This is a genomic window from Kitasatospora sp. NPDC059646, from assembly GCF_042734615.1.
GTDB lineage: Bacteria > Actinomycetota > Actinomycetes > Streptomycetales > Streptomycetaceae > Kitasatospora.
Map to the genome: position 1 here is coordinate 88,170 of NZ_JBHWDS010000018.1, position 56,937 is coordinate 145,106.

52 protein-coding genes are annotated in these 56,937 nt (G+C 73.0%); 40 read left to right on the forward strand and 12 right to left on the reverse strand.

Annotation, left to right across the window (positions count from 1 at the left end):
- Window positions 1–111: 111 nt before the first annotated feature.
- From ACFV1L_RS15550 to ACFV1L_RS15560, 3 genes are all read right to left on the reverse strand, one after another.
- On the reverse strand, window positions 112–936 hold the full coding sequence (locus tag ACFV1L_RS15550) for an alpha/beta fold hydrolase (protein WP_380366214.1): 825 nt from the start codon (window positions 934–936) through the stop codon (window positions 112–114).
- Between the two features lie 62 nt (window positions 937–998).
- On the reverse strand, window positions 999–1,928 hold the full coding sequence (locus ACFV1L_RS15555; protein ID WP_380366127.1) for a DUF4231 domain-containing protein: 930 nt from the start codon (window positions 1,926–1,928) through the stop codon (window positions 999–1,001).
- 152 nt (window positions 1,929–2,080) lie between these two features.
- On the reverse strand, window positions 2,081–2,830 hold the full coding sequence (locus tag ACFV1L_RS15560; RefSeq protein WP_380366129.1) for a sugar isomerase domain-containing protein: 750 nt from the start codon (window positions 2,828–2,830) through the stop codon (window positions 2,081–2,083).
- A gap of 219 nt (window positions 2,831–3,049) precedes the next feature.
- On the opposite strand from ACFV1L_RS15560, the gene ACFV1L_RS15565 reads away from it, so the two are divergent.
- A complete protein-coding gene (locus tag ACFV1L_RS15565) occupies window positions 3,050–3,739 on the forward strand; it encodes a metal-dependent transcriptional regulator (protein WP_380366131.1) in 690 nt (229 codons plus the stop codon).
- Between the two features lie 372 nt (window positions 3,740–4,111).
- Here the strand turns inward: ACFV1L_RS15565 and ACFV1L_RS15570 are convergent, their stop codons facing one another.
- On the reverse strand, window positions 4,112–4,816 hold the full coding sequence (locus ACFV1L_RS15570; RefSeq protein WP_380366133.1) for a bifunctional DNA primase/polymerase: 705 nt from the start codon (window positions 4,814–4,816) through the stop codon (window positions 4,112–4,114).
- 255 nt (window positions 4,817–5,071) lie between these two features.
- Here ACFV1L_RS15570 and ACFV1L_RS15575 point away from each other — a divergent pair, with 255 nt between their 5' ends.
- Together ACFV1L_RS15575 and ACFV1L_RS15580 are read left to right on the forward strand one after the other, a co-directional pair.
- Window positions 5,072–6,448 (forward strand): transcriptional regulator, encoded by a 1,377-nt coding sequence (locus ACFV1L_RS15575; protein ID WP_380366135.1) that lies wholly within the window; start codon window positions 5,072–5,074, stop codon window positions 6,446–6,448.
- Between the two features lie 281 nt (window positions 6,449–6,729).
- The gene (locus tag ACFV1L_RS15580; RefSeq protein ID WP_380366136.1) at window positions 6,730–7,854 is read left to right on the forward strand and encodes a hypothetical protein; all 1,125 of its coding nucleotides are present in this window, start codon (window positions 6,730–6,732) and stop codon (window positions 7,852–7,854) included.
- 191 nt (window positions 7,855–8,045) lie between these two features.
- Here ACFV1L_RS15580 and ACFV1L_RS15585 read toward each other — a convergent pair whose 3' ends face one another.
- A complete protein-coding gene (locus tag ACFV1L_RS15585) occupies window positions 8,046–9,320 on the reverse strand; it encodes an ABC transporter substrate-binding protein (protein ID WP_380366138.1) in 1,275 nt (424 codons plus the stop codon).
- Window positions 9,321–9,600: 280 nt separating this feature from the next.
- Between ACFV1L_RS15585 and ACFV1L_RS15590 the strand changes: the two genes are divergently transcribed.
- The 8 genes from ACFV1L_RS15590 to ACFV1L_RS15625 all read left to right on the forward strand — a co-directional run bounded on the left by ACFV1L_RS15590 (window position 9,601) and on the right by ACFV1L_RS15625 (window position 16,872).
- Window positions 9,601–10,038, forward strand: a complete 438-nt coding sequence (locus ACFV1L_RS15590) for a hypothetical protein (RefSeq protein ID WP_380366140.1) — start codon at window positions 9,601–9,603, stop codon at window positions 10,036–10,038.
- Between the two features lie 114 nt (window positions 10,039–10,152).
- The gene (gene purU / locus ACFV1L_RS15595) at window positions 10,153–11,016 is read left to right on the forward strand and encodes a formyltetrahydrofolate deformylase (protein ID WP_380366142.1); all 864 of its coding nucleotides are present in this window, start codon (window positions 10,153–10,155) and stop codon (window positions 11,014–11,016) included.
- Between the two features lie 362 nt (window positions 11,017–11,378).
- A complete protein-coding gene (locus tag ACFV1L_RS15600; protein ID WP_380366144.1) occupies window positions 11,379–11,831 on the forward strand; it encodes an ATP-binding protein in 453 nt (150 codons plus the stop codon).
- Window positions 11,832–12,200: 369 nt separating this feature from the next.
- Window positions 12,201–13,469 (forward strand): MFS transporter, encoded by a 1,269-nt coding sequence (locus ACFV1L_RS15605; RefSeq protein ID WP_380366146.1) that lies wholly within the window; start codon window positions 12,201–12,203, stop codon window positions 13,467–13,469.
- Between the two features lie 31 nt (window positions 13,470–13,500).
- A complete protein-coding gene (locus ACFV1L_RS15610) occupies window positions 13,501–14,871 on the forward strand; it encodes an MFS transporter (RefSeq protein ID WP_380366148.1) in 1,371 nt (456 codons plus the stop codon).
- Window positions 14,872–14,928: 57 nt separating this feature from the next.
- The gene (locus ACFV1L_RS15615) at window positions 14,929–15,456 is read left to right on the forward strand and encodes a GNAT family N-acetyltransferase (RefSeq protein WP_380366150.1); all 528 of its coding nucleotides are present in this window, start codon (window positions 14,929–14,931) and stop codon (window positions 15,454–15,456) included.
- Between the two features lie 74 nt (window positions 15,457–15,530).
- A complete protein-coding gene (locus ACFV1L_RS15620; RefSeq protein ID WP_380366152.1) occupies window positions 15,531–15,857 on the forward strand; it encodes a DUF4229 domain-containing protein in 327 nt (108 codons plus the stop codon).
- Window positions 15,858–15,861: 4 nt separating this feature from the next.
- Window positions 15,862–16,872 carry a LacI family DNA-binding transcriptional regulator gene (locus tag ACFV1L_RS15625; RefSeq protein WP_380366153.1) on the forward strand — a complete coding sequence of 337 codons (1,011 nt, stop codon included), beginning with the start codon at window positions 15,862–15,864 and terminating at the stop codon, window positions 16,870–16,872.
- 5 nt (window positions 16,873–16,877) lie between these two features.
- Here the strand turns inward: ACFV1L_RS15625 and ACFV1L_RS15630 are convergent, their stop codons facing one another.
- A complete protein-coding gene (locus ACFV1L_RS15630) occupies window positions 16,878–17,312 on the reverse strand; it encodes a GNAT family N-acetyltransferase (RefSeq protein ID WP_380366155.1) in 435 nt (144 codons plus the stop codon).
- 49 nt (window positions 17,313–17,361) lie between these two features.
- Window positions 17,362–18,552, reverse strand: coding sequence for an MFS transporter (locus tag ACFV1L_RS15635; RefSeq protein WP_380366157.1), 1,191 nt, complete (start codon window positions 18,550–18,552; stop codon window positions 17,362–17,364).
- A 427-nt stretch (window positions 18,553–18,979) separates the two neighbouring features.
- On the opposite strand from ACFV1L_RS15635, the gene ACFV1L_RS15640 reads away from it, so the two are divergent.
- Both ACFV1L_RS15640 and ACFV1L_RS15645 read left to right on the forward strand, forming a co-directional pair.
- Window positions 18,980–20,296 carry a dicarboxylate/amino acid:cation symporter gene (locus ACFV1L_RS15640; RefSeq protein WP_380366158.1) on the forward strand — a complete coding sequence of 439 codons (1,317 nt, stop codon included), beginning with the start codon at window positions 18,980–18,982 and terminating at the stop codon, window positions 20,294–20,296.
- Window positions 20,297–20,415: 119 nt separating this feature from the next.
- Window positions 20,416–20,964 carry a Uma2 family endonuclease gene (locus ACFV1L_RS15645; protein WP_380366160.1) on the forward strand — a complete coding sequence of 183 codons (549 nt, stop codon included), beginning with the start codon at window positions 20,416–20,418 and terminating at the stop codon, window positions 20,962–20,964.
- 6 nt (window positions 20,965–20,970) lie between these two features.
- On the opposite strand, the gene ACFV1L_RS15650 is transcribed toward ACFV1L_RS15645, so the two are convergent.
- The 3 genes from ACFV1L_RS15650 to ACFV1L_RS15660 form a co-directional block, all read right to left on the reverse strand.
- Window positions 20,971–21,525 carry a DUF1707 domain-containing protein gene (locus tag ACFV1L_RS15650; protein WP_380366162.1) on the reverse strand — a complete coding sequence of 185 codons (555 nt, stop codon included), beginning with the start codon at window positions 21,523–21,525 and terminating at the stop codon, window positions 20,971–20,973.
- Window positions 21,522–22,553, reverse strand: a complete 1,032-nt coding sequence (locus tag ACFV1L_RS15655) for a bile acid:sodium symporter family protein (RefSeq protein ID WP_380366164.1) — start codon at window positions 22,551–22,553, stop codon at window positions 21,522–21,524. The genes ACFV1L_RS15650 and ACFV1L_RS15655 overlap by 4 nt, the downstream gene beginning before the upstream one ends.
- 220 nt (window positions 22,554–22,773) lie before the next feature.
- On the reverse strand, window positions 22,774–22,977 hold the full coding sequence (locus ACFV1L_RS15660; protein WP_043915662.1) for a cold-shock protein: 204 nt from the start codon (window positions 22,975–22,977) through the stop codon (window positions 22,774–22,776).
- Window positions 22,978–23,353: 376 nt separating this feature from the next.
- On the opposite strand from ACFV1L_RS15660, the gene ACFV1L_RS15665 reads away from it, so the two are divergent.
- The 27 genes from ACFV1L_RS15665 to rarD all read left to right on the forward strand — a co-directional run bounded on the left by ACFV1L_RS15665 (window position 23,354) and on the right by rarD (window position 54,123).
- Window positions 23,354–24,253, forward strand: a complete 900-nt coding sequence (locus ACFV1L_RS15665; protein WP_380366166.1) for a menaquinone biosynthetic enzyme MqnA/MqnD family protein — start codon at window positions 23,354–23,356, stop codon at window positions 24,251–24,253.
- 127 nt (window positions 24,254–24,380) lie between these two features.
- Window positions 24,381–25,886: a serine/threonine-protein kinase gene (locus ACFV1L_RS15670; RefSeq protein ID WP_380366168.1), complete on the forward strand. Its 1,506-nt coding sequence runs from the start codon at window positions 24,381–24,383 to the stop codon at window positions 25,884–25,886.
- 78 nt (window positions 25,887–25,964) lie between these two features.
- Window positions 25,965–27,173, forward strand: coding sequence for a cyclic dehypoxanthinyl futalosine synthase (gene mqnC / locus ACFV1L_RS15675; protein WP_380366170.1), 1,209 nt, complete (start codon window positions 25,965–25,967; stop codon window positions 27,171–27,173).
- Between the two features lie 10 nt (window positions 27,174–27,183).
- Window positions 27,184–27,768 carry a hypothetical protein gene (locus ACFV1L_RS15680; protein ID WP_380366172.1) on the forward strand — a complete coding sequence of 195 codons (585 nt, stop codon included), beginning with the start codon at window positions 27,184–27,186 and terminating at the stop codon, window positions 27,766–27,768.
- Window positions 27,769–27,958: 190 nt separating this feature from the next.
- Window positions 27,959–28,528, forward strand: coding sequence for a hypothetical protein (locus ACFV1L_RS15685; protein WP_380366173.1), 570 nt, complete (start codon window positions 27,959–27,961; stop codon window positions 28,526–28,528).
- Window positions 28,529–28,572: 44 nt separating this feature from the next.
- A complete protein-coding gene (locus ACFV1L_RS15690; protein ID WP_380366175.1) occupies window positions 28,573–29,268 on the forward strand; it encodes a demethylmenaquinone methyltransferase in 696 nt (231 codons plus the stop codon).
- Between the two features lie 88 nt (window positions 29,269–29,356).
- On the forward strand, window positions 29,357–30,637 hold the full coding sequence (locus ACFV1L_RS15695; RefSeq protein WP_380366177.1) for a geranylgeranyl reductase family protein: 1,281 nt from the start codon (window positions 29,357–29,359) through the stop codon (window positions 30,635–30,637).
- Between the two features lie 140 nt (window positions 30,638–30,777).
- Window positions 30,778–31,686, forward strand: a complete 909-nt coding sequence (locus tag ACFV1L_RS15700) for a DMT family transporter (RefSeq protein WP_380366179.1) — start codon at window positions 30,778–30,780, stop codon at window positions 31,684–31,686.
- A gap of 415 nt (window positions 31,687–32,101) precedes the next feature.
- On the forward strand, window positions 32,102–32,461 hold the full coding sequence (locus ACFV1L_RS15705) for an NADH-quinone oxidoreductase subunit A (RefSeq protein ID WP_035865124.1): 360 nt from the start codon (window positions 32,102–32,104) through the stop codon (window positions 32,459–32,461).
- Between the two features lie 94 nt (window positions 32,462–32,555).
- Window positions 32,556–33,110: an NADH-quinone oxidoreductase subunit B family protein gene (locus ACFV1L_RS15710; RefSeq protein ID WP_035865125.1), complete on the forward strand. Its 555-nt coding sequence runs from the start codon at window positions 32,556–32,558 to the stop codon at window positions 33,108–33,110.
- Complete coding sequence (locus ACFV1L_RS15715) at window positions 33,107–33,841, forward strand: NADH-quinone oxidoreductase subunit C (protein WP_380366180.1); 735 nt, start codon at window positions 33,107–33,109, stop codon at window positions 33,839–33,841. Before ACFV1L_RS15710 ends, ACFV1L_RS15715 begins: the two co-directional genes overlap by 4 nt.
- Window positions 33,841–35,169 carry an NADH-quinone oxidoreductase subunit D gene (locus tag ACFV1L_RS15720; protein WP_380366181.1) on the forward strand — a complete coding sequence of 443 codons (1,329 nt, stop codon included), beginning with the start codon at window positions 33,841–33,843 and terminating at the stop codon, window positions 35,167–35,169. Before ACFV1L_RS15715 ends, ACFV1L_RS15720 begins: the two co-directional genes overlap by 1 nt.
- 17 nt (window positions 35,170–35,186) lie before the next feature.
- Window positions 35,187–35,906, forward strand: a complete 720-nt coding sequence (nuoE, locus tag ACFV1L_RS15725; RefSeq protein ID WP_380366216.1) for an NADH-quinone oxidoreductase subunit NuoE — start codon at window positions 35,187–35,189, stop codon at window positions 35,904–35,906.
- Window positions 35,906–37,264 (forward strand): NADH-quinone oxidoreductase subunit NuoF, encoded by a 1,359-nt coding sequence (nuoF, locus tag ACFV1L_RS15730; RefSeq protein ID WP_380366183.1) that lies wholly within the window; start codon window positions 35,906–35,908, stop codon window positions 37,262–37,264. The genes nuoE and nuoF overlap by 1 nt, the downstream gene beginning before the upstream one ends.
- On the forward strand, window positions 37,261–39,705 hold the full coding sequence (locus ACFV1L_RS15735) for an NADH-quinone oxidoreductase subunit G (RefSeq protein WP_380366184.1): 2,445 nt from the start codon (window positions 37,261–37,263) through the stop codon (window positions 39,703–39,705). Before nuoF ends, ACFV1L_RS15735 begins: the two co-directional genes overlap by 4 nt.
- The gene (nuoH, locus tag ACFV1L_RS15740) at window positions 39,702–41,036 is read left to right on the forward strand and encodes an NADH-quinone oxidoreductase subunit NuoH (RefSeq protein ID WP_380366187.1); all 1,335 of its coding nucleotides are present in this window, start codon (window positions 39,702–39,704) and stop codon (window positions 41,034–41,036) included. Before ACFV1L_RS15735 ends, nuoH begins: the two co-directional genes overlap by 4 nt.
- A gap of 8 nt (window positions 41,037–41,044) precedes the next feature.
- Window positions 41,045–41,626 carry an NADH-quinone oxidoreductase subunit NuoI gene (gene nuoI, locus ACFV1L_RS15745; RefSeq protein ID WP_035865139.1) on the forward strand — a complete coding sequence of 194 codons (582 nt, stop codon included), beginning with the start codon at window positions 41,045–41,047 and terminating at the stop codon, window positions 41,624–41,626.
- Window positions 41,623–42,468 carry an NADH-quinone oxidoreductase subunit J gene (locus ACFV1L_RS15750; protein ID WP_380366189.1) on the forward strand — a complete coding sequence of 282 codons (846 nt, stop codon included), beginning with the start codon at window positions 41,623–41,625 and terminating at the stop codon, window positions 42,466–42,468. Before nuoI ends, ACFV1L_RS15750 begins: the two co-directional genes overlap by 4 nt.
- A complete protein-coding gene (nuoK, locus tag ACFV1L_RS15755; protein ID WP_035865142.1) occupies window positions 42,465–42,764 on the forward strand; it encodes an NADH-quinone oxidoreductase subunit NuoK in 300 nt (99 codons plus the stop codon). Before ACFV1L_RS15750 ends, nuoK begins: the two co-directional genes overlap by 4 nt.
- Window positions 42,765–42,779: 15 nt before the next feature.
- Window positions 42,780–44,675, forward strand: a complete 1,896-nt coding sequence (nuoL, locus tag ACFV1L_RS15760; RefSeq protein ID WP_380366191.1) for an NADH-quinone oxidoreductase subunit L — start codon at window positions 42,780–42,782, stop codon at window positions 44,673–44,675.
- Window positions 44,675–46,285 (forward strand): NADH-quinone oxidoreductase subunit M, encoded by a 1,611-nt coding sequence (locus tag ACFV1L_RS15765; RefSeq protein ID WP_380366193.1) that lies wholly within the window; start codon window positions 44,675–44,677, stop codon window positions 46,283–46,285. Before nuoL ends, ACFV1L_RS15765 begins: the two co-directional genes overlap by 1 nt.
- Complete coding sequence (gene nuoN, locus ACFV1L_RS15770) at window positions 46,282–47,919, forward strand: NADH-quinone oxidoreductase subunit NuoN (RefSeq protein WP_380366195.1); 1,638 nt, start codon at window positions 46,282–46,284, stop codon at window positions 47,917–47,919. Before ACFV1L_RS15765 ends, nuoN begins: the two co-directional genes overlap by 4 nt.
- 187 nt (window positions 47,920–48,106) lie before the next feature.
- Complete coding sequence (locus tag ACFV1L_RS15775) at window positions 48,107–49,120, forward strand: polyprenyl synthetase family protein (RefSeq protein ID WP_380366196.1); 1,014 nt, start codon at window positions 48,107–48,109, stop codon at window positions 49,118–49,120.
- A gap of 165 nt (window positions 49,121–49,285) precedes the next feature.
- On the forward strand, window positions 49,286–49,945 hold the full coding sequence (locus tag ACFV1L_RS15780; protein ID WP_380366218.1) for a response regulator: 660 nt from the start codon (window positions 49,286–49,288) through the stop codon (window positions 49,943–49,945).
- A gap of 142 nt (window positions 49,946–50,087) precedes the next feature.
- Window positions 50,088–52,055, forward strand: coding sequence for a 2-oxoacid:acceptor oxidoreductase subunit alpha (locus tag ACFV1L_RS15785; protein WP_380366197.1), 1,968 nt, complete (start codon window positions 50,088–50,090; stop codon window positions 52,053–52,055).
- Window positions 52,052–53,092 (forward strand): 2-oxoacid:ferredoxin oxidoreductase subunit beta, encoded by a 1,041-nt coding sequence (locus ACFV1L_RS15790; protein ID WP_380366198.1) that lies wholly within the window; start codon window positions 52,052–52,054, stop codon window positions 53,090–53,092. Before ACFV1L_RS15785 ends, ACFV1L_RS15790 begins: the two co-directional genes overlap by 4 nt.
- 95 nt (window positions 53,093–53,187) lie before the next feature.
- Window positions 53,188–54,123 carry an EamA family transporter RarD gene (gene rarD, locus ACFV1L_RS15795; protein WP_380366199.1) on the forward strand — a complete coding sequence of 312 codons (936 nt, stop codon included), beginning with the start codon at window positions 53,188–53,190 and terminating at the stop codon, window positions 54,121–54,123.
- A 7-nt stretch (window positions 54,124–54,130) separates the two neighbouring features.
- Here the strand turns inward: rarD and ACFV1L_RS15800 are convergent, their stop codons facing one another.
- Both ACFV1L_RS15800 and ACFV1L_RS15805 read right to left on the reverse strand, forming a co-directional pair.
- Window positions 54,131–55,375, reverse strand: a complete 1,245-nt coding sequence (locus ACFV1L_RS15800) for an ABC transporter substrate-binding protein (RefSeq protein WP_380366200.1) — start codon at window positions 55,373–55,375, stop codon at window positions 54,131–54,133.
- Between the two features lie 301 nt (window positions 55,376–55,676).
- A complete protein-coding gene (locus ACFV1L_RS15805; RefSeq protein WP_380366201.1) occupies window positions 55,677–56,849 on the reverse strand; it encodes an outer membrane lipoprotein carrier protein LolA in 1,173 nt (390 codons plus the stop codon).
- Window positions 56,850–56,937: the final 88 nt, after the last annotated feature.

Below are 56,937 nucleotides of genomic sequence, written 5' to 3' on the forward strand. Positions count from 1 at the left end.
GTCGCGGCCCGGCGCTGGCAGCGGCCCACCCGCGACCGGGAGCCCCCGCCGCGGTTGGGTGGGGGGGGGTGCGGCAACCGGGGCGCCCCGGTTCCCGCACCCGGCCGCCTGCTACGCGCTCGCGGCCCAGCGGATGGCGTCCGTCATCTCCTTGAGCGAGCCGAAGTGCGCCGCGCCGGGTTCGAGGTAGAGCTGGGCGGTGGGGATGTGGTCCGCGAGCCAGGCGGAGTGGCCGACCGGGGAGAACTTGTCGTCCGCGCCGTGCCAGATGCGGACCGGGACGCGGATGGACTCGACGGCGAAGCCCCACTCGGCGATGAAGGCGAGGACGTCGTCGATCCAGCCGTCGGCGCCGTACCGGAAGGCCTGCCGGTAGGTGGACTGGAGCATCCGGCGGATGCCGATGTCGGCGACCACGGTGCGGTCCGGCTGGGTGAGCTCGGGCACCAGGTTGCGGATCAGCTGGGCGGGGTCGCGGCGGATCACCTGGGACCGGACCTGGAACGGGCCGGCGATCCGCGGCTGCCCCAACTCGGCCTGCCGGAAGGCCCGTTCGTTGGACGGGGTCATGCCGACGAACCAGTCGAGGCCCTCCGCGTCCCGCGGCGCCAGGCAGACCTGGGTGGCGGCCCGCACCACTCGGTCGGGCAGCAGGGCCGCGCAGGCGAGCGCGTGCGGACCGCCGCCGGAGCGGCCGACCACGGCGAAGCGGTCGAGGCCGAGGGCGTCGGCGATGGTGGCGACGTCGTCCGCCGCGTTGCGGACCCGGCGGCCCGGGAGCCGGGTGGAGTCGCCGTACCCGGGGCGGTCGAAGGAGATCAGCCGGACCCGCATCCGGGCCAGCACGGCGCTGCGCGGGGCGGGGCCGACCCGGCTGCCGGGGGTGCCGTGGAGCAGGAACACCGGCCTTCCGGACGGGTCCCCGGACGTCTCCATCGCGAGGACGCCCCCGTCCGGTGTGTCGATCCTGCGGGTGGCGGCCACGCGGTGCCTCCTGGTCAGCTGGGGATGTCGAGGCTGCGCACCTCGCGGCGCGCCTGCCAGGTGGTGTGCTCCCGGGAGATGGCGTCCTCGGCGTCCCGGGCGAGCCGGGCCCAGTTCTCCTCGGCGTCCGGGGCGGTCAGGTCGACGGCCGCCAACTGGGCCTCGACCTTGGCGAGTTCGGCCGCCGCGAGGGTGTAGGCGGCGGCCTGCGGGCGGTACTGGCGGAGCTGGGCCCAGGCGGAGATCGAGGCCGCCACGGCGGAGATCGCGCCGAGCGCGTCGAACCCGAACTGGCCGAGCGCGCGCAGCACGGCGAGCAGCAGGCCGGCGGCGGGCAGCACGATGGCGAGCCGGCCGACCCGGCGGGTGGCGTTGCGGCACTGGATGGCCTTCGCCTGGTACCACTCGCGCTGGCTGTGCACCCGCTCGCGCAGGTAGATCTCGCGGCGGACCGGCAGCGGCTGGTCGCGCAGGCGCTCCATGGTCTCGGTGATCTGCGGGTGCCGGGCCGGGGCCCGCCAGGCGCGCAGCTCCTCGGCGACGCCCGGGGTGACCCGATCGGTGTCGAACTCGCCGAGGATGCCCGCCAGTTGGATGTCGTAGAGGCGTTCGGCGTCGGGCAGCTTGCGGGGCGGCGGCTGGTAGGAGTCGGCCCGCACCGCGTACTTCCACACCAGGGTCTTGACCGATTCGGCGACGGCCCGGCCGTCGTACCAGAGCCGCTGCGGGTTCTGCCAGGCGACGGTGACGGCGATGAACAGCGCGCCGAGGTAGGCGATGGCCGCGAGCCACGCCCACAGCGAGCCGTCGGCGGAGCCGGCGAAGGCCGCGCCGACCAGCAGCAGCAACTCCCAGCGGGAGAGCGCGACCGCCCGGGTCTGCCCCTGCAGGGACGCGCCGTCGGCGGCCCAGAACAGTCTCGGCAGCAGGTCCTGCTCCCGCACGAAGCCGATCGAACGCCCTGCCCCAGCCGCCATCCCCGCCCCCGCAGCGCCGTCTCACCGGTCTCGGGAGTCCTTCCCAGTGCCGGACGAACTTACGCGAGCGGCACTGGAGTTGGCCGAATGGGCGGGGTTGCGCCGGGAGCGCGGTGCGGTCACCAGGCGTAGAAGATGCGCTCCGCGTTGTCGGCGATCACCTTGTTGTTCCACTCGGTGCCGCCGTCCACGTTCCCGGAGCGGAACAGCGGCGGGGTGATGCCGCGGTCGGCGAGCTTGGCGGTCGCGGACGCCATCACGGACTGCATCAGGGCGCTGGTGACGATGGTGGAGACCGAACCGAACGGCGCGCCCGCGCCCGGGTGGTCGAGCTCGCCGTCACCGGGCGCGATCTTGCTGTCCAGCACCAGGTCGCAGTTGTCCTTGAGGTACGTGCCGGAGGGGTGGTTGGAGGTCACCGCCGCCGGATACGCCAGCGAGGTCACGCCGATCACCTTCATGCCGCGGTCGCGGGCGTGCCGGGCGAGCTCCACCGGCATCACCTGGCGGCCGGACAGCGAGATCAGGAACAGCAGGTCGCCGCTGCGCGCGGGCGTCAGGTCGAGAGTGGTGGTGGCCAGGCCGGAGACCCGCTCCAGCGCGCTGCCCAGGTGCGCGGGCATCACGTTCACGCCGGTCATGCCGGGCACGTTGAGCAGGTTCATCACCACCAGGCCGCCGGCCCGGTAGACCACGTCCTGGGCGGCCAGCGAGGAGTGCCCGGCGCCGAAGGCGAAGATCCGCCGGTCGTGCTCGACGGCCTCCGCCAGCAGCTCGGCCGCGGCGTCGATGTTCTCGCCCTCCTCGGCCCGGATCCGCTCCAGGTGGGCCACGGCGGCGTCCAGGTACCGGCCGACCAGTTCGGTCATGTCGTGCTCCGTCCGAGCGCACGGGCGGCCCGGTGCCCCGGGCCGCGGTGGGGGAAAGCTACGGCGTGCACGGTGTCCCCTGCCGCGCCCGGCTGTCAACCGTCGCGCCGGACGCCCGGAGGGCCGTGCGGGCCGGGGCACAACCGAGGAGCGCACCGGGTTGTCACCTCAGTACGTCAGAATTGGCGGTGAGGACACCGAAGAACGGAGCCAGGGGCGATGTCAGGGCTGATCGACACCACTGAGATGTACCTCCGCACCATCCTGGAGCTGGAGGAGGAAGGCATCACCCCGATGCGCGCCCGGATCGCCGAGCGGCTGGAGCAGTCCGGCCCGACGGTGAGCCAGACGGTGGGTCGGATGGAGCGCGACGGCCTGCTCCAGGTCGCCGAGGACCGGCACCTCGAACTCACCGAGGAGGGCCGCCGACTGGCGGTGCGGGTGATGCGCAAGCACCGCATCGCCGAATGCCTGCTGGTGGACGTGATCGGCCTCGAGTGGGAGCAGGTCCACGAGGAGGCCTGCCGCTGGGAGCACGTGATGAGCGAGACGGTCGAGCGCAAGGTGCTCACCATGCTCGGCCACCCCACCCAGTCCCCGTACGGCAACCCCATCCCGGGCCTGGACGAGCTGGGCGACACCAAGGCCGAGGGCGAGGGCTTCGACGCCGGCCTGGTCACGCTGGAGTCGGTGGCCGGCAAGGACGGCGCGGACGTCGTGGTCCGCCGGATCGGGGAGCCGATCCAGACCGACGGCGAACTGATGCGCACCCTGCGCCGCGCGGGCGTCCGCCCCGGGGCGACGGTCCGGGTGGCCCCGGCGGCCGGCGGCGTGGTGGTCGGCACCGGCGACGGCGCGGCCGAACTCGGCAAGGAGATCGCCGCGCACGTCTTCGTCGCCCAGCCGTAGCCGCGTCGACCGCAGCCGCGCGGACCGCAGCCGGATCGGGACGCGCCTCGGGGCCCGGTGTCCCCGCACCGGGCCCCGCGCGTTCCCTCCCTGCTCCCCTCCGGTCCCTCCCGGCCCCCGCCGCCCCTCCCGCTGCGCATTCGGCTTCCCCGACCGAACGCCCTCCCAGCAGCCCCCCACGCTCTCCGCCCGCCCGCTCCTTCCGCTCCACCGACCCCGTGCCGACGCTGAGGATGATCCCCTCGGGCGTCGCGGCCAATCCTTGAGCGGTGTCACCCGATCGATGGGCTTTCCGCGCTGACCTGCGGGTATGACGACTCGTTTCCGGAAGATCGCGCTCCGTGCGCCCGGGAGCACGGTGGCCCGCGGACCTCAGTGCACCGCGGCGGGGGCCCGCTGTGCCGGGGGCACCGTGGACGGCTCGCGCCGGCAGGCGTACGCCAGCGGACTGACCAGCTCCGTCGCGTCCGGCAGCCACCGGTTCATCAGCGTCGGCGGCCGGGCCCACAGCGCCGCGGCGTGTCCGACGAACCGGGACGGCGGGGCCACCACCCAGTCGCCCTCGCCGCGCGCCACCAGGTCCAGCCCGCCCGGGGTGCAGCCGATCTGGCGCAGCAGCTCCGGCAGTTTGGCGACCGCGCCGGGCAGCACCAGGAAGTGCAGCCGCCGGCCGCCCCGGCCCCGGGCGGCCGGCACCGCCACCACCGGGCCGAGCTGCAGCCCCATCCGCTCCATCCGGGCCAGCGCCAGGCAGCCCGCGACCTCCGGCACGTCCAGCACGTCGAAGGCCCGCCCGGTGGGCAGCAGGATCGATGCCTCCGGGTGCTCCGTCCACCACGCCCGGACCGTCTCCGCCCCGACGCTGGCCAGCTGCCCCCAGTCCGCGCCCACCGGGTGTGCGCCGGGGAGCGCACAGCGCGGATCGTCGCAGGAGCAGTGCGCGGGCCCGCCGTCCTCGACCAGCCACGCCCCCGGGACCACCTCCCAGTGGCGCTCCTCGGCGCAGCGGACGGCTTCCAGCAGCAGCGGCGGCGGATCCGGTTCGGGGGATAGCGAGGAGTTGTCCACGTGCAGCACAACTACCGTCCGTGAGTGGGGGTTACGGGCCGCCGACGAACGATTCGAACGGGGCGCGCGTTCTCACCCGGGACGGTGATCCTGGTCGGAACCCCCCGTCCCAGCAGGGGCGGTAACGGGCGCAGTGGGGGCGCACAGGGGCATTCATCAGGGCGCGTGGGGAGTGGGTACGTCACCGTGGGTATTCCGCATGGTGTTGCACAGTCGTCGCCCTCCGGTCGGGTCCGGACGGCGTTGGGGAGGCGGAAAAATCCCATGGCCGCGAGACCACTCGTCGCACGAGAGCCGAACGAGCGTCTGCAGCAGCTGATCCAGGAGGCGGGCTGCTCCAACGCGGGCCTGGCCCGCCGGGTCAACCTCTGCGGAGCCGAACACGGACTCGACCTGCGATACGACAAGACGTCCGTCGCCCGCTGGCTGCGCGGGCAACAACCACGCGGGCAGGCGCCCGCCGTCATCGCCGAGGCCCTCGGCCGCAAACTCGGCCGCGGCGTCACCGTGGACGAGATCGGCATGGCCGACGGCAAGAGCCTCAGCTCCGCCGTCGGACTCCAGTTCGCGCCCAGCCTGGCCACCGCGCTGGAGCAGATCTGCGAACTGTGGCGCAGCGACGTCGGCAAGCGCGACTTCCTGGCCGGCACCACCGTCGCCGCCTCCGCCCTCGTCGAGCCCAGCCGGGACTGGCTGATCACCCCGCCCGACCCGGTGGTCGCCCGCACCGGCGGCACCCGCGTCGGCCTCGCCGACGTGGCGGCGATCCGCGCCACCACGCAGATGCTGGTCGACCTCGACCACCGGTTCGGCAGCGGCCACGTCCGCCCCGTCGTGGTGCACTACCTGAACAGCGTGGTCTCCGGCTTCCTCGGCGGCTCCTACCGCGACGAGACGGGCCGTCAACTCTTCGGCGCCGTGGCCCGGCTGACCGAACTCGCCGGCTACATGGCGGTCGACACCGGCCAGCCCGGCCTCGCCCAGCGCTACTACATCCAGGCGCTGCGCCTCGCCCAGGCCGCCGACGACCGCGGCTACGGCGGCTACGTGCTCGCCGCCTCGATGAGCCACCTCGCCGCGACCCTCGGCAACCCCCGGGAGATCGCCCAACTCGCCCGCGCCGCCCAGGAAGGCGCCCGCACCGTCGCCACCCCCACCGCGATGGCGATGTTCTACGCCGCCGAGGCGCGCGGCCACGCCCTGCTCGGCGACGCCTACTCGTGCGAGGCGGTCGCCGCGAAGGCGCTCGCCGCGATGGAGCGCCGCAACCCCGCCGACGACCCGGACTGGATCGTCCACTTCGACGAGGCCTACCTCGCCGACGAGTTGGCGCACTGTCACCGCGACCTCCAGCAGGGCGAGCGGGCCGAGCACTACGCCCGCACCGCGCTCGACCTGCACCCCGCCCACCGGGTCCGCCGGCGCGCCGTCGACCTGGTCCTGCTGGCCACCGCCCAGCTCCAGCAGCGCGACCTCGAACGCGCCTGCGAGACCGGTACCGAGGCCGTCCGGCTGCTCAGCGGACTGCGCTCCAACCGCGGGGTCGAGTACCTCGACGACTTCCGCAGCCGGCTGGAGCCGTACCGGGGCCACCGCGCGGTGCGCGAGTTCCACGCCCGGATGGACGGCGAGGCCGCGTAGCCGCGCCGGGGACGGGAACTGACGGCGCAGCGGGCGCCCGTGCCCTCACGGGCGCCCCTGCGGCCGTCCGGCGACGGCAGGTGGCGCGGGCCGGGCGGCGACGGTGGGTGTCCGGACGGTTGCGGGTGATCGTGAAGCAATAGCACAGAACACCGGCCCGCGTAGTCACCTGTGCCGGTGAACCGGTAGCGTGGGCTCGCAGTTGTGGTCCGCCGTCAGCAACCCGGCGGGGCAACCGAAAGGCCCGGGATCCCGGTGCCGTGCACAGGTGAGGAATCGCGTTGAGCCAGCGCCGCTCGTATCCCAACTCCGGCGACTTCAATCTGGACGACCTGTTCCGGCCGGAGCCCGCCGCGGACGGCCAGGGCAACCCGGCGCAGGCCGCGCAGCCCCCGTACGCCCAGCCGCAGCCGCAAGCCCCCGTCCCGCAGCAGCAGTCCGCCCCTCCGCTCGGCCAGAGCGGCGCCCCCGAGTACTGGGGCACCGCACCGCAGCAGGCCGCGCCGGTCGAGCCGCAGGGCGACGCCGGAGCCACCCAGTACCTCCCGCCCTACCCCGCCGGCGACCCGTCCGTCGGCGGCGCGCCGACCCAGGCCGGCTTCCCGCAACAGGGCTTCGGCGGCGGCACGTTCGGCGGCCAGCAGCAGTACGCCGCGCCCGCGCCCGCGCAGCCGAGCTACGGCGGGGCGTACGGCGCCGTGCCGCCGCAGCAGCCGGCGTACCGGGCCGCCGCTCCGGAGCCCGGGTTCGGAGCCGACGGCGGCGGCAGCCGGCGCAAGCCCGACCCGAAGCTGCTGATCGGGGCCGGTGCGGCCGGTGTCGCGCTGATCGCGGTGCTGATCGGCGTGCTCGTCAGCGGCGGCGACGACGACACCAAGGACCAGGCCAAGACCAAGAGCTCCACCACCCAGCAGGCCTCCGCGCCGGCCGGTGGCGGGAACGGCGCGGTCGGCCCGGAGATGAAGGCCCAGGCGCAGGCGATGTCCGACCTGCTCGGCACCGCGAGCGCGAGCCGCACCTCGGTGGTCAACGCGGTCAGCGCCGTCGGCAAGTGCCAGGGCCTGCCGGACGCGCAGGCCGCGCTCACCGCGGCGGCCGCGCAGCGGCAGGACCTGCTCAAGAAGCTCGGCGACCTGAAGGTGGATCAGCTCACCGACGGCGGCAAGCTGGTGGAGCAGCTCCAGAAGGCGTGGCAGGCCTCCTCCACCGCGGACTCCGAGTACGCCCTGTGGGCCGGGGACATGGTCGCCGGGTGCGACGCGGGCAAGGCGAAGGACAACGACCACTACCGCAACGGCAACACCGCGAGCGGCACCGCCACGACGGCGAAGGAGCAGGCCGCGGGGCTGTGGGGCGCGATCGCGTCCAGGACGGGGCTCCCGAACAAGGGCGCGAGCGAGCTGTAGCGCGAGGCGCACGGCCGGGGAGAGCACGACCAGGGGCGCGGGGAACTGCGCGAACCGGGAGGCGCCCGCCGACAACGTCGCGACGAGGGCAGCGACTTGCACCTGATCGCGACCTCGTGGACGTGCGCTCCTTGCTCGCGCAGTTCCCCGCGCCCCTGGTGGTGCTTCCCGCCGGCGGACTTCAGTGCCGACTAGCCGGCCAGGACGGTGCGGACGTCGGTGAAGCCCTGGTGCTGTTCGACCAGGCGGCCGTTCTGGACCTGCTGGAAGGTGACGGAGGTGTTCACCAGGCGGGGGGAGTCGGCGGTGGGGAGCATGTTGGTGACGCCCCAGCTGAGGGGCGGGGTGGTGCCGGCGGTGTCGATGGGGTCGCCGCTGTCGAGGACGGACCGCAGGGCCTTCGCGGTGAGCGGCTTCTCGCGGTCGACCCGGCCGGCGGCCTGCTGGAGGACGGCGTAGGCGACCCAGGTGGTCTGGACGCCGGGGTCGGAGACGTCGATGGTGGCGCCGTTGCCGTAGCTGCGGGCGGTGGCGCGCAGGTCGTCCCAGACGGGAGAGCTCTCGGCGGGGAACCAGCCGGTGGCGTACGCGCCGCGCAGGGGGCCGTTGTCGCCGCCGGTGGAGTCGACCACGGACTGCTGGAAGGAGCCGATGACCGAGGCGAGTTGGGTGTTCTTCGGGTTGGCCCGGCGGTAGGGGTCGAGCAGGTTGCCGGTGGGTTCGGCGCCGAGGGCGGAGAGCACGCAGTTGCCGGGCTTGTCGTCGCCGATGGCGCGCTTGGTGTAGGGGGAGTAGTCGTTGGACTTCTCCGGGGCCTTGACGTCGGTGACCTTGATGCCGGCCTGCTTGACGGCGGTGGAGAGGTAGCTGACGAAGGCGTCGCCGGCCCGGCTGTCGGGGCGGATCAGGGCGATCTGCTTGCAGCCGGCCCCGATCAGCTGGCGCCCGCTGCCCGCGACCAGGGCGGGCATGCCGCCGTTGACGGGGTAGGACAGCGGGCTGCTGAACTCGGGGCTGGAGAGGCCGTAGCCGCCGATGAACGGGATGCCGGCCGCTTCCAGGACGGGCATGAAGTTGCTGCCGTACTGGCTGGCGGAGCCGACCACGGCGACGGCGTGCGCGCCGACGGCCTGGTCGGCGCAGGCGGTGGCGCCGTCGGTGGTGTCGTGCTCGTTGCAGGTGAGGACGCGGACCTTGCGGCCGTTCAGGCCGCCGTTCGCGTTCAGGCGGCGGCCGACGGCGTCGGCGAGCGCGGTCATGCCGGGGCGGTCGGCGGCGCCGGTGCCGGACGGGGCGAAGGTCATCACGGTGACGTCCTGCCCGGTGGCGTCGGCGGCGGCCGGGCCGCCGCAGGCGGTGGCGGAGAACAGGGCGGGAAGGACCGCGCCGGCGGCGAGCGCGGCGGTGGTGCGGTGGCGGCGTCCGCTGACGGCGGGCGGCGGGTGGGGGGATCCGGTCCGCGTCATGGTGCTGTTCCTCCCTGGACATGCTGCGGGGACGACCCGTGCTCCGTTGCGCAGGTTCGGCGGGTCAAGGGTGGTGCGGGCCGGGCACGTCGAGAGGGACGTGATGTGAACGGTCCGCCAACGGGGGAGGAACACGGGGCGCGGGCGTGTGATGACGCGTGTAGAGGGCGACCGGCCCGGGAACGTACGATCGACTCCCGTGTCCGACAGCATGGATTCTCCGTACCGTTCTGCCCGAAACTCTTCTCGAACGGGCGGCCGCTCCAGCACGATGGGCGTCATGCCCCTGACTGACCTGCCCTGGTGGCGCTGGCGCGCCCGGATCCGTTCGGCGCTGCACATGCTCTCCGACCCCGGTTTCCAGCGGGCGGCCTGGCTGGACGGGCTGGGCGGCTACGGCGACCTGACCGACGCGGTGTACCGGCTGGTCGAGGACAGCTGGCTGGACCGCTGGTCGGCGGAGAAGTACGTGGGCTCGGTGTTCCGGGACTCCGCGGAGGCGGTCGCGGTGGACGCCGCGGTGCTGCGGGTGCTGCGGATCGTGCACCAGGTCGGCGAGGACGCCCCGGCGGCGGTCTACCTCGGGCACCCGGACTGGCCGGAGGCGGTGCGGGCGGCCCGCGAGGCGCACCACCGGCTGGCCGTCAACGACGGCACCGATCCGGACCTGCCGCCGGCCACGCTGGACGAGTTGCGGGAGTCGACCGCGCGGGGCTGACCGTCGGGCGCCCCGTGCGGTCTCGGGTGGCGGGCGGTGTCCGCACGGCCGGTGGATCTGTGTCAGGCTGGGCGGTCCGTCCGCACCACAGAGCCGAGAAACGGGACCCACGACATGGAAGAGACCGCCCCCTCCCAGTACGTCCTGACGCTGTCCTGCCCCGACAAGCAGGGCATCGTGCACGCGGTCTCCAGCTACCTGTTCATGACGGGCTGCAACATCATCGACAGCCAGCAGTTCGGCGACGCCGGCACCGGGCTGTTCTTCATGCGGGTGCACTTCTCGGCCGAGGAGCCGGTGACGGCGGAGAAGCTGCGGGCGTCGTTCGCGGCGATCGGCGCCTCGTTCCGGATGGAGTGGCAGGTCCACCCGGCCGCGGAGCGGATGCGGGTGCTGCTGATGGTCTCCAAGTTCGGCCACTGCCTGAACGACCTGCTGTTCCGCACCCGGATCGGGGCGCTGCCGGTGGAGATCGTCGGGGTGGTGTCCAACCACACCGACTTCCGGGAGCTGACCGAGTCGTACGGCATCCCGTTCCACCACCTGCCGGTCACCAAGGACACCAAGGAGCAGGCGGAGCAGCAGCTGCTCGACCTGGTGGAGCGGGAGCGGGTCGACCTGGTGGTGCTGGCCCGCTACATGCAGGTGCTGTCGGACCGGCTGTGCAAGGAGCTGTCCGGCCGGGTGATCAACATCCACCACTCGTTCCTGCCGAGCTTCAAGGGCGCCCGGCCCTACCACCAGGCGCACGCCCGCGGCGTGAAGCTGATCGGTGCGACCGCGCACTACGTCACCGCCGACCTGGACGAGGGCCCGATCATCGAGCAGGAGGTCGCCCGGGTCACCCACGACGTGACCCCGGCCCAGCTGGTGGCGCTCGGCCGGGACGTCGAGTGCCAGGCGTTGGCGCGCGCGGTGAAGTGGCACAGCGAGCGGCGGGTGCTGCTGAACGGCACCCGGACCGTGGTGTTCGCCTGACGGGTGGTCAGCGGGTGTCCGGCGGTGGTGTTCGAGCGCCGCTGGACATTTGTAGGAAGGGTGGTTCGCTCGTGGCGGGCCGGTGCTGACGGGGCGTGAGGAGTACGGTCGGAGGTACCCGCGGGGGCGGTGGGCCGACCGGTCGTGCGAACCCCGGCAGGGTGAGCGGGACAGTATGCACCGAGGCATCCCCCGAACGCTGGAATATGCCCGAAGCTCTTGCTGCGACCCGGTCCCGGAATCATTCTGGGGCGTATTCGTGTCGATGCCATGGGCAGTGCGGATCGGCGGCCTTCCGAGGCGCGGCGGTCCGGACCCGGCGGGATCAAGCGGGCCGAATACCGAGTGCGGGTGGTGGAACGGTGCAGGTACTTCAGGTACAGCTGGCGGTCCAGGCGGACCCGGCCGAGGTCTCACGGGCCCGGCGCTGGGTGCGGGCCCGGCTGCGGGCCGGCGGTCTCGACCCGGACTCGCCGGTCGCCGAGACGCTGGTGCTGGTGGTCTCCGAGCTGGTCACCAACGCGGTGGTGCACACCGGCTGTCCGGCGGTGCTGCGCCTGCTGCTGCCGGCCGGCCCGGACGCCCCGCCCGGGGTCCGGGTGGAGGTCGCCGACGCCAGCTGCGCCGCCCCGGCCCCCCGGCACGCCGGTGCGGACGCGGAGGCCACCAACGGGCGCGGCCTGGAGCTGGTGGAGATGCTGTGCGAGCGCTGGGGCTGGTACCCGGACGGCACCGGCAAGCGGGTGTGGTGCGAGATCGGCCAGGCCGTCGCGGTGTACGAGCGGGCGGCGCAGCCGGTCGCCTCGGCGCGCTGAGCACCGGTCGGCGGGTCGGGGCACGCCACGCGTGCGCTCTCCGCGCCCCGGGTGATCCATCTGAATTTCGGACAACCCATTGACGTGACGTATCCGACTGATCACTCTTGGGTGCGGCGCTCCGTTGCGAGGGGACGCCGAGGGAGCCCGGGCGGTGCCGACACTCAGGGGGTCGTTGGCCGCATCCGCCCGGGACCTCGGCGAGATCGGAACGCCGGGCGTCACGGCTTCAGGGCCCGGACGCCGACCTGGACGGCGGCCCGCCGTGCCGTGCTCGGGGTGCGCACGGCCGGCCGTCGTCCGGCAGTCGCCGCATCGTGACCCAAAATCACTGGAAACCACAGGTGGTCTGGACCAAAACTGTGGGACGTGACCGCCCCAGAACTCCACACCGCCCCCACCGCGCGCGTCAGCTCCCCCGTCGGCCCCGCCATCTGGTCGGGCAACTTCCGGCTCTACTTCACCGCCCGCTCGGCCGGCCTGCTGAGCGACGCGATGCTCCCGGTGGCCGTCACCACCGGACTCCTCACCACCGGCCACACCGCCTCCACCGTCGGCTACGCGATGGCCTTCCTGCTCGCCCCGTTCGCCGGCCTGGTGCTGGTCGGCGGGGTCCTCGCGGACCGGTTCACCGCCCGCCGCCTGATGATCTTCGCCGACCTGCTCAACCTGACCACCCGGGTGCTGCTCGCGGTGCTGTTCTTCCGCGGCGTCGACCAGCTCTGGCAGCTCTACCTGCTGCTCGCGCTGGCCGGCACCGCCGCCGCCATGTTCCAGCCCGGCGCCGCCTCCACCGTCCCGCTGGTGGCCCGCGACGTGCAGGGCGCCAACGGCGTGCTGCGCATCTCCGAGGCGCTCACCACCCTGGCCGGCCCGCCGCTGGCCGGTCTGCTGGCCGCCGCCTCCACCGGCTGGGTGATGGTCATCGCCGGCACGATGTACGCCGTCAGCGCCTGCACGCTGCTCGCCCTGCGGCTCGGCCCGGTGCCCGCCCCGCCGCCCGGCGACAGCCTGTGGCGCAACCTCGTCGAGGGCTGGCACGAGTTCCGCGCCCGCAGCTGGATGTGGGGCGTCATCCTGATCTGGATGATCTTCACGGTGCTTTCCTGGGGCCCGCTCACCCCGCTGTTCGGCTCGCTGGTGGTGCCCGAGCACGGCGGCACCGTCTTCGGCATCCTGAACGGCATGTTCGGCGCCGGCACGGTCGTCGGCGGCCTGATCGCGATCCGGCTCAAGCCCGCCCGCCCGCTCGCCGCCGGCGCGGTCGCCGTCCTCGCCTTCCCCGTGCAGCAGTTCGCGCTCGCCTTCGACCTGCCCTGGCCGGTCCTCGGCGCCGCCCAGCTGATCTCCGGAATCGGCATCAGCTTCTGGGGCGTCATGTGGGCCACCAGCGTGCAGACCCAGGTGCCCGGCGAGGTCCTCAACCGCATCCACGCGTACGAAGTGGCCGGCTCCGTCTGCATGTTCCCGCTCGGCTCGGCCCTGGCCGGCCCCGCCATGGAGGCGTTCGGCGCGCAGCACGTCCTGGTGCTCGGCGGCATCGTCACCGTGCTGACCGCCGCCGCCCTGCTGCTCAGCCCGCCCATCCGCGGGCTGCGCCGGGTTCCCGACGGCGGACCGGTCGCCGGCGGGCACTGACCGGGGACGGACGTCCGTATCTCGACGGTGGATGGCAGCAAAACCCGTCGTGCGGGCGGGCCCGGGAACGCAGACTCGGCGGGTGAACGAACTCAGCACCCCGCCCGTCGCCGACCCGGTCCCGCCCCGGCCCGCACCCCGCCTGCACTACGGCTGGATCGTCGCCGCCGTCTCGCTGGTCGTCCTGGTCGGCTCCGCCGGGTTCCGCTCGGCGCCCGGCCTGATGATGGACGCCCTGCACAACGAGTTCGGCTGGTCGCACGCCACCGTCTCCAGCGCCGTCTCCGTCAACCTCACCCTGTACGGCCTCACCGCCCCGTTCGCCGCCGCCCTGATGGACCGCTTCGGGGTCCGCCTGGTGGTGGTCTGCGCCCTGCTCACCATCGCCACCGGCTCGGGCCTGACCATCCTGATGACCTCCGCCTGGCAGCTGATCCTCTGCTGGGGCGTCCTGGTCGGACTCGGCAGCGGCTCGATGGCCGGGGCCTTCGCCACCACCATCTCCGGACGCTGGTTCCAGGCCCGGCAGGGACTGGTCACCGGCGTGCTGACCGCCGCCGGCGCCGCCGGGAACCTGGCCTTCATGCCGGTGCTGGCCGCACTGGTCGAGCACCAGGGGTGGCGGACCGCCGTCGTCGTCATCTCGCTGGCCGCGACCGCCGTCGCCGTTCCCGTGCTGCTGCTGATGCGGGAACGCCCCGCCGACCTCGGGCTGCTGCCCTACGGCGCGACCGAGGCGCCCGCGCCGCCGGTGGTCGACGGCTCGGCGATCGCCCGCTCCCTGCGGGTGCTGCGCGGCGCTGCCCGCAGCCGGGCGTTCTGGCTGCTCGCCGCGTCCTTCGCGATCTGCGGCGCGACCACCGCGGGCCTGGTCGGCACCCACTTCATCCCCGCCGCCCACGACCACGGCATGCCCGTCACCACCGGCGCCTCGCTGCTCGCCCTGATCGGCGTCTTCGACGTGGTCGGCACGATCGCCTCCGGCTGGTTCACCGACCGCTTCGACTCCACCCGGCTGCTGATCACCTACTACGGCCTGCGCGGGCTCTCGCTGCTCCTGCTGCCCTCGCTGTTCGGGGAGAGCCTGCGGCCGCCGATCCTCGCCTTCGTGGTCTTCTACGGCCTGGACTGGGTGGCGACCGTCCCGCCGACGGTGGCGCTGTGCCGGCGGCACTTCGGGGCGGACGCGCCGATCGTCTTCGGGTGGGTGCTGGCGGCCCACCAGGTGGGCGCGGCGATCGTCGCCGGGCTGGCGGGACTGGCCCGCGACCGGTTCGGCGACTACGACGCGACCTGGTACGCGGCGGGGGCGCTGTGCGCGGTCGCCGTGGGGTGCTGCCTGGGCCTGCGGACGGGGACCGCGCGGACCCGCGCCGGGACTCCTGCCGCACCCGCCCTGTAATGGTCGCCCTGTAATGGTCGCGTACTGCCCTGTAATGGTCGCGTACCCTGATCGACCATGACGCTTCGTTTCGTTCTCGACCCCGAACCGACCCCCGAGCTGCGTGCCGAGATCGTCGCGCTGTGGACGGACGTCTCGAACGCCGGGGGCGCGGTCGGGTTCGTCCCGCCGGTGACGACGGACGAGGTCGCGGAGGTCGCGGAGCGGCACTTCGCGGAGCTGGGGACGGACCGGCTGCTGATCGGGTACGAGCCCGGCGGGCGGCTCGCGGCGGTGCTGTTCGTGGAGGACATGCGGTTCGGGCTGATGGACCACTGGCGGATGCTGAAGCGGGTCATGGTGCACCCCGACTTCCAGGGCCTGGGCTACGGCGCGGAACTGCTCGCCGAGGCCGAGCGGGTCGCCCGCGACTGGGGCCTGGACGGCCTGCGGCTGACCCTGCGCGGCGGGCACGGCCTGGAGAAGTTCTACGGCCGCAGCGGCTACGTCGAGGTCGGCCGGGTTCCGGGGGCCATCCGGGTGGCGCCGGGGGACGACCGCGACGACGTGACGATGTGGCTCGACCTGCGCGCCCGGGCGGTGTGAGGTCGTGCTTCACTGGGAGGGCCATTACCCCCGCGCGCCCCGCGGCGCGACCCGGCAGTGAAGGACGAACCCCGGTGAGCAGCAAGATCAACGCGACGCTCCGCTACACCTCGCTGCGGGCGAGCATCTTCCTGGCGTGTCTGCTGGTCGCCCTGCTGCTGGGCCACTTCGGCGTGATCCCGGTGGTCGGCGACCTCGGGGTGATCATCCTGTTCGCGCTGGCGATGGTGGCGTCCTCGGCGATCAGCTACGTGGTGCTGAGCAAGCAGCGCGACGAGATGTCGGCGCAGATCGCGGCCCGGGTCGAGGCCCGCAAGGCCCGCGCGGCCGTCCGGGACTCCGCGGAGGACGAGGCGGACGACGCGGCCCGGGCCGCCGCCCGGCAGGCGCAGGCCGGCTGACGCCGTGTCGGACTCCGGGTCCGGCGAGGGGGCGCGGCGACGGCCGACCGGGCGGGACGTCGCCCGGCTGGCGGGGGTGTCGCAGGCCACCGTCTCGCTGGTGTTCTCCGGCAGCGCCCGGCACCGGGTCTCGGACGCCACCCGGGAGCGGATCCACGCCGCCGCCCGGGAGTTGGGCTACCGCCCGCAGGCGGCGGGCCGGCAGCTGCGGCTGGGCCGCAGCGGCATGGTGCTGCTCGCGGTGCCGAACCTGCTCGGCCCGTTCTTCGGCCGGGTGCTGACCGGCGTCCACGAGGAGGCGGCCCGGCACGGCCTGTCGGTGGTGGTCTCCAGCGGCTGGGACGCGGCGACCCTCGCCGAGGCGGCCGCCGCCGGCCGGTTCGACGGGATGCTGGTCTGCTCCCCGGACGACAAGCAGCTGGGCGCGCTGCCGGCCGACACCGCGGCGGTGTTCCTGGACGCCGACCCGGCGGCCAACCCCGGGCGCCCCACCGTCGAACTGGACCTGACGGCGGGCATGCGCGCCGCCGTCGACCACCTGGCGGCGCTCGGCCACCGGCGGATCGGGTACCTGCGCTCGGTGCACTCCGCGTACACCTTCCGGGTCCGGCAGGCGGCGTTCGCCGCGGCGTCCGCGCGGCTGGAGGTGCAGGAGCGGGCGGTCAGCCTGAACGAGGGCAGCCGGGAGGCGGCGAAGGCCGCCCGCGAGCTGCTGGCCGGTCCGGACCGGCCGCACGCGGTGGTGTGCGACGACGACGTGGTGGCGTCGGGGCTGTACCAGGCGGCGGACGAGCTGGGGCTGCGGATCCCCGGCGACCTGTCGGTGGTCGGCATGGACAACATCCCGGTGGCGGAGCTGCTCAGCCCGCCGCTGACCACCGTCGACCTGCCGGGCGAGCAGCTCGGCCGAACCGGCCTGGCCACCCTGGTCGCCCTGCTGGGCGGCGAACTGCCGCCGCCGGCCGGCCCGTTGGCGACCACGCTGGTGGTGCGCCGGTCCACCGCGGCGGCCTGAGGCGGTCACTGCTCGCCGAGCAGCATCCACTTCTCCGGCAGCGCGAGCGGGGCGAAGCCGACCTTGGCGTACACCTCGTGGGCGTCCCGGGTGGCCAGCAGCAGGCGGCGCAGCCCGAGTTCGGCGAGCCCGTCGCGGACCGCGGCGGCCAGCGCGGTGCCCAGGCCGCGGCCGCGGGCCTCCGGGGCGATGTACACGTCGCACAGCCAGGCGAAGGTGGCGTGGTCGGTGACCACCCGCGCGTAGCCGACCTGGGCGCCGGACGCGTCCTCGTACAGGCCGAAGTTGAGCGAGTGGTCGATCGCCCGGTCCTGCTTCTCGCGGGGCCGGCCGAGCGCCCAGTAGGAGTCCTCGGACAGCCAGCGGTGCACCGCCGGCCGGTCGAGTCGTGCCGGGTCGGTGGAGACCGTGTAGCCCGCGGGCAGCTGAATGCTCGTCATGCGGCGCATCCAAGCAGGCCGGGGCCGGTGCGGGCGAGTGGTTTGTGCCTCAGGCGGCCAGGGTGAGCGGGGCGGGGCGCAGCCGGGAGCGGGTGGCGAGCAGCAGCAGGCCGCCGAGGGCCGAGCCGGTGACGGCGCAGAGGGCGACGGCGTGCAGCGAGGTGTCGACCAGCGCGCCGGAGACCGCGTAGCCGGCCGCGTTGCCGGTGGCGAACAGGGTGATCAGCCAGGCGAACGCCTCGGTGACGGTGCCGGTGGGCGCGAGTTCGGCGACCAGCACGAAGGCGGCGGCCAGCAGCGGGGCCAGGCCGAGGCCGGAGAGGAAGGCGAGGGCGGCCATCGGCAGCGGGCCGGGCAGGAGCAGCAGCGGCAGGTAGCCGACCGCCATGCCGAGCGCGAGCACCCAGGTGCGGGTGGCGGTGTCGGCCTTCCAGGCGGCCGCGCCGTAGCCGAGCGCGCCGAGCAGGCCGGCCAGTGCGGCCAGCGCCAGCAGGGCGCCGGCGCCGCCGGGCAGGCCGCCCGGGTGCCGCTCGGCGTAGGCGATGAACAGCACGTTCTGTGCGCCGACCGCCCAGCCGGTGCCGGCCAGGCCGAGCAGCAGCAGGACCAGGCCGGGGGAGCGCAGCGGGCCGAGCAGTCCGGCGGAGGACTCGCGCGGCGGGGCCTGCCAGTTGCGGGCGGGGGCGGCGGTGGCGACCACCAGCGCGCCGACCAGGCCGAGCGCGGCCGCCGTCCACAGGGCTGTGGACGGCGAGAACGCGGCGGCGATCCCGGCGACGGCGAGCGGCCCGGCCACGTACAGCACCTGCTGGGAGGCGGAGTCGAAGGCGTACGCGGTGTCGAGCTGCTCCTCCTCGACGACGTCCGGCCACAGCGAGCGCAGGCAGGGTTCCAGCGGCGGCATGCACAGGCCGGCGATCGCCGCGCCGAGCGGGGCGGCGACGGCGGAGCCGGGGGCGAGGGCGAGCAGCGCGTATCCGCCGCCGGCGGCGACGGCGGAGGCGAGCAGGACGCGGGGCTGCCCGGTGAGGTCGACGATCCGGCCGAGGACCGGCCCGCCGACCGCGGCGGCGACCGCGTAGGCGGCGGTGGCCAGGCCGATCCGGCTGTACGGGGTGCCGGCCTCGCGCAGGGCGAGGGCGATGACCAGGGCGGTCATGCCGGCGGGCAGCCGTCCGACCAGGGTGCCGACCAGCAGCCGGGTGACGTGCGGGGCGCGGAGCAGTGCGACGTAGCCCATGGGCGTCCTTCCGGCGTGGTCTGGGGCAGCGTCTCAAGTTATACGTATAACCGGATGGGCGTCAAAGCTGCTCGGCGTAGGCCGTTCGAGCTGATGGGCCGTCAGAAAGGGATCGTTCGGGAACGACCTCAAACAAGTACTTTGAACATCTCAAAGGTTTGTTGCTAACCTACCGGCCATGACCACCGCAGACGCCGCGCGCCAGGACGGGACGAGCACCCCGCTCACGACCCGCTGCCCGCGTCTGCCCGGTGCCGTGGACGGCCCGTGCCGCTGTCGCTCCGGCGGCTGTATGCGGGCGGCACGCCCCTGACGCCCCGGCAGCTCCCGCTGCCGCCCCCGGGTCTCCCCACCCGGCCCCGCGTCCGTCGTGCCGCCGCCTCCGCCCCCCACCCCGCCCCTTGCACCCCACCGGAGTCGCACACCCATGTCCACCGCGCCCGCGCCCGCGCCCACGCTGCTGGGACGCATCCGCCGCACCCCGTTCTGGGCCCAGATCGTCGGCGGCCTCGTCCTCGGCCTGCTGTTCGGGTGGATCGCCCGAGCCGGCGACGTCTCGTGGCTCACCACCACGCTCGACACCATCGGCAAGACCTTCGTCCAACTCCTCAAGCTGGCCGTCCCGCCGCTGGTCTTCACCGCGATCGTCGTCTCGGTCGCCAACCTGCGGAACGTCACCAACGCCGCCCGGCTGGCCGCCCGCACGCTGTTCTGGTTCCTCGCCACCTCGCTGATCGCCGTCGCCATCGGCCTGGGCCTCGGCCTGCTCACCGACCCCGGCAAGGGCGCCCACCTCTCCACCCAGGGCCTCAAGGGCGTGGAGAAGGGCGGCACCTGGGTCGACTTCCTGACCGGCATCATCCCGACCAACATCGCCGACGCCTTCCTGAAGGTGAACGTCCTCCAGATCGTCTTCCTCGGCGTGGTGGTCGGCGCCGCGATCCTGAAGATCGGCGAGAAGGCCGCCCCGGTCGCCAAGCTCTCCGAGGCCGTCCTCGAACTCGTCCAGACCGCCCTGTGGTGGGTCATCCGGCTCGCCCCGCTCGGCACCCTCGGCCTGATCGGCAAGTCCGTCGCGGTCTACGGCTGGGACCTGCTCAAGCCCTTCACCACGCTGACCGTCGACGTCTACGTCGGCTGCGCGCTGGTCCTGTTCGGCGTCTACTCGCTGCTGCTGCGCTTCGTCGGCGGCCTCAACCCGCTGAACTTCTTCAAGGGCGCCTGGCCCGCGATCCAGCTGGCCTTCGTCTCCCGGTCCTCGGTCGGCACCCTGCCGGTCACCCGCCGCGTCACCGAGCGCCTGGGCGTCCCGTCCGAATACGCGAGCTTCGCGGTCCCGTTCGGCGCGACCACCAAGATGGACGGCTGCGCCGCGATCTACCCGTCGCTGGCCGCGATCTTCGTCGCCCAGGTCTACGGCATCCACCTCGGCATCGGCGACTACCTGCTGATCGCCTTCGTCTCGGTGATCGGCTCCGCGGCCACCGCCGGCCTCACCGGCGCGATCGTGATGCTCACCCTGACCCTCTCCACCCTGGGCCTGCCGCTGGAGGGCGTCGGCCTGCTGCTGGCCATCGACCCGATCCTCGACATGATGCGCACCGCCACCAACGTGGCCGGTCAGGTCGTCGTCCCGATCCTGGTCTCGGCCCGCGAGAAGACCCTCGACCTCACCGCGTACAACAACCCCACCGGCGACCTGCTCGCCGAGGACCGCCCGGTGGTGGTGGCCGCCGCCGCCTGACCCGCCGACCCGTCGACGGCCCGCACCCCGCAGGGGGAGCGGGCCGTCGCTCGTTGGAGTGAGACTCCTTGGGGCCGGCCGGGCGGATCAGTAGCGTGGGGCCGACGAAGGAGGGGTCGATGACTGCTCTGTCCCACGACTCTGTCGATCCGGAACGGGCCCTCAAGTACGCGATCCAGCACCACGTCAGCGAGCGGGTCCAGATCGTCGAGGGCGTCGTCGAGCCGCTGGCGTCGGGGTGGGGGCAGGAGGCGTTCGCGGACGCGATCCGCCACCAGCTGCGGGACCGGGTCCGCGAACTGGGCTGCATCACCGGCGCCGGCGACCTCGACCTGCCCGGCTCCAGCAACTGGTTCATCCCGGACGTCGCGGTCGTCCCGCGCGAACTGGCCAGGGAGGGCGAGGCGCTGCTCCCCGAACAGACCCTGCTGATCGTCGAGGTGACCTCGGAGACCACCGGCGACACCGACCGGCTGGTCAAACCCCGCCGGTACGCCGAGTACGGGGCGCCGCTCTACCTGCTGATCGACCGCCGCGACGCGACCTGCACGCTGTTCGCCGAACCCGGTCCGCCCGGGTACGCGCGCACCGCCGGCCCGCTGCCGTTCGGAGCGCCGATCGACCTCCCGGAGCCGTTCGGGCTCCGGCTGGACACGTCGGCGTTCTGACGCCCCTCAGCGGCCGCGCGCGTGGCGCACGCGGAGGCGGCCGAAGCCGGGGGCGCCGGTGATGCGGATGAGCGGGCCGCCGGGGACGGGGTGGCGCGGCGGGCGGTAGCGGACGTCCTTCCAGCCGCCCTGGACGCCGTCGACGTCGACGGTGGCGTTGTGCGGGACGGTGATGGTGGCGCGGCCGAAGCCGAGGCCGAGTTCGATGTCGACCACCGGGTGGTCGATGATCGCGTGCGAGAGGTCGAGCCGGACCTTGCCGAACGCGGAGGCGACCTTCAGCGTGCGGGGCACCCGCCAGACGCCGCGGCGGACGATCCGGCCGCCGGCCGCGGCGATGGTGGCGGTGGAGTCGGCGGCGTCCGGGCGGTCGGCGGGCAGGTCCGCGGTGACCAGGTCGAGTTCGGCCCGGGTGGCGGCGGTGAGCGCCTGCTGGAGCCGCTGCTCCATCTCCTCGTGGGTGATCCGCTCCTCGGCGTAGGCCTGTTGGAGGCGGGCGGCGGCGGCGTCCCGTTCGGCCGCGCCGACCCGGGTGTGCGGGCCGTTCGGAAGTGAAGTCACCCGGGCAGCGTAGCCGGTGACGGTTCGTCAGGCGCCTGCCGGGCCCAGCGCCGGGCGAGCACGGTGCAGACCATCAGCTGGATCTGGTGGAACAGCATCAGCGGCAGCACCGCCAGCCCGACCGTGCCGGCCGGGAACAGGACGCTGGCCAGCGGCAGGCCGTTGGCCAGCGACTTCTTGGAGCCGCAGAACTGGATGGTGATCCGGTCCGGCCGGGAGAAGCCGAGCCGGCCGGACACCACGTGGGTGAAGCCCAGGACGGTGCCCAGCAGCACCGCGGAGAGCACCACCAGGGCCAGCAGCCGGCCCGTCGTGACCCGGCTCCAGATGCCCTCGCGGACGCCCTCGCCGAACGCGCTGTAGACGATCAGCAGGATCGAGCCCCGGTCCACCGCCCGGGTCACCAGCCGGTGCCGGGCGATCCACGGCCCGACCCGGCGGCGCAGCAGCTGCCCGGCGGCGAACGGGACCAGCAGCTGCAGCACCACGTCCAGCACCTGGCCCCCGTCCACCGCCACGCCGGACGCGCCGGACAGCAGCCAGGCGGCCAGCAGCGGGGTCAGCACGATGCCCAGCAGGCTGGAGAAGGTCGCGGCGCAGATCGCGGCGGCCACGTTGCCGCCGGCGATCGAGGTGAAAGCGATCGAGGACTGCACGGTGGACGGCAGCAGCGTGAGGAACAGCACGCCGGTGAACAGCTCCGGCGGCAGCACCGCGTCGGGCAGCAGCCGGGTCGCCTCGCCGAGCAGCGGGAACAGGACGAAGGTGCAGGCCAGGATCAGCAGGTGCAGCCGCCAGTGCCGGGCGCCGGCGACCGCCTCCTGCGGCGAGAGCCGGGCGCCGTACAGGAAGAACAGCAGGCCGACGGCCAGGTGCACGCCGGCGGTGACGGCGCTCGCGGCGACCCCGCGGGCGGGCAGCACGGTGGCCAGCAGGACGGTGCCGAGCAACAGCAGGAGGTAGGTGTCGACGCCGATCCGGCGCAGCGTGCGGTCGAGGGCGCGGTGGGCGGACCGGAGGCGGTGCATGCGTCGATGATCCCCCGCGCGGGGCGCGCCGCCGGGAGCGGGGCGGGGGGCGCGGGGCGGGGCCGGCATTTCCCGGAAATGCGTCCGGAATGCGGACGGGCGGCGGCGCGGCGGAAAAGCGCGGGCAAAAAGGCAGGGGGCCCGCCGCCGGGCGGGCCCCCTTGGGAACTGCTACTCATACGGACCCGAGGGGCCGTGAGCGATCAGATGTGAAGAGATGTCAGATAGCGACGACGTTCTCGGCCTGCGGGCCCTTCGGGCCCTGGGTGACGTCGAAGCTGACCGCCTGGTTCTCCTCCAGCGAGCGGAAGCCGGTCGCGTTGATGGCGGAGTAGTGGACGAAGACGTCGGGGCCGCCGCCCTCCTGGGCGATGAAGCCGAAGCCCTTCTCGGCGTTGAACCACTTGACGGTTCCGGTCGCCATACCGTTCTCCTTGCAAGGGACGTAGTGGACACCACACCTTGTGGCGCCCGGGTCCGCTGCGCTGATCGCCCTGCCTCCGGACGAGCCCGGAGTTTTTCGCACAGTGCTCAATCAAAGCTCAATTGATGCCTGATACTGCTGAAAAATTACAAAAAGCCCGCGGTTACACGCTCCGCAGGCTCCAAGTACTGCAAGGGGAATCAAACTGCAACTGATGTGAACGGTAGCACGCGGTGGCGGCCCCGACCAGGGGCCGACGACGGTGTCGGAGAGCGTGTCGGAGCGCCCCCGAACGGTGTGTCGGGCACCGGATGCGGACCCTCCCGAGCGGCAGGCATACCCTGCCGGGAGAGCACCAACGGCAAGGGAGCACACGGTGAGCAGTCGGGACGCCGAACGGCCGGCGACCGCGGTCAGGCCGCGGGTCGGACACATCCAGTTCCTCAACTGCCTCCCCCTCTACTGGGGGCTGGCGCGCACGGGGAACCTCCTCGACCTCGACCTCACCAAGGACACCCCGGAGAAGCTCAGCGACCGGCTGGTCGCCGGCGACCTCGACATCGGCCCGATCACCTGCGTCGAGTACCTGCGCCACGCCGACCGGCTGGTGGTGCTCCCCGACATCGCCGTGGGCAGCGACGGCCCGGTGATGTCCTGCGTGATCGTCAGCAAGCTCCCGCTGGACCGGCTGGACGGCCGCCGGGTCGCGCTCGGCTCGACCAGCCGCACGTCCGTCCGGCTGGCCCGGCTGCTGCTGGAGGAGCGCGAAGGGGTGCGCCCCGAGTACTTCGGCTGCCCGCCCGACCTGGACGCGATGCTCGCCGACGCCGACGCCGCCGTGCTGATCGGCGACCCGGCGCTGCGCGCCTCGCTGGAGCAGGCGCCCCGGCAGGGGCTGGCCGTGCACGACCTCGGCGCGATGTGGAAGGAGTGGACCGGCCTGCCGTTCGTGTTCGCGGTCTGGGCCGCCCGCCGCGAGTACGCCGAGCAGCAGCCCGAGCTGACCGCCGCCGTGCACCGGGCGTTCCTGGAGTCCCGCGACCTCTCGCTGGCCGAGGCCGCCAAGGTCGCCGAGCAGGCCGCCCGCTGGGAGGCCTTCGACGCGCCGCTGCTGGAGCGGTACTTCGGCGAGGCGCTGGACTTCTCACTGGGCGGCCGCCAGCTGGCCGGCCTGGCCGAGTTCGCCCGCCGGGTCGCCCACGACAGCGGCTTCGCGCCGGACGTGGCGATCCGGCTGCTGGAGGCGGCCCCGGTCGAACCGGCCGTGCCGGCCTGACGCACCGGCGCACCGGCGGTCGGGGCCGAACGGTTCCCGGCCGGCGGTCGTCCTGGGATGATCGGACCGGTCCTGGTGGGGGGTGCCGACGCCGAGCGGCGGCAGCCAGTGGCGGAGGGGAACGGTCATGGAGCTGCTGACGGCTGACGACCCGTCGACGATCGGCGACTACCGGCTGCTGCGGCGGCTCGGGGCCGGCGGCATGGGGCGGGTCTACCTCGGCCGGACGGCGGGCGGCCGGACGGTCGCCGTCAAGGCGGTCCGGCCCGAACTCGCCGACGACCCGGAGTTCCGCGCCCGGTTCCGGCAGGAGGTGTCCGCCGCCCGCCGGGTCGGCGGCCGGTGGACCGCGCCCGTCCTGGACGCCGACACCGACGGCCCCCGCCCCTGGGTGGCCACCGGTTACATCGCCGGCCCCTCGCTCGGCGCCGCCGTGCACGCCGGCGGCCCGCTGCCCACCGCCTCGGTGCACGCCCTCGGCGCGCGGCTCGCCGAAGCGCTGGAACAGGTGCACGCGCTCGGCCTGGTGCACCGGGACGTCAAGCCGTCCAACGTGCTGCTCACCCTGGACGGCCCCCGGCTGATCGACTTCGGGGTGGCCCGGGCGCTGGACGCCGCCGCCGCGCTCACCCGCAGCGGGTACGTGGTCGGCTCGCCCGGCTTCATGTCGCCCGAACAGGCCGCCGGTTCGCCCGTCGGACCGGCCGGCGACGTCTTCGCGCTGGGCGCCGTGCTGGCCTTCGCCGCCACCGGCACCGCCCCGTTCGGCGAGGGCGTCAGCGCCGCCGTGCTGCTCTACCGGGTGCTGCACGAGGAACCGGACCTGCGCGGACTGGACGGCGACCTGCGCGAGACCGTGACCGCCTGCCTGGCCAAGGACCCGGCCGACCGCCCCGGGCCGACCGAACTGCGCGCCCGGCTCGCCCCCGGCGCGGCCGCCGTCGGCCCCGGGACCGGGCTGCCCGGGCCGCTCGCCGCCGCCGTCGGCCGGGCCGCCGTCGAACTGCTCGACCTGGAGGCCGACACCCCCTCCGACCGGCCGTCCGCGATGCCGGCCGTCGCGGACCGGGCGCCCACCGAGCTGGACGGCGGACCGGTCGCGACGGCCGCGACGGGCGCGACGGCCGCGCTGGGCCGGCGCAACCGGCGGTGGCGGTGGGCGGTGACGGCCGTGGCGGCGGTGCCGCTGCTGGGCGTCGTGCTGTTCCCGCAGGTGCAGCAGCTGTGGCAGTCCGACCGGGGCGACACCTCCCCGCCGGGGACGGACAGTAGCGCGCAGGCGCTTCCGCGCGCCTTCGTCGGCACCTGGAAGGGCACCATCACCACCAAGGTGGTGCCGCTGCCGTCCACCTTCACGGCCACCTTCACCGCCGGGAGGACCGGCGAGGACGTCGGCCGGACCAGCAACGCCTCCGCGTTCAGCGACACCGTCTGCCGGGGCGTGCTGACCCTGGTGTCGGTCGAGGCGGGGGCGGTCACCCTCCAGGAGCGGCCGGAGGGCCCGCAGCCCGGGTGCACCGGGGTGCCGGAGAAGCAGACCTACACCGTGCTGGACGGCGGTGCCCGCCTGCACGTGTCGGTCACCGGCGCGCAGCTCGGCACCGACCCGGAAGGGGACCTGGCGAAGCAGTAGCGGGGTCGGGCGGGGGCCGAAACACGCTGGCGTAGGCTGAGCGGGACGCCCCTTCGACGACGAAAGCAGGCCCGCCAGGTGTCCGAGCAGAACCTTTCCGCCGCCCAGCTGCAGGCCGTCCTGGACCGTGCGGCCGAGGGCGGCCGGATCACCGCCGACGAGGCGCTGGAGCTGTACCGTTCGGCCCCCCTGCACGCGCTCGGCGCGGCCGCCGACGCGGTGCGCCGGCGGCGGTACGCGGGCGTGGAGCACATCGCCACGTACATCATCGAACGGAACATCAACTACACCAACGTCTGCGTGACGGCGTGCAAGTTCTGCGCGTTCTACGTCCCGCCGAAGAGCGACAAGGGCTGGTCGCGGGAGCTCGACGAGGTGCTGCGCCGCTGCGCGGAGACCGTCGAACTGGGCGGCACCCAGATCATGTTCCAGGGCGGGCACCACCCCGAGTACGGCGTGGAGTACTACGAGCGGAACTTCTCCGCGATCAAGGAGCGCTTCCCCGAGCTGGTGATCCACTCGCTGGGCGCCTCCGAGGTCGAGCACATGGCGAAGATCTCCGGGGTCTCCGTCGAGGAGGCGATCACCCGGATCCACGCCGCCGGCCTGGACTCGTTCGCGGGCGCCGGCGCCGAGCTGCTGCCGGAGCGGCCGCGCAAGGCGATCGCCCCGCTGAAGGAGTCCGGCGAGCGCTGGCTGGAGATCATGGAGACCGCGCACCGGCTGGGCGTCGAGTCCACCTCCACCATGCTGATGGGCACCGGCGAGACCAACGCCGAGCGGATCGAGCACCTGCGGATGATCCGCGACGTGCAGGACCGCACCGGCGGCTTCCGGGCGTTCATCCCCTACACCTACCAGCCGCAGAACAACCACCTGAAGGGCTCGACCCAGGCCACCGTGTTCGAGTACCTGCGGATGATCGCCATCGCCCGCCTGTTCCTCGACAACGTCGCCCACATCCAGGGCTCCTGGCTGACCACCGGCAAGGAGGCCGGCCAGCTGTCGCTGCACTACGGCGCGGACGACCTCGGCTCGGTGATGCTGGAGGAGAACGTGGTCTCCGCGGCCGGCGCCAAGCACCGCTCCAACCTGCACGAGCTGATCCACCTGATCCGCACGGCGGGCCGCGTCCCCGCGCAGCGCTCCACCACGTACGAGCACCTGCGGGTGCTGGACGACCCGGCCAACGACCCGGTGGACCCGCGGGTCGCCTCGCACATCGCCTCCACCGCGATCGAGGGCGGCACCGCGCACCCCGAACTCACCATCCTGGCCACGAACTGAGCTCCGTTCCGTGCTGACGCTTCATCGGGCCCGCCTCGTCGTGGCCGATCCCGCCGCCCCGTCGATCACCGACGGGGCGGTGCTGGTCGACGGGGCGGCCGTCGCCGCGATGGGCCCCTTCGCGGAGCTGGCCGGGGGCGGCGCGAGGGTCCGTGCCTGGGACGGGGTGCTGGTGCCCGGGCTGGTCAACCGGCACGGGCGGTGGCTGCTGGAGAGCGCCTACCACCCGGACCCGCGCGAGGAGTCGGGGGACCGGCCGCTCGCGCCGCCCGACGGCATGACCGAGGAGCGGTGGGGAGCCAGCGCGAGGCGCGGGCTCCAACGGATGCTCGGCTTCGGCGCGACGGCCGTGACGGGACCGTTCGACCGGGCGTCGGTGCGTACGGCGGTGGCCCGCTCCGGGCTGCACGTGGTGCCGGGCGACGGCGCGTCAGGGAGCCTCGACCCGCTGGACGGGCAGGCCCTCCCGGCGGCGGCGCACCGGCCGCTGGCCGTCGGGGGAGCGGCGGACTTCGCGGTGTTCGACGAGGTGGCGCCGGGGGCGCACTGCTTGGCGACGGTGCTGGGCGGACGCCTGCTGTTCCGCCGCAGGTGACGGGAGTCCGGGGCCCGGGGAGCGGCGGGCCGGGCCGCGGGCGGTCGATCGTCCGGGGACCCGCCCCCGCCGTTCCCCGGGCCCCGATCCGTTCCCGTCCGTGCCAAAGGTTCTGACTCCCCGTGACCTGAGGGTCCACCAGCGGCTACGATCCCGGTTCAGTACTTCCGCCGAGCCAGGAACAGGACGCATGCGAGCCGCCACACCTGATCGTCCGCGGACCAGGCCCGGCCGGGGGTGGTACGTCGGGGCGGTGCTGAGCGCGGTGGTGGCGGTCACGATGTGCCTGCTGGGATGGCGGCAGGCCGACCAGGCGGACCGGATCAACGCGCACCCGGTGCGGGTCGACGGCACGGTGACCCAACTGCCGGGCGGCAGCGGGACGTACAGCCAGGTCGCGTACGTCGCGGACGGGCGGAAGCTGACCGCCGCGGACCTGTGGCTGCCGGCCGAGGCGAAGGTCGGCGACCGGATCTGCCTGGAGCACGCGGCGGACGACGCGGGCGCGGTGCGGGTGTGCGGGAAGCGGTACCCGCAGCCGGTGGGCGTGGGCCTGGCGCAGACCACGGTGCCGCTGGCGGTGCTGCTGTGCCTCGGGTGCCTGCTGCGGATCCGGCACTTCAAGCGGGCCCACCCGGCGGCCGGGCGGGCGGGCGCGCCCGGGTTCACGGTGGCGTTCGCGGCCGAGGGGATGCCCGCGATCACCCAGGGCAAGCGGACGCGTCGGCGCCGCAAGGGGGGCCGCCGCGCGCTGCGGTGAGCCCTGGTGACGGCCGTCCGGACCGCAAGGTGAACAATGGGGGCGTGACCCGAGCCCATCTGGACAAGCAGCCGCAGGACGTCGCCGCCATGTTCGACGATGTCGCGGCCAAGTACGACCGCACCAACGACGTGCTCTCGCTGGGCCAGGCCCGGCTGTGGCGCCGCGCGGTGGCCGATGCGGTGGGGGCCGTGGCGGGCCAGCGCATCCTGGACCTCGGCGCGGGCACCGGCACCTCGTCGCTGCCCTTCCTGGAGGCCGGCGCGGACGTCGTGCCGTGCGACTTCTCGATCGGGATGCTGACCGAGGGCAAGAACCGGCACCCCGAGCTCGCGCTGACCGCGGGCGACGCGACCAGGCTGCCGTTCGCGGACGAGTCGTTCGACGCGGTGACGATCTCCTTCGCGCTGCGCAACGTGCAGGACCACCAGGCGGCGATGCGCGAGATGCTCCGGGTGACCAAGCCCGGCGGCAAGGTGGTGATCTGCGAGTTCTCCACCCCGACCTGGACGCCGTTCCGCACCGTGTACACCGAGTACCTGATGCGGGCGCTGCCGCCGGTGGCGACCAAGGTGTCGTCCAACCCGGAGGCGTACGTCTACCTCGCCGAGTCGATCCGGTCCTGGCCCGACCAGCCGGCGCTGGCCGCGGAGTTGCAGCAGGCCGGCTGGACGAAGGTGGCCTGGCGCAACCTGACCGGCGGGATCGTGGCCCTCCACCGCGGCTTCAAGGCCCCGTAGACTGCGAGGGTTCGGCGCTCCGTACCGTTCCGTTGACGGAGGGTCGGACCCGACCTCCGTGACCCCGACGCGCTCAGGAGAGAGCCGAATGACCGAGACCGCCGTGGAGTCCACCGCCGACGTCATCGTGGTCGGCGCCGGTCCGGCCGGCTCCACCACCGCGTACTGGCTGGCCCAGGCGGGCCTGGACGTGCTGCTGCTGGAGAAGACCGAGTTCCCGCGCGAGAAGGTGTGCGGCGACGGTCTGACCCCGCGCGCCGTCAAGCAGCTGGTGGACATGGGCATCGACGTGTCCGCCGAGAACGGCTGGCTGCCGAACAAGGGCCTGCGGATCATCGGCGGCGGCGTCCGGCTGGAGCTGGACTGGCCGGAGCTGGCGTCGTTCCCCGACTACGGACTGGTGCGCAAGCGCGCCGACTTCGACGAGCTGCTGGCCCGCCAGGCGCAGAAGGCCGGCGCCCGGCTGTACGAGAACTGCAACGTCAGCGGCCCGATCCAGGACCGCACCGGCCGGATCACCGGCGTCACGGCCAAGCTGGGCCCGGACAAGCGCGAAGTCGCCTTCCACGCCCCGCTGGTGGTCGCCGCGGACGGCAACTCGACCCGGCTGTCGCTGGCCATGGGCCTGCACCGGATCGAGTCCCGGCCGATGGGCGTCGCCTACCGGACGTACTTCACCTCGCCCCGGCACGACGACGACTACCTGGAGTCGTGGCTGGAGCTGTGGGACACCCGCGGCGGGCAGAAGAAGCTGCTGCCCGGCTACGGCTGGATCTTCGGCATGGGCGACGGCACCTCGAACGTCGGCCTCGGCATCCTCAACTCCTCGCCCGCGTTCGGCGACCTGAACTGGCGCGAGGTGCTGAAGAGCTGGTGCGCCGGCATGCCCGAGGAGTGGGGCTACACGCCGGAGAACATGACCGAGCCGATCCGCGGCGCGGCCCTGCCGATGGCGTTCAACCGGCAGCCGCACTACACCCGCGGCCTGCTGCTGGTCGGCGACGCGGGCGGCATGGTCAACCCGTTCAACGGCGAGGGCATCGCCTATGCGATGGAATCCGGCCAGCTCGCGGCGGGCGTCATCGTCCAGGCGATGGCCCGGATCACCCCCGAGGGCCGGGAGCGGGCGCTGGCCCGCTACCCGCAGATCCTCAAGGACACCTACGGCGGCTACTACACGCTCGGCCGGGCGTTCGTGAAGCTGATCGGCAACGACCGGGTGATGCGGATCGCCGCCGAGCGCGGTCTCACCCACCCCGTGCTGATGAAGTTCGTCCTCAAGCTGCTGGCCAACCTCACCGACCCGACCGGCGGCGACGCCGCCGACCGGATCATCAACGGCCTCGCGAAGGTCGCGCCCCGGGCCTGATCCGGGGAGGCGGCCGGGCAGCGGCGGCGGGCGGGCGGAAAGCGCTTGCCCGCCGCCGTTCGCGTGCGGGACAGTGTGCGGCGATCTCGGTCCGTCCGACGGCGCGCGGGCCCGCTGCGGTGTTTCCCGGGAGTCCTGCCATGGCTGTTGCGTCCGTCGACGTCCGTTCCCGCGCCGTGCGCGACCTGCCGCTGCTGGCGGTGGCGGTGGTGTGGGGGTCGAGCTTCCTGGTGGTGAAGCGGGTCGCCGAGCCGGACACCGTGGTGGCCGTGCTGGCGCTGCGGTTCGGGCTGGTGCTGCCGGTGCTCGGCCTGGCCGCGTGGGGGCCGCTGCGGGCCCTGACGGCCCGCCAGTGGGCGGGCGGGGCGCTGCTGGGCCTGGTGCTCGGCGCGGTGTTCCTGCTGGAGACGTACGGGGCGGTGCACACCTCGGCGACCAACGCGGGGCTGGTGATCAGCCTGACGATGGTGTTCACGCCGCTCGCCGAGGCCGCGCTGCGGCGCAGCGCCCCGTCGGGGGCGTTCCTGGCGGCGGCCGGCCTGTCGGTGCTGGGGGTGGCGCTGCTGACCGGGGACGGCGGCCTGCGGGCGCCGTCGGCGGGCGACCTGCTGGTGCTGGGCGCGGCGGGCGCGCGGACGGTGAACGTGCTGGCGACGGCCCGGCTGCGGGCGGCCCGGGGGGTGCCCCCGCTGGCCCTGACCTGGGTCCAACTGGCGTTCGCGACCCTGGTGTTCGCGGTGGCCGCGCCGTGGGCGGGACCGGCGCCGTGGACGGTGGCGGCGTCCTTCGACGGGCGGCGCTGGGGGCTGCTGCTGTACCTGTCGCTGCTGTGCACGCTGTTCGCGTTCTTCGTGCAGCTGTGGGCGGTGCGGGCCACCTCGCCGTCGCGGGTGAGCCTGCTGCTGGGCACCGAGCCGCTGTGGGCGGCCGTGTTCGGGGTCGCGCTGGCCGGTGACCGGCCGGGCCCCCTGGCGCTCCTGGGGGCGCTGGCGGTGCTGGCCGGCACCGAGTGGGGACGGCGTCGCGCGCCCTCCCCCGAGAGCTTGTGAACGAAGGGTCAAGCGGCTGCCGACCCGGGTCCGTCGCGCGGGTGAGTCCCTCTATCACGTAAACCCGATCACTCCGAAATTTGCTTGTTCCGCCGCAGAATTGATATAGGCCGTGGCCAAACGGCAGCCGTTTCGCGGCGGGTTGCGACTGTATGTGGCCAATTGCCTGCTCCGGGTAGAACAGTGGCGACCCGTCCCGCTCCGTGCGGCTTCGTCGGGTGGCGAAGATCACAAAGATCGTCGGGAACTGCGTGTCGCAGATCACAAGCAGACAGGCATAGGATGCGCTCCTACCTGGCTTTGTGAACTGCCTCACATGGAGCCGGATCCCACGAAGTGGATCATCGGTTCACCGCTGGTGACCTGGTGGTTCCGATCTGCAGTCAAGGACGACTGGACGGAGGGAGCGGGGGCTATGAATGCCTACGCGCCGATCCTCGTACTCGGTGCCATCGCCGCGGCGTTCGCGGTCGGCTCCGTCGTGATGGCCTCGCTCACCGGCCCGAAGCGCTACAACCGGGCCAAGTTGGAGGCGTACGAGTGCGGCATCGAACCGACCCCGCAGCCCACGGGCGGCGGCCGGTTCCCGATCAAGTACTACCTGACGGCGATGCTGTTCATCGTCTTCGACATCGAGATCGTCTTCCTCTACCCGTGGGCGGTCAGCTTCGACGCCCTGGGGATCTTCGGGCTGGTCGAGATGCTCCTGTTCATCGCCACCGTGTTCGTCGCCTACGCCTACGTCTGGCGTCGCGGCGGCCTGGAGTGGGACTGACGCCCGATCCGCCGTTCGCGCCCAGCCGTTCGTGCTGAGCCACTTGTGAACCGGCGGACAAGCCACCGGACTCGAAGGCATTGAGAGGGAACTGATGGGTATCGAGGAGAAGCTGCCGAGCGGCTTTCTGCTCACCAGCGTGGAGGCCGCCGCGGGCTGGGTGCGGAAGGCTTCGGTCTTCCCGGCCACCTTCGGGCTCGCCTGCTGCGCGATCGAGATGATGACCACCGGCGCCGGCCGCTACGACCTGGCCCGGTTCGGCATGGAGGTGTTCCGCGGCTCGCCGCGGCAGGCCGACCTGATGATCGTGGCCGGCCGGGTCAGCCAGAAGATGGCCCCGGTGCTGCGCCAGGTCTACGACCAGATGCCGAACCCCAAGTGGGTCATCTCGATGGGCGTGTGCGCCTCCTCCGGCGGCATGTTCAACAACTACGCGATCGTCCAGGGCGTCGACCACATCGTCCCGGTCGACATCTACCTGCCGGGCTGCCCGCCCCGGCCGGAGATGCTGCTCGACGCGATCCTCAAACTGCACGACAAGATCCAGCACGAGAAGCTCGGCGTGAACCGCCGCCGGGCCGAGGAGGAGGCCGAGCGCCTCGCGCTGCAGGCCACCCCGACCAGTGAGATGCGGGGGCTGCTGCGATGAGCGAGAACGACAAGCCGGGCGCCGAGCCCGCCGAGAAGCCCGAACTCCCCACCACCCGGCGGGAGATCCCGGTCGAGGTGGTCGGCACCCGGCAGGGCATGTTCGGCGCCCGCGGCACCGGCGACACCTCCGGCTTCGGCGGCCTGAACGCCCCGATCGTGCTGCCCGGCCCCAGCGAGCGCCCCTACGGCGGCTACTTCGACGAGGTGGCCGACGAGTTCGAGGGCGCGCTCGAGGAGCAGGGCCTCGACGTGGACGACGTGATCGAGAAGACCGTCGTGGACCGCGGCGAACTGACCTTCCACATCGCCCGCGAACACCTGCTGAAGGCGGTCCGGATCCTGCGCGACGACCCGGCGCTGCGCTTCGAACTCTGCCTGGGCGTCAGCGGCGTGCACTACCCGGCCGAGCCGGGCCGGGAGCTGCACGCGGTCTACCACCTGCGCTCGATCACCCACGGCCGGCTGATCCGGCTGGAGGTGACCGCGCCCGACGCGGACCCGCGGATCCCGTCCGTGGTGAGCGTCTACCCGACCAACGACTGGCACGAGCGGGAGACCTACGACTTCTTCGGACTGGTCTTCGAGGGCCACCCGGCGCTCACCCGGATCATGATGCCGGACGACTGGCTGGGCCACCCGCAGCGCAAGGACTACCCGCTCGGCGGCATCCCCGTCGAGTACAAGGGCGCCCAGATCCCGGCTCCCGACCAGCGGAGGTCGTACAGCTGATGAGCAGCACCCACTACGAAGCAGGAGCCCGGGAGACCACCGAGGGACGGGTGTTCACCGTCACCGGCGGCGACTGGGGCGAGGTCGCCGAGGCCGTCGCGGGAGCCGACGACGAGCGGATCATCGTCAACATGGGCCCGCAGCACCCGTCCACCCACGGCGTGCTGCGGCTGATCCTGGAGATCGACGGCGAGACGGTCACCGAGGCCCGGTGCGGCATCGGCTACCTGCACACCGGCATCGAGAAGAACATGGAGTTCCGCAACTGGGTGCAGGGCACCACGTTCGTGACGCGGATGGACTACCTCACTCCGCTGTACAACGAGACCGCCTACTGCCTGGCCGTCGAGAAGCTCCTCGGCATCACCGCCGACATCCCCGAACGGGCGTCCGTGATCCGGGTGCTGATGATGGAGCTGAACCGGATCTCCTCGCACCTGGTGGCGCTCGCCACCGGCGGCATGGAGATCGGCTCCACCACCCTGATGATCTACGGCTTCCGGGACCGCGAAGTCGTCCTGGACATCTTCGAGCTGGTCACCGGCCTGCGGATGAACCACGCCTACGTCCGCCCCGGCGGGCTCGCCCAGGACCTGCCCCCGGGCGCGGTCGACAGGATCCGCGAGGGCGTCAAGCTGCTCCGCTCGCGGATGCACGAGTACGACAAACTCGCCACCGACAACCCGGTGTTCAAGGCCCGCCTGGTCGACGTCGGCTTCCTCGACCTGCCGGGCTGCCTGGCGCTCGGCGCGACCGGCCCGATCCTGCGCTCCACCGGGCTGCCGCACGACCTGCGCAAGACCGACCCGTACTGCGGGTACGAGAACTACGAGTTCGACGTCGCGGTCGCCGACAGCTGCGACTCCTACGGGCGGTTCGTGATCCGCCTGGAGGAGATGAAGCAGTCGCTGCGGATCGTCGAGCAGTGCCTGGACCGGCTGAAGCCCGGACCGGTGATGGTGGCCGACAAGAAGATCGCCTGGCCCGCCCAACTCGCCGTCGGCCCCGACGGCATGGGCAACTCGCTGGACCACATCCGGAAGATCATGGGCACCTCGATGGAGGCCCTGATCCACCACTTCAAGCTGGTCACCGAGGGCTTCAAGGTCCCGGTCGGCCAGGCGTACGCGGCCGTCGAGTCGCCCAAGGGCGAGCTCGGCGTGCACGTGGTCAGCGACGGCGGCACCCGGCCCTACCGGGTGCACTTCCGCGACCCGTCGTTCACCAACCTGCAGACGATGGCGGCGATGTGCGAGGGCGGCCAGGTGGCCGACGTGATCGTGGCGGTGGCCGGGATCGACCCGGTGATGGGAGGCGTGGACCGGTGAGCAGCACAGAACTCGGCCTGCCGGCGCTGCCGGCCAAGCCCTACCCGCCGGAGGTCGAGCAGCGACTGGCCGCCGACGCGGCCGAACTGATCGGCCGCTACCCGCACTCCCGCTCGGCGCTGCTGCCGCTGCTGCACCTGGTGCAGGCCGAGGAGGGCTACGTCTCGGCGACCGGGATCCGGTTCTGCGCCGAGCAGTTGGACCTCACCACCGCCGAGGTCACCGCGGTCGCCACCTTCTACACCATGTACCGGCGCCGCCCGGCCGGCGAGTACCACGTCGGGGTGTGCACCAACACGCTGTGCGCGGTGCTCGGCGGCGACCAGATCTTCGACGAGCTCAAGCAGCACCTGGAGATCGAGAACAACCGCACCACCGAGGACGGCGCGATCTCGATCGAGCGGATCGAGTGCAACGCGGCCTGCGACTACGCGCCGGTCGTGATGGTCAACTGGGAATTCTTCGACAACCAGACCCCGGAATCCGCCCGGGAGCTGGTCGACCGGCTGCGCGCGGGCGAAGAGGTACGGCCGACCCGCGGCGCGAAGCTCTGCTCGTTCAAGGAGACCTCCCGGATCCTGGCCGGCTTCGCCGACGGGCGCGAGGGCGCGGTCGACGAGTCCGGGGCCGGCGGCGCCCCCTCGCTGGCCGGCCTGCGCCTGGCCAAGGGCGAGGCGCTGCCCGGCACCCCGGGCGCCAAGGTGGTCTCCCCCCGGCACGAAGGGACGGAAGCGTGATGACCTCCGCCGAGCCGGCCGAGAAGCTGCTCTCCCCGGTCCTCTCCGCGTCCTGGGACGACCACCGCCCCTGGACCCTCGACACCTACCGCCGGCACGGCGGCTACGACGGCCTGCGGGCCGCCCTCGCCATGGCCCCGGACGACGTGATCGCCCTGGTCAAGGACTCCGGCCTGCGCGGCCGCGGCGGCGCCGGCTTCCCCACCGGCATGAAGTGGCAGTTCATCCCGCAGAACGACGGCAAGCCGCACTACCTGGTGGTCAACGCCGACGAGTCCGAGCCGGGCACCTGCAAGGACATCCCGCTGCTGTTCGCCAACCCGCACGCGCTGATCGAGGGCATGGTGATCGCCTCCTACGCGATCCGCTGCAACCACGCCTTCGTCTACCTGCGCGGCGAGGTCGTCCCGGTGCTGCGCCGCCTGCAGGCCGCCGTCGCCGAGGCGTACCAGGCCGGCTACCTCGGCAAGAACGTGCTCGGCTCCGGGATCGACCTGGACATCACCGTGCACGCCGGCGCCGGCGCGTACATCTGCGGCGAGGAGACCGCGCTGCTGGACTCGCTGGAGGGCCGCCGCGGCCAGCCCCGGCTGCGCCCGCCGTTCCCGGCGATCGCCGGCCTGTACGCCTGCCCGACGGTGGTCAACAACGTCGAGTCGATCGCCTCGGTGCCGCCGATCCTGGCCCGCGGCAAGGACTGGTTCAAGTCGCTGGGCACCGAGAAGTCGCCCGGCTTCACCCTGTACTCGCTGTCCGGGCACGTCACCAACCCCGGCCAGTACGAGGCCCCGCTCGGCATCACGCTCCGCCAGCTGCTGGAGATCTCCGGCGGCGTCCGGGCCGGGCACCGCCTCAAGTTCTGGACGCCGGGCGGCAGTTCCACCCCGATGTTCACCGACGAGCACCTCGACGTGCCGCTCGACTACGAGGGCGTCGGCGCGGCCGGCTCGATGCTCGGCACCAAGGCCCTGCAGGTGTTCGACGAGACCACCTGCGTGGTGCGCGCCGTCACCCGGTGGACCGAGTTCTACGCCCACGAGTCCTGCGGCAAGTGCACCCCGTGCCGCGAAGGCACCTACTGGCTGGTCCAGTTGCTGAAGCGGATCGAGGCCGGCGGCGGCGCGCCCGGCGACCTGGAGAAGCTGCTCGACATCGCCGACAACATCAACGGCAAGTCGTTCTGCGCCCTGGGCGACGGCGCGGCCAGCCCGATCGTGTCCTCGCTCCAGCACTTCCGCGCCGAGTACCAGCAGCACATCGACGAACACCGCTGCCCGTTCGACCCGGCGGCCTCCACCGTCTGGGCCGACCGGGCCTCCGTCCACGAGTCCGCCACCGAGAGGGAGGTGCACGCGTGACGGTCACCGAGCCTTCCACCCAGACCGAACTGGTCACGCTCACCATCGACGGCGTCGAAGTCAGCGTCCCCAAGGGCACGCTGGTGATCCGCGCCGCCGAGCAGATCGGCACCCAGGTCCCGCGCTTCTGCGACCACCCGCTGCTCGACCCCGCCGGGGCGTGCCGCCAGTGCATCGTGGAGATCGAGGGCCAGCGCAAGCCGGTCGCCTCCTGCACGATCCCGGTCGCCGAGGGCATGGTGGTGCGCACCCAGCTGTCCTCGCCGGTCGCCGAGAAGGCGCAGCGCGGCGTGATGGAACTGCTGCTGATCAACCACCCGCTGGACTGCCCGGTCTGCGACAAGGGCGGCGAGTGCCCGCTGCAGAACCAGGCGATGACCAACGGCGCCGCCGAATCCCGGTTCGAGGGCGTCAAGCGGACGTACGAGAAGCCGGTCCCGCTCTCCACCCAGGTGCTGCTGGACCGCGAGCGCTGCGTGCTGTGCGCCCGCTGCACCCGCTTCTCGCAGCAGATCGCCGGCGACCCGTTCATCGACCTGGTCGAGCGCGGCGCGCTCCAGCAGGTCGGCACCGGCGTCGACCAGCCGCTGGACTCGTACTTCTCCGGCAACACCATCCAGATCTGCCCGGTCGGCGCGCTCACCTCCGCCGCCTACCGGTTCCGCTCCCGCCCGTTCGACCTGGTGTCCTCCCCGTCCGTGTGCGAGCACTGCTCGGCCGGCTGCGGGCAGCGCACCGACCACCGGCGCGGCAAGGTGATGCGCCGCCTGGCCGGCAACGAGCCGGAGGTCAACGAGGAGTGGAACTGCGACAAGGGCCGGTTCGCGTTCCGCTACGCCCAGCAGCGCGACCGGTTCACCTCCCCGATGATCCGCCGGGAGGACGGCGAACTCGCCCCCGCGTCCTGGCCGGAGGCGCTCGCCCGGGTCGCCGAGGGCCTGCGCGGCAAGCGCGCCGCGGCACTGGCCGGCGGCCGCGTCACCGTCGAGGACGCCTACGCGTGGGGCAAGTTCGCGCGCCTCGCGCTCGGCACCAACGACGTCGACTTCCGGGCCCGCCCGCACAGCGGCGAGGAGGCCGAGTTCCTGGCCGCCGCCGTCGCCGGACACGGCACCGACCTGGACGGCGCCGGGGTGACGTACCGCCGGCTCGAAGCCGCGCCCGCCGTGCTCCTGGTCGGACTGGAGGCCGAGGAAGAGGCCCCGATCGTCTTCCTGCGGCTGCGCAAGGCCAACCGGGCGTCCGGCCTGCGGGTGTTCTCGATCGCCTCGCACGCCACCCGCGGCCTGGAGAAGCTGCACGGCGCGCTGCTGCCCGCCGCCCCCGGCACCGAGGCCGAATGGCTCGGCGCGCTGGCCGGCGACGAGGTGCTCGCCGACGACGCGGGCCGCTGCGCGGACGCGCTGCGCTCCCCGGGCGCGGTGATCCTGGTCGGCGAACGCCTCGCCCAGACCGCCGGCGGCCTCACCGCCGCGCTGCGCCTGGCGCACACCACCGGGGCGAAGCTCGCCTGGGTGCCGCGCCGGGCCGGCGAGCGCGGCGCCGTCGAGGCGGGCGCGCTGCCCGGGCTGCTGCCCGGCGGCCGCGCCGTCGAGGTGCCCGCCGCCCGGGCCGAGGCCGCCGCGCACTGGGGCGTCGCCGACCTGCCGGCCGCGACCGGCCGCGACACCGACCGGATCCTGGCGGACGCCGCCGCCGGCGAGCTGGACGCGCTGGTGATCGGCGGCGTCGGCCTGGACGACCTGGCCGACCCGGCGCTCGCCGAACAGGCCCTGGAGCGGGCCGGGTTCGTGCTCTCGCTGGAGCTGCGCCCGTCCGCGGTGACCGCGCACGCCGACGTGGTGCTGCCGGTCGCCGCCGTCGCCGAGAAGGCCGGCACCTTCCTGGACTGGGAGGGCCGGGTCCGGCTGTTCGAGCCCGCGATCAAGCCCGACCAGCTGATGAGCCGTCACCTGCACTCGGACGTCCGGGTGCTGTCCATGGTCGCCGACGCGCTGGACCGGCCGATCGGCCTGCCCGACGTCCGGGCGGCCCGGCTGGAGCTGGACCGTTTCACCCCGTGGCTGGGCGCCCGCCCGGCCGCGCCCGCCGCGCACCCCGGCACGCTGCCCCGCCCGGTGTCCGGGCAGGCCGTGCTGGCCGGGCACCGGATGCTGCTCGACAACGGCTCGCTGCAGGACGGCGACGAGCACCTGGCCGGCACCCGGCACCCGGTGGTCGCCCGGCTGTCCGCCGCCACCGCCGCCGAGATCGGCGCCACCGGCGCGCTGCGGGTCTCCGGCCCGGCCGGGTCGCTGACCCTGCCGCTGGAGATCACCGCGGCGATGCCCGACCGCACCGTCTGGCTGCCGCTCAACTCGACGCCCGGCGGCGGAGTGCACCGCACGCTCGGCACCACGCTCGGCCACCTGGTCACCATCGCCCCGGCGGAGGAACAGTGAACCTCTCTGCTGCGTACGAAACCCTCGGCTACTTCGGCCGCGACCCGTGGTGGCTGGTGCTGCTGAAGGCGGTGTTCTGCTTCGCGTTCCTGGTGCTGACGGTGCTGATCGCCATCGTCTGGGAGCGCAAGGTCGTCGCCTGGATGCAGCTGCGGATCGGCCCGAACCGGCACGGCCCGTGGGGCCTGCTGCAGTCGCTGGCCGACGGCGTGAAGCTGGCGCTGAAGGAAGACCTGGTGGTCAAGGGCGCCGACAAGGCGGTCTACATCCTGGCGCCGATCGTCTCCGCGATCCCGGCGTTCATGGCGTTCGCGGTGATCCCGTTCGGCCCGGCCGGCAACGAGGTGTCGATCTTCGGCACCCGCACCCCGCTCCAGCTGACGGACCTTCCGATCGCGCTGCTGTACATCCTGGCCACCGCCTCGGTGGGCATCTACGGCATCGTGCTGGCCGGCTGGTCGTCCGGTTCCACCTACCCGCTGCTCGGCGGCATCCGGTCCTCCGCCCAGATGATCAGCTACGAGATCGCGATGGGCCTGTCGTTCGCGGCGGTGTTCATCTACTCCGGCTCGATGTCGACCTCGGAGATCGTCGCCTCGCAGCAGCCGACCTGGTTCGCGGTGCTGCTGCCGGTGTCGTTCATCGTCTACATCGTGGCGATGGTCGGCGAGACCAACCGCGCCCCGTTCGACCTCCCGGAGGCCGAGGGCGAACTGGTCGGCGGCTTCAACACCGAGTACTCCTCGCTGAAGTTCGCGATGTTCATGCTCGCCGAGTACGTCAACATGGTCACCGTCTCCGCGGTCGCCTCGACCCTCTTCCTCGGCGGCTGGCGCGCCCCGTGGCCGGTCTCCACTTTCTGGGAGGGCGCGAACCACGGCTGGTGGCCGATGCTGTGGATCGTCCTGAAGATCCAGCTGCTGCTGTTCTTCTTCATCTGGCTCCGCGGCACGCTGCCCCGGCTGCGCTACGACCAGTTCATGAAGCTCGGCTGGAAGGTGCTCATCCCGGTCTCCCTGGTGTGGCTGGTGATGGTCTCCGCGGTGCGGGCGCTGCGCAACGAGGGCTACGACTTCAGCAAGGTGCTGCTGTACGTGGGCGCCCCGCTGGCGGTGGTCCTGCTGGTCGCCCTGGTGGCGGACGTGGTGCGCAAGAAGCCCGAGGAGCCGCAGCCCGCCGCCGCCCCGCCCGCGGCCTTCGACCCGATGGCCGGCGGCTACCCGGTGCCGCCGCTGCCCGGCCAGGAACTGCCTCCCGTCCCGCGCCGCCGTCGCCGGACCCCGCAACTCCAGGACGCCCTCAACGGGGCCGACCATTCCGAAGGGAGCTGAGCGCCGCCATGTCTGACGAATCTTCGGAGAAGTCGATCCTCGGCCCGGCCGCCGGCTTCGGCGTGACCTTCAAGGCCATGTTCAAGAAGCGGCTCACCGAGCAGTACCCGGAGTACAAGAAGCCCACCGCTCCGCGCTTCCACGGCCGCCACCAGCTGAACCGGCACCCGGACGGCCTGGAGAAGTGCGTCGGCTGCGAGCTGTGCGCCTGGGCCTGCCCGGCCGACGCGATCTACGTCGAGGGCGCCGACAACCGCGACGAGGAGCGCTACTCGCCCGGCGAGCGGTACGGCGCGGTCTACCAGATCAACTACGCCCGCTGCATCCTGTGCGGGCTGTGCATCGAGGCCTGCCCGACCCGGGCGCTCACCATGACCAACGAGTACGAGCTCGCCGACGACTCCCGGCAGGACCTGATCTTCACCAAGGAGCAGCTGCTGGTCGGGCTGACCGAGGGCATGGTCGACTCGCCGCACGCGATCTTCCCCGGCGCCGACGAGGGCGCCTACTACCGGGGTGAGATCACCGGCGCCGCGCCGGGCACCGTGCAGCAGGAGAAGCACGCGCGCGACAAGGAGGCGCAGTCATGACCTCCACCGGCGAGGCCGTGCAGTTCTGGGTGCTGGCCGTGATCGCGGTCGGCGGCGCCCTCGGCATGCTGCTGATGAAGAAGGCGGTGCACTCGGCGCTCTGCCTGGCCGCCACCATGCTGTCGCTGGCGGTCTGCTACCTGGCGCAGGGCGCGGTGTTCCTGGGCGTGGTGCAGATCGTCGTCTACACCGGCGCGATCATGATGCTGTTCCTGTTCGTGGTGATGCTGGTCGGCGTCTCCTCGGCGGACTCGCTGAAGGAGCAGCTGAAGGGCCAGCGGATCGCCGCGGTGCTCTGCGGCCTGGGCTTCGGCGTGCTGCTGGTCGCCGGCCTGGCGAACGCGAAGCTGTCGCACTTCACCGGCCTGTCCGAGGCGAACGCCGAGGGCAACGTGCAGGGCCTGGCGAAGCTGATCTTCACCAAGTACGTGTGGGCGTTCGAGGTGACCGGCGCACTGCTGATCACCGCGGCGATCGGCGCGATGGTGCTGACCCACCGGGAGAAGGTCCACGAGCGGCTGACCCAGCGTCAGCTGGCGGCGCAGCGCGTCAAGGACAACATCCAGGTCCCGCCGCTGCCCGCGCCCGGCGTGTACGCCCGGCACAACGCGGTGGACATTCCGGCGCTGCTGCCCGACGGCACGGTCGCCGAGGACTCGGTGATGGGCACCCTGCGCGAGCGCGGCCAGATCCGCGACGTCAGCCAGGAGATGCTCCGGCGGATGGCCGAACTGGAGGAGAGCACCGCCGACTGGCTGGGCCGTCCGTCCTCCGCCCGCCCGCAGGTCGCCGCGCCCCGCCAGGCCCTGGAGACCGTGCCGACCAAGGAGGAGGCGGAGTGAACCCGGTCAACTACCTGTACCTCGCCGCGCTGCTGTTCACCATCGGCGCCTCCGGGGTGCTGATCCGGCGCAACGCGATCGTGCTGTTCATGTGCGTGGAGCTGATGCTGAACGCCTCGAACCTGGCGCTGGTCACCTTCTCCCGGATGCACGGCAACCTGGACGGCCAGATCCTCGCGTTCTTCACCATGGTGGTCGCGGCGGCCGAGGTCGTGGTCGGCCTCGCCATCATCGTCTCCATCTTCCGGACCAGGCACTCCGCTTCGGTCGACGACAGCAACCTGATGAAGCTGTAGGCGGAGGGCCTTTCAGTGAACTCTCTCATTCCGCTGCTGGTCGCGGCGCCGCTGGCCGGCGCTGCCCTGCTGCTGCTCGGCGGACGGGCACTGGACCGGTTCGGGCACTGGATCGCGACCGCGCTCGCGGCGCTGTCCTGTGCCTTCGGCCTGGTCCTGTTCTTCGACATGCTGGGCCGCGACACCGAACAACGCGCCGTCACCGAACGGCTGTTCAGCTGGATCCCGGTCGGCGGCTTCCAGGCCGACGTCTCCTTCCGGCTCGACCAACTGTCCATCGTCTTCGTGCTGCTGATCACCGGCGTCGGCACCCTGATCCACCTGTACTCGGTGGGCTACATGGCGCACGACGAGCGCCGCCGCCGGTTCTTCGCCTACCTGAACCTGTTCCTGGCCGCGATGCTGGTCCTGGTGCTGGCCGACAACTACCTGCTGCTGTACGTCGGCTGGGAGGGCGTGGGCCTCGCGTCCTACCTGCTGATCGGCTTCTGGCAGCACAAGCCGAGCGCCGCGACGGCCGCCAAGAAGGCGTTCATCGTCAACCGGGTCGGCGACATGGGCCTGTCGATCGCGATCATGCTGATGTTCGCCGAGTTCGGCTCCTTCGCCTTCCAGCCGGTGTTCTCCGCGGCGGGCGACGCCGGCGAGGGCAAGCTCACCGCGATCGCCCTGATGCTGCTGCTCGCCGCCTGCGGCAAGTCCGCGCAGGTGCCGCTGCAGTCCTGGCTGGGCGACGCGATGGAGGGCCCGACCCCGGTCTCCGCGCTGATCCACGCGGCCACCATGGTCACCGCCGGCGTCTACCTGATCACCCGCTCCGCGGCGATCTTCAACCTGGCGCCCGACGCGCAGACCGCCGTCGTGGTGGTCGGCGCGGTGACGCTGCTGTTCGGTGCGATCGTCGGTTGCGCCAAGGACGACATCAAGAAGGCGCTGGCCGGCTCGACCATGTCGCAGATCGGCTACATGATCATGGCGGCCGGCCTCGGCCCGATCGGCTACGCCTTCGCGATCATGCACCTGGTCACCCACGGCTTCTTCAAGGCCGGGCTGTTCCTCGGCGCCGGGTCGGTCATGCACGGCATGAACGACGAGGTGAACATGCGTCACTACGGCGGCCTGCGGAAGTACATGCCGTGGACCTTCGCCACCTTCATGGCCGGCTACCTGGCGATCATCGGCTTCCCGTTCCTGTCCGGCTTCTTCTCCAAGGACAAGATCATCGAAGCGGCCCTCGCCAAGGGCGGCACCGAGGGCTGGATCCTCGGCACCTGCGCGCTGGTCGGCGCCGCCGTCACCGCCTTCTACATGACCCGGGTGGTGCTGCTCACCTTCTTCGGCGAGAAGCGCTGGCAGCCGGACGCCGAAGGACACCAGCCGCACCCGCACGAGTCCCCGCGGACCATGGTGATCCCGATGGTCGTGCTGACCTTCGGCTCGCTGTTCGCCGGCGGCCTGTTCACCCTCGGCGACTCCTTCCTGCGCTTCCTGGAGCCGGTCACCGGCCACGAGGAGGGCCACGCCCCGCTGAGCGCCCTGACCGTCAGCGCCGTCGCCACCGTCTGCATGGCGGCCGGCGTCGGCCTGGCCTGGCTGAAGTACGGCCGCAGCCCCGTCCCGGTGCAGGCCCCGCGCGGCTCGCTGCTCACCCGGGCCGCCCGCCGCGACCTGCTCCAGGACGACTTCAACCACGCCGTCCTGGTCCGGCCCGGCACGGCGCTCGCCGCCACCCTGGTGTTCTTCGACAGCAAGGGCCTCGACGGCTTCGTCAACGGCCTGGCCGCCGCCATCGGCGGCCTCTCCGGCCGACTGCGCCGGATCCAGACCGGCTACGTCCGGACGTACGCGCTCTCCATGTTCGGCGGCACGCTGGTGCTGGTCGCCTCCACTCTCCTGATGAGGTCGGTCTGATGAGCTACCTCCTCTCCGCCACCTGCGCCGTCCCGGCCGTCGGGGCAGTGGTCACCGCTGCCCTCCCGGCCGGCACCGGCGAGGCCCGGCGGCGCACCACCAAGGCGGTCGCCCTGGCGGTCTCGGTGGCCACCCTGGGCCTGGCCGCGGCGATCGCCGCGGCCTTCGAACCCGGCGGCGCCCGCTACCAGTTGACCGAGTCCTACAGCTGGATCCGGTCGTTCGGCATCGACTTCTCGCTCGGCGCGGACGGCATCGGCACCGCCCTGGTGCTGCTCACCGCCGTCCTGGTGCCGCTGGTGATGCTGGCCGGCTGGCACGACGCCGACCCCGCCGCGGTCGAGGGCTCGTTCGAGTCCAAGCGCCGCACCCAGGGCTTCTTCGCCCTGATCCTCGCCGTCGAGGCGATGGTGCTGGTGTCCTTCCTGGCCACCGACGTGTTCGTGTTCTACGTGTTCTTCGAAGCCATGCTGATCCCGATGTACTTCCTGATCGGCGGCTTCGGCGACCGGGCCGGCGGACCCGACGCGGCCCGCCAGCGCTCCTACGCGGCCGTCAAGTTCCTGCTGTACAACCTGCTCGGCGGACTCGTCATGCTGGCCGCCGTGATCGGCCTGTACGTGGTGGCCGGCGACCAGGGGCAGGCCACCTTCAGCCTGCCCGCGCTGACCGACGCGATCTCCTCCGGCAAGCTGGTGATCGACCCGACCGCGCAGCGCGCGCTGTTCCTCGGCTTCTTCTTCGCGTTCGCGGTGAAGGCCCCGATGTGGCCGCTGCACACCTGGCTGCCGAACGCGATGGGCGAGTCCACCGCCGGAACCGCCGTCCTGATCACCGCGGTCGTCGACAAGGTCGGCACCTTCGCGATGCTGCGGTTCTGCCTCGGCCTGTTCCCGGACGCGTCGAAGACCTTCGCCCCGGCGATCCTGGTGCTGTCGCTGATCGGCATCGTCTACGGCGCGCTGGTCGCCATCGGCCAGAAGGACATCAAGCGGCTGGTCGCCTACGCGTCCATCTCGCACTTCGGGTTCATCATCATGGGCATCTTCGCGATGACCAGCCAGGGCCAGTCCGGCGCCACCCTCTACATGGTCAACCACGGCATCTCCACCGCCGCGTGGATGCTGGTCGCCGGCTTCCTGATCTCCCGCCGCGGCTCCCGGCTGATCGCCGACTACGGCGGCGTGCAGAAGGTCGCCCCGGTCCTGGCCGGCACCTTCCTGCTCGGCGGCCTGGCCACCCTGTCGCTGCCCGGCCTGGCCCCGTTCGTCAGCGAATTCCTGGTCCTGGTGGGCACGTTCACCCGGTACCCGGTGATCGGGATCATCGCGACCTTCGGCATCGTGCTGGCCGCGCTGTACGCGCTGATGCTGTACCAGCGCACCATGACCGGCCCGGTCAAGGAGTCCGTCAGCGGCATGCCCGACCTGAAGGCCCGTGAACTCGCCGTCGTCGCCCCGCTGGTGGCCCTCACCCTGCTGCTCGGCGTCTACCCGCAGCCGCTCACCCGGATGGTGAACCCGGCCGTCGACGACACCCTCAGCCAGGTCCACCGGACCGACCCCGCGCCGGCCCACCCGGTCGCCGCCACCGGAGGTGAGCAGAAGTGAGCCCCGTCCACGCGCTGGCCGCCGCCGGCGGCAACAGCCCGAGCATCCCCGCCCCGCACGTCGAGTACGGCCAGCTCTCGCCGATGCTCGTGGTCTTCGGCGCCGCCCTGGTCGGCATCCTGGCCGAGGCGTTCCTGCCCCGCCGGCTGCGCGCCGCCACCCAGCTCGGCATCTCGCTGGCCGGCCTGGTCGGCGGATTCGCCGCCGTCGTGGTGCTCGCCGCCCAGGGCCACGCCACCACCAGGGCCGGCCTGCTGGCGATGGGCTCGGTCGCCATCGACGGGCCCGCGCTGTTCCTGCAGGGCGTGATCCTGCTGACCGCCGTCCTCGCCGTCCTCACCTACGCCGAGGGCCGGCTGGAGCCGCGCGTCAACGGCCACCGGATCGACGCGTTCGCCGCCCAGGCCGCCGCCGTCCCCGGCGGCGAACAGGAACGCGTCGCCACCCGCGAGGGCCTGCGCACCACCGAGATCTACCCGCTCACCCTGTTCGCGGTCGGCGGCATGCTGCTCTTCCCCGCCTCGAACGACCTGCTGACCATGTTCGTGGCGCTCGAAGTGCTGTCCCTGCCGCTGTACCTGATGTGCGCGATCGCCCGGCGCCGCCGCCTGCTCTCGCAGGAGGCCGCCGTCAAGTACTTCCTGCTCGGCGCGTTCGCCTCGGCGTTCTTCCTGTTCGGCACCGCCCTGCTGTACGGCTACGCGGGCACCGTCCGGCTCGGCGAGATCGCCGACGTGGTCGCCGGCACCGCCCCCGTCACCCCGGCGCTGGCCGTCACCACCCAGAACGACGCACTGCTGCTGATCGGCCTGGCCATGCTCGCCGTCGGCCTGCTGTTCAAGGTCGGCGCGGTGCCGTTCCACTCCTGGACGCCGGACGTCTACCAGGGCGCGCCGACCCCCGTCAGCGGGTTCATGGCCGCCGCCACCAAGACCGCCGCGTTCGGCGCCCTGCTGCGGCTGTTCTACGTCGCCTTCCCCGGCCTGCGCTGGGACTGGCGGCCCGTCATGTGGGGCGTGGCGATCCTCACCATGGTGGTCGGCTCGATCCTCGCCGTCACCCAGCAGGACGTGAAGCGGCTGCTCGCCTACTCCTCGGTGGCGCACGCCGGGTTCATCCTCACCGGCCTGATCGCCACCGACCGGCGCGGCGTCGCCGCCGTCCTCTTCTACCTGCTCGCCTACTCCTTCGTCACCCTCGGCGCGTTCGCCGTGGTCACCCTGGTGCGCGACTCCAAGGGCGAGGCCACCCACCTGTCCAACTGGGCCGGCCTCGGACGCCGCTCCCCGCTGCTCGCCGCGGTGTTCGCGCTCTTCCTGCTGGCCTTCGCGGGCATCCCGCTCACCTCCGGCTTCACCGGCAAGTTCGCGGTCTTCCAGGCCGCGGCCGGCGGCGGCGCCACGCCGCTGGTGATCGTCGGTGTGCTGTCCTCCGCGATCGCCGCGTTCTTCTACATCCGGGTCATCGTCCTGATGTTCTTCTCCGACCCGCAGCCCTCCGGCCCCGCGGTCGCCGTCCCCAGCGCCCTCACCGCCACCACCATCGCCTTCGGCGTGCTGGTGACCCTGGGCCTGGGCCTGCTCCCGCAGTACTTCCTCGACCTGGCCTCCAAGGCCTCGCTCTTCGTCCGCTGACCGTCCCCCGTCCGGCCCCCGCCCACCCCGGCGGGGGCCGGCCCGTTCCGGGCACCTCCCGCCACCAGGGGAGGAAGGCCCAGGCCCGTGCAGTGATCCACTCGGGACCGGATACGCTGCCTTGTATGTGCATCGGCGGTGCTGAGGGACCGGCCCGCTGGATCGACCAGGGACAGGAGTGGTCAGCGTGACCGTCGTGGGGCCCTTCGGGCTGAGCGTGCAGGACCGCGATCTGACCCGCGACGTCCAGGCCGGGATGGAGGCCGTGGAGGCCGCCCTGATCGAGGCCGTCAAGTGCGACGTGCCCTTCATCACGGTGACCGCCAGCCACCTCATCGAGGCCGGGGGGAAGCGGTTCAGGCCGCTGCTGGTGATGCTCGCCGCCCAGTTCGGCGACCCGGGCGCGCCCGGGGTGGTGCCCTCCGCCGTGGTGGTCGAACTGACCCACCTCGCGACGCTGTACCACGACGACGTGATGGACGAGGCCCCCGTGCGGCGCGGCGCCCCCAGCGCCAACAGCCGCTGGGACAACTCGGTCGCCATCCTCACCGGCGACTTCCTGTTCTCCCGCGCCTCCCAGGTGCTCTCCGACCTCGGCCCCGACGCCGTCCGGGTCCAGGCCGACGCGTTCGAACGACTCGTCACCGGCCAGATCCTGGAGACCGTCGGACCCCGCCCCGAGGACGACCCGCTGCGCCACTACCTCGACGTCCTCTCCGGGAAGACCGGCTCGCTGATCGCCGTCTCCTGCCGCTTCGGCGCGATGATGGCCGGCGCCGAACCGTGGATCGTCGACCTCCTCACCCAGTACGGCGAGCGCATCGGCACCGCGTTCCAGCTGGCCGACGACGTCCTCGACATCGCCAGCGACGGCCACGAGTCCGGCAAGACCCCCGGCACCGACCTGCGCGAAGGCGTCCCCACGCTGCCGGTCCTGCTGCTGCGTCAGATGCCGGTCGACCCCGCCGACCCCGAGGACGCGAGGCTGCGCGAGCTCCTCGCCACCGACCTGGCGGCCGACGACGCCGCGCACGCGGAGGCCCTCCGGCTGCTGCGCCGGCACCCGGCGCTGGAGCGGGCACGCCGGGAGACGCTGCGCTACGCGGAGGAAGCGCGCGCCCTGCTGGACCCGCTGCCGGAGTGCCCGGCGAAGGCGGCGCTCCAGGAGCTGTGCGACACCGTTGCCATCCGCACGATGTGAAACCAGGGGCGCGGGAACTGCGCGAAGCGGGAGGCGCCCACCGGCAAGGTCGCGACGCGGGCAGTGACTTGCACCTGATCGCGACCTGGCCGACGTGCGCTCCTTGCTCGCGCAGTTCCCCGCGCCCCTGTCCGTCCCGCTGTTCGCGTTAGTGTTCGTCCCATGTTGCGTGTGGTGATCGCCGAGGATTCCGTGCTGCTCCGGGAGGGGCTGACGCGGTTGCTGACGGACCGGGGGATGGAGGTCGTGGCGGGGGTCGGAGACGGGGACGCGCTGCTGCGGGCGGTGGACGGGCTGCGGGGGGAGGGCTCGTTGCCGGACGTGGTGGTGGCGGACGTCCGGATGCCCCCGACGCACACCGACGAGGGGGTGCGGGCGTGCGTGGAGCTGCGCAAGAGGTACCCGCAGCTGGGTGTGCTGGTGCTGTCGCAGCACGTGGAGGAGCAGTACGCGGGCGAGCTGCTGGCGGGTTCCACCCGCGGCGTGGGCTACCTGCTGAAGGACCGGGTCGCCGAGGTGCGGGAGTTCGCCGACGCGGTGACCCGGGTCGCGGCGGGCGGGACCGCACTGGACCCCGAGGTGGTGCAGCAGCTGCTGAGCCGCAGCCGGCAGGTGGACACGCTGGCGAAGCTGACGCCCCGTGAGCGGGAGGTGCTGGGGCTGATGGCGGAGGGCCGGACCAACGCGGCGATCGCCAAGCAACTGGTGGTGTCGGACGGGGCGGTCGAGAAGCATGTGTCGAACATCTTCCAGAAACTGGGTTTGGGACAGAGCCAGGAGGATCACCGGCGGGTTCTCGCGGTGCTGGCCTACCTGGAGTCCTGACCACCGGGTGACCCGACGGGGCGGTGTGCGCGAGTTCCCTTCCCGCGGTGCCCTGCCCGCTTAGGATTCCCTTGGTGCGCCAGGCGGACGGGGCACACGGCTCACGCCCGCTGCTGGCTCCCTTTCGAGGAGGTCCGCGGCAGTGACCAGTCAGGTCGATCAGTCAGAGGCAGTGGACGGCCCGGACGGCGAGCGCCGGACGGGTCCGGCCTCGGCCCGGTCGGTCCCGCAGGGCGGGGCCGGGCGGCCGGCCAAGCCGATCCGGAGGCTGGACCGGGTGATCATCCGGTTCGCCGGCGACTCGGGCGACGGGATGCAGCTCACCGGCGACCGGTTCACCTCGGAGACGGCGGCGTTCGGGAACGACCTGTCCACGCTGCCGAACTTCCCGGCCGAGATCCGGGCCCCCGCAGGCACCCTGCCGGGCGTGTCCAGCTTCCAGCTGCACTTCGCCGACCACGACATCCTGACGCCGGGCGACGCGCCCGACGTGCTGGTGGCGATGAACCCGGCGGCGCTGAAGGCGAACCTGCCGGACCTGCCGGCCGGCGCCGAGATCATCGTCAACACCGACGAGTTCACCAAGCGCGCGCTGGCGAAGGTCGGCTACGGCGAGGACCCGCTCTCCGACGGCTCGCTGGAGGCGTTCCGGCTGCACCCGGTGCCGCTGACCACGCTGACGCTGGAGGCGCTGAAGGACAGCGGGCTGGCCCGCAAGGACGCCGAGCGGGCGAAGAACATGTTCGCGCTGGGCCTGCTGTCCTGGATGTACCACCGGCCCACCCACGGCACCGAGTTGTTCCTGCGTCAGAAGTTCGCGAAGAAGCCGCAGATCGCCGAGGCGAACGTGGCGGCGTTCCGGGCGGGCTGGAACTTCGGCGAGACCACCGAGGACTTCGCGGTCTCCTACGAGGTGCCGCCGGCCAAGCTGCCGGCCGGCACGTACCGCAACATCTCCGGGAACCTGGCGTTGTCGTACGGCCTGGTCGCGGCGGGGGAGCGGTCCGGGCTGCCGGTGTTCCTCGGCTCGTACCCGATCACCCCGGCGTCGGACATCCTGCACGAGCTGTCCAAGCACAAGAACTTCGGCGTGCGGACCTTCCAGGCGGAGGACGAGATCGCCGGCATCGGCGCGGCGCTCGGCGCGGCGTTCGGCGGGGCGCTGGGCGTGACCACCACGTCCGGTCCCGGCGTGGCGCTGAAGTCGGAGACGATCGGCCTCGCCGTGTCGCTCGAACTGCCGCTGCTGGTGGTCGACATCCAGCGCGGCGGCCCGTCCACCGGCCTGCCGACCAAGACCGAGCAGGCGGACCTGCTGCAGGCGATGTTCGGCCGCAACGGCGAGGCCCCGGTACCGGTCGTCGCCCCCGCGACGCCCGCCGAGTGCTTCGACGCCGCGCTCGACGCGGCCCGGATCGCGCTCACCTACCGCACCCCGGTGTTCCTGCTCTCCGACGGCTACCTGGCCAACGGCTCCGAGCCGTGGAAGATCCCCGACGTCGACGAACTCCCCGACCTGCGCGTCGAGTTCGCCACCGAGCCGAACGGTCCCGACGGCTCGTTCCGCCCCTACCAGCGCGACCCGCACACGCTGGCCCGCCCCTGGGCGGTCCCCGGCACGCCCGGCCTGGAGCACCGGATCGGCGGCATCGAGAAGCAGGACGGCACCGGCAACATCTCCTACGACCCGGCCAACCACGACTTCATGGTCCGCACCCGGCAGGCCAAGGTCGACGGCATCGAGGTCCCGGACGCCGAGGTCGACGACCCGAGCGGCGAGGCCCGCGTCCTGGTGCTCGGCTGGGGCTCCACCTACGGCCCGATCACCGCGGCGGTGCGCCGGGTCCGGGCCGACGGCGGCCGGGTCGCCCAGGCCCACCTGCGCCACCTCAACCCGTTCCCGGCGAACCTCGGCGCGCTGCTGCGCCGGTACGAGCGGGTGATCGTCCCCGAGATGAACCTCGGGCAGCTCGCCCTGCTGCTGCGCGCGAAGTACCTCGTCGACGCGCAGTCCTACAACCAGGTGCGCGGCCTGCCGTTCAAGGCCGCCCAGCTCGCCGACGTGCTGCACGCGGCGATCGGCACGCTCGACGCGGAGGAGACCCGATGACCGACTTCCCCGCCCTGCGGCTCGTCCCCAGGGCCGACGGCCCGCAGTCGGCGAAGGACTTCAAGACCGACCAGGAAGTGCGCTGGTGCCCCGGCTGCGGCGACTACGCGATCCTGGCGGCCGTCCAGTCCTTCATGCCGGAGCTCGGCATCCGGCGGGAGAACACCGTCTTCGTCTCCGGCATCGGCTGCTCCTCGCGCTTCCCGTACTACATGAACACGTACGGCATGCACTCGATCCACGGCCGGGCCCCGGCGATCGCCACCGGCCTGGCCGCGTCCCGCCCCGACCTGTCGGTGTGGGTGGTGACGGGCGACGGCGACGCGCTGTCGATCGGCGGCAACCACCTGATCCACGCGCTGCGGCGGAACGTCAACCTGAAGATCCTGCTGTTCAACAACCGGATCTACGGGCTGACGAAGGGCCAGTACTCGCCGACCAGCGAGGTCGGCAAGATCACCAAGTCGACGCCGATGGGCTCGCTGGACGCGCCGTTCAACCCGCTGTCGCTGGCGATCGGCGCCGAGGCCTCGTTCGTGGCCCGGACCATCGACTCGGACCGGCAGCACCTGCAGTCCGTGCTGCGGGCCGCGGCGCAGCACGAGGGCACCGCGCTGGTGGAGATCTACCAGAACTGCAACATCTTCAACGACGGCGCGTTCGAGCTGCTGAAGGAGCCCGGCACCCGGGACGAGGCGCTGGTCCGGCTGGAGCACGGGCAGCCGATCCTGGTCGGCGCGGACCGGCACGTGGTGCGGGGGGCGGACGGCGACCTGCGGATCGCGCCGCGGAGCGAGGGCGAGGCGGTCGTGCACGACGCGCACGCGGCCAGCCCGACGACGGCGTTCGCGCTGACCCGGCTCGCTGCGGCGGACGCCCTGCACCACACGCCGATCGGCGTCCTGCGGGACGTCCGGCGGGACGTCTACGACACGCAGATGGCCGACCAGCTGGCGCTGGCGGAGGAGCAGAAGGGGCGCGGCGACCTGGGGGCGCTGCTGGCGGGTCCGAGCACCTGGACGGTGTCCGGCCAGTGAGACGTCAGTAGCAAAACCCCGAATCGGGGATGACACCTTCACCCGCGTGCCGCTACCTTTCGTAGGACGTTTCGGGCGCGGGTGAAGGGCAGGCCATGGCGGAGAGTGCGCGGGAGGCCAGGGTCGGGCTCTGGAACGGCTTTGCGGCGTACGGGATGTGGGGCCTGTTCCCGCTGTTCTGGCCGCTGCTGGAACCCGCCGGCGCGGCCGACATCCTGGCGAACCGGATGGTGTGGTCGCTGGTCGCGGTCGCGGCGATGCTGCTGGTCCGCCGCCGCTGGGGGTGGATACGCCCGCTGCTGCGCGAACCGCGCAGGCTCGCCCTGCTGGCGGTCGCGGCGGCGACGGTCTCGGTGAACTGGGGCGTCTACATCTGGGGCGTCAACTCCGGCCACGTGGTGGAGACCAGCCTCGGCTACTTCATCAATCCGCTGGTGACGATCGCCTTCGGCGTGCTGGTGCTGCGCGAGCGCCTGCGGACCGCGCAGTGGGCGGCCGTCGGCGTGGGCGTGGCCGCGGTCGCCGTGCTGACGGTGGCGTACGGCCGGCTGCCCTGGATCGCGCTGACGCTGGCGCTGTCGTTCGCCACGTACGGGCTGCTGAAGAAGAAGGTCGGGCTGGGCGGGCCGGAGAGCCTGGCGGTGGAGAGCGCGGTGATGTTCCCGTTCGCGCTCGGCTTCCTGGTCTACCTGGGGGTGCGCGGCCAGGGGAGCCTCGGCCACTACGGCTGGGGGCACACCGCGCTGCTGATGGCCAGCGGGGTGATCACCGCGGTGCCGCTGATGTGCTTCGGCGCGGCCGCGCTGCGGGTGCCGCTGACCACCCTCGGGCTGCTCCAGTACCTGGCGCCGGTGTTCCAGTTCCTGATCGGCGTGACGGTCTTCCACGAGTCGATGGCGCCGGCCCGCTGGGCGGGCTTCGCGCTGGTGTGGGTGGCCCTGCTGGTGCTGAGCGCCGACGCGCTGCGCCGGGTGCGGGCGGAGCGGCGCCCGGCCGCGGTGCCGGTGCCCGCGGAGCCGGTCGCCGGCTGACGGCCGGTCAGCCCGCGGCGAGCTCGCGGGCCAGCCGGGTGCTGTCGCGGTGGGTGGTGAACGCCGCGGCGGCGGCGAGCGCCGCGGCCCGGCGGCGGGGGTCGAGCAGGCCGCCGTGGGTGAGCGAGTCGAGCGGCCGGGCGCTCCGCCACTGGTCCAGCGACCACCGCGGGTACGGGCCGAACAGGGCCCTGGCCGGTTCGGGCAGGTCGGTGCGGGCGGGGACGGCGGCGCGGGCGCCGTTCAGGGCGACCTGGCCGTCGAGGCTCGCGCAGACGTCCAGCCAGGCCAGCGCGGCGGCCCGGTGGCGGGCGCCGCGGGGGAGGACGAACACGTCGGCGCGGAACTGGAACAGGGCCGCGGTGCCCGGGGCGGCGGCCCACCGGTGGTCGGCGCCGGCCCGCAGGCCGAGGTTCTCGCGCAGCCAGCCGTCCGCCCAGTCGCCGGTGAGCAGGTAGCCGGCCCGGCCGGTGCCGAGCAGCCGGGCGGCGTCCGTCCAGTCGGCGTCCGGGGCGACCGGCGCGGCGTGGGCGAGCAGCGCGTCGAGGAGGCGCAGCGCGCCGGCGGTGGCCGGGGTGCGCCAGGGGCCGCCGGGCTGCCAGAGGGCGCCGAACGCGTCGGGGCCGTGGGCGGCGAGCAGCACCGTCTCGGCCAGCTGGAGCACCTCGGCGGGGCCGCCGACGGCGAGGCCGGTGCGGCCGGTCGCGGTGACGCGCTGCAGCTGGGCGAGCAGCAGGCCGGGGTCCGCGGGGGCCGGGTCGGCGCCGGCCTCCGCCAGCGCCTGCGGCCGGGACCACAGCAGGTTGGTGCGGCGCACGCCCGCCGGGACGCCGTACAGCGCGTTCCCGGCGCGCAGCCGGGGGCGCAGCGCGGCGGGCAGGCCGGCGGACCAGCGGCGGGCCCGGGCGAGGGCGTCGAGCGGTTCCAGGTGCGGGGCGAGCCTGGCGAGTTCGGCGCCGCCGGAGCACCGGACGGCGTCCGGCGGCCGGCCGGTGGCCAGCAGGGCGGCCGGGTCGGTGCCGGTGGAGCCGTCGCCGGCCACGAAGGTGACGTCCGGGGCGTGGCCCTTGAGGGCGGCCAGCAGGGCCTGCAGCCCGTTGCGGTCGGGGCCGGAGGTCCAGCCGGCGGCGACCTCCAGCAGCCCGGCCGGGGCGGCGCCGGAACTGGCCTCGGCGGGCCCGCAGCGGGCCGCCGCCGTGGCGCAGGCGACCGCGATCCCGCCCAGCAGGACCGGACGGCGGCGGATCGGCACGGTGCTCCCAGCGGGCGGCGGACGGACGGGCGAACAACGGACGAACGGTCCGCGGCGGCCCACCATCCCACCGGTTCGCCCGAGTCCGCGTCAAGAGCCGCGGCACGTCCCCGGGCCGGGAGCGACGCCTCCCCCGGGATCTCCTCGACCGGACGTCCGGACTGCCGACGTCCGTGCTGCGCGACCCGGCCGGCGGCGGGCCCGGCGCGCGGACCGTCCGCCGCCGCGTCCGCCCGCCCGCCGCCGAGCACGGCACGGGGCCCCGGACGGTCGGCTCCGGGGCCCCGCACCGCGGTCGCGGCTACTTGCCGGCGGCGGCCTGCAGCGTCTCCGGGGTGACGGCGCCCACGTAGACCTTGCCGTCGGTGGTGATCAGGGCGTTGACGATGCGGGTGGACACCAGGGTGCCGCCCTTGACCTGACGGCCGGTGAACTTGGCCAGGCCCTTCGCGGCCTCGGCGCCCGCGTCGGCGTGCGCGATCGCCGTCCAGCCCTCACCGATGACGCCCCCGGCGCCGGCGGCCCCGCCGCCGGCCGGCAGCGAGGGCAGGCCCGGGACGGACGGCATCGGGTTGTCGGTCAGGGCGCCGCCGGACCGCTCGACCACCTTCGCGCCCTTGGGCGCGTCGAACTCGAAGGTCTTGGCGTCCGGCTTGGCGTAGGACAGGGTGCCGAAGCGCACGTCGAACGCGGTCGCGCCGTCCACGGTGCGCAGCTGCACGGCCAGCGGCATGCCCTTGTCGGCGTCGACCGAGACCCGGATCTCGGCGATCGTGGAGCCCGCCTGCTTGGGCTTGATGCTGAGCTTGTACGCGGCGTGCCCGGCGACCCGCTCGGTGCCGTCGACCGTCACCGAGGTGGTGGCGGCGGAGTGCTCCAGGAGCTGCTTGGCGATGTCCTGCGGGTTGACCGAGGCGATGCCGGCCTTCCCGTCGGGGCGGTGGCCGTCGGCGCCGGTCAGGTGCAGCGCCTGCTGGGAGCCGCGGTCGTACGCCCACACCTGGCCGCCGTTGTGGACCAGCTCGTAGCCGGACTTCTGGCCGGACAGGGTGACCCGCTGGCGGTCCGGGCCGTCGGTGGCGACCGACAGGGTGTGCGAGCCGCCGAGCAGTTCGACGGCCTTCAGCTGCGGGTCGGCGCTGCCGGTCTGCGCGCCGGCGCTGCGGGCGATCTCGCCGAGCGGGCCCGACCCGGACATCGCGTCGGTCAGCGCGGTGGGCAGCCCCAGGTCGGCGTTGACCCGGACGGTGCCGCTGAAGGTGTCGGTGTTCGTCGAGAGCGCCTTGGCGATCAGGTCCTGGGCACTGATCGCGGGCAGGTTCGGCGACTCGTCGCTGGCCAGTGCGGGCACCAGGCCGATGCCGGTGGCGACGGCGGCGGCGACCGCCACCGGCACGCCGATCCGGACGGCGGTGCGGCGACGGCCGGCCCGAGTCGCCGTCATGTCCTGTGCTGCCGTGGAATCCTGGTCCACTGCGGCCCCCTTGTTCGAGCTCGTCTGCTGTCACTGTCCATTGAAGCCCCGCGGGCCCGCGCACGCGTCGCCCGGCGGCAGCACTTCC

Coding starts and splice junctions, on each gene's coding strand:
- ACFV1L_RS15660 (WP_043915662.1), bottom strand. CDS start 22,977: ATGGCGACCGGAACCGTCAAGTGGTTCAACGCCGAGAAGGGCTTCGGC.
- ACFV1L_RS15565 (WP_380366131.1), top strand. CDS start 3,050: ATGTCAGGGCTGATCGACACCACTGAGATGTACCTCCGCACCATCCTG.
- ACFV1L_RS15590 (WP_380366140.1), top strand. CDS start 9,601: ATGCCCCTGACTGACCTGCCCTGGTGGCGCTGGCGCGCCCGGATCCGT.
- purU (WP_380366142.1), top strand. CDS start 10,153: ATGGAAGAGACCGCCCCCTCCCAGTACGTCCTGACGCTGTCCTGCCCC.
- ACFV1L_RS15700 (WP_380366179.1), top strand. CDS start 30,778: ATGGCTGTTGCGTCCGTCGACGTCCGTTCCCGCGCCGTGCGCGACCTG.
- nuoI (WP_035865139.1), top strand. CDS start 41,045: ATGTCTGACGAATCTTCGGAGAAGTCGATCCTCGGCCCGGCCGCCGGC.
- ACFV1L_RS15765 (WP_380366193.1), top strand. CDS start 44,675: ATGAGCTACCTCCTCTCCGCCACCTGCGCCGTCCCGGCCGTCGGGGCA.
- ACFV1L_RS15610 (WP_380366148.1), top strand. CDS start 13,501: ATGGCAGCAAAACCCGTCGTGCGGGCGGGCCCGGGAACGCAGACTCGG.
- ACFV1L_RS15645 (WP_380366160.1), top strand. CDS start 20,416: ATGACTGCTCTGTCCCACGACTCTGTCGATCCGGAACGGGCCCTCAAG.
- ACFV1L_RS15670 (WP_380366168.1), top strand. CDS start 24,381: ATGGAGCTGCTGACGGCTGACGACCCGTCGACGATCGGCGACTACCGG.
- ACFV1L_RS15705 (WP_035865124.1), top strand. CDS start 32,102: ATGAATGCCTACGCGCCGATCCTCGTACTCGGTGCCATCGCCGCGGCG.
- rarD (WP_380366199.1), top strand. CDS start 53,188: ATGGCGGAGAGTGCGCGGGAGGCCAGGGTCGGGCTCTGGAACGGCTTT.
- ACFV1L_RS15635 (WP_380366157.1), bottom strand. CDS start 18,552: ATGGGCTACGTCGCACTGCTCCGCGCCCCGCACGTCACCCGGCTGCTG.
- ACFV1L_RS15750 (WP_380366189.1), top strand. CDS start 41,623: ATGACCTCCACCGGCGAGGCCGTGCAGTTCTGGGTGCTGGCCGTGATC.
- ACFV1L_RS15655 (WP_380366164.1), bottom strand. CDS start 22,553: ATGCACCGCCTCCGGTCCGCCCACCGCGCCCTCGACCGCACGCTGCGC.
- ACFV1L_RS15630 (WP_380366155.1), bottom strand. CDS start 17,312: ATGACGAGCATTCAGCTGCCCGCGGGCTACACGGTCTCCACCGACCCG.
- ACFV1L_RS15560 (WP_380366129.1), bottom strand. CDS start 2,830: ATGACCGAACTGGTCGGCCGGTACCTGGACGCCGCCGTGGCCCACCTG.
- ACFV1L_RS15720 (WP_380366181.1), top strand. CDS start 33,841: ATGAGCAGCACCCACTACGAAGCAGGAGCCCGGGAGACCACCGAGGGA.
- nuoF (WP_380366183.1), top strand. CDS start 35,906: ATGACCTCCGCCGAGCCGGCCGAGAAGCTGCTCTCCCCGGTCCTCTCC.
- ACFV1L_RS15575 (WP_380366135.1), top strand. CDS start 5,072: ATGGCCGCGAGACCACTCGTCGCACGAGAGCCGAACGAGCGTCTGCAG.
- ACFV1L_RS15790 (WP_380366198.1), top strand. CDS start 52,052: ATGACCGACTTCCCCGCCCTGCGGCTCGTCCCCAGGGCCGACGGCCCG.
- ACFV1L_RS15695 (WP_380366177.1), top strand. CDS start 29,357: ATGACCGAGACCGCCGTGGAGTCCACCGCCGACGTCATCGTGGTCGGC.
- ACFV1L_RS15640 (WP_380366158.1), top strand. CDS start 18,980: ATGTCCACCGCGCCCGCGCCCGCGCCCACGCTGCTGGGACGCATCCGC.
- ACFV1L_RS15715 (WP_380366180.1), top strand. CDS start 33,107: ATGAGCGAGAACGACAAGCCGGGCGCCGAGCCCGCCGAGAAGCCCGAA.
- ACFV1L_RS15710 (WP_035865125.1), top strand. CDS start 32,556: ATGGGTATCGAGGAGAAGCTGCCGAGCGGCTTTCTGCTCACCAGCGTG.
- ACFV1L_RS15615 (WP_380366150.1), top strand. CDS start 14,929: ATGACGCTTCGTTTCGTTCTCGACCCCGAACCGACCCCCGAGCTGCGT.
- ACFV1L_RS15550 (WP_380366214.1), bottom strand. CDS start 936: ATGGAGACGTCCGGGGACCCGTCCGGAAGGCCGGTGTTCCTGCTCCAC.
- ACFV1L_RS15585 (WP_380366138.1), bottom strand. CDS start 9,320: ATGACGCGGACCGGATCCCCCCACCCGCCGCCCGCCGTCAGCGGACGC.
- ACFV1L_RS15685 (WP_380366173.1), top strand. CDS start 27,959: ATGCGAGCCGCCACACCTGATCGTCCGCGGACCAGGCCCGGCCGGGGG.